At 67.7% G+C, this 57,192-nt stretch carries 49 protein-coding genes and 2 pseudogenes (2 of these 51 only partly in view); 29 read left to right on the top strand and 22 right to left on the bottom strand.

From position 1 onward, the window contains the following. The 3 genes in view from BSF38_RS19970 to BSF38_RS19960 are tightly spaced (at most 52 nt apart) and all read left to right on the top strand, a layout consistent with a single transcriptional unit that may run on beyond the window. On the top strand, positions 1–914 hold the 3' portion of the coding sequence (locus BSF38_RS19970) for a DUF1549 domain-containing protein (protein WP_076348573.1). 694 nt of this gene lie to the left of the window's left edge; only the last 914 of its 1,608 coding nucleotides appear in the window; its start codon lies beyond the left edge, outside the window; the stop codon is at positions 912–914. Between the two features lie 7 nt (positions 915–921). Continuing rightward, positions 922–2,166, top strand: a complete 1,245-nt coding sequence (locus BSF38_RS19965) for a DUF1501 domain-containing protein (protein WP_076348571.1) — start codon at positions 922–924, stop codon at positions 2,164–2,166. Between the two features lie 52 nt (positions 2,167–2,218). Next, positions 2,219–4,321: a molybdopterin-containing oxidoreductase family protein gene (locus BSF38_RS19960; RefSeq protein WP_076351179.1), complete on the top strand. Its 2,103-nt coding sequence runs from the start codon at positions 2,219–2,221 to the stop codon at positions 4,319–4,321. Here the strand turns inward: BSF38_RS19960 and BSF38_RS19955 are convergent. Next, positions 4,299–6,773 carry an RNA polymerase sigma factor gene (locus BSF38_RS19955; RefSeq protein WP_076348569.1) on the bottom strand — a complete coding sequence of 825 codons (2,475 nt, stop codon included), beginning with the start codon at positions 6,771–6,773 and terminating at the stop codon, positions 4,299–4,301. The genes BSF38_RS19960 and BSF38_RS19955 overlap by 23 nt on opposite strands. A gap of 934 nt (positions 6,774–7,707) precedes the next feature. On the opposite strand from BSF38_RS19955, the gene BSF38_RS19950 reads away from it, so the two are divergent. Further along, positions 7,708–8,016 carry a glutaredoxin family protein gene (locus tag BSF38_RS19950; RefSeq protein WP_076348567.1) on the top strand — a complete coding sequence of 103 codons (309 nt, stop codon included), beginning with the start codon at positions 7,708–7,710 and terminating at the stop codon, positions 8,014–8,016. 140 nt (positions 8,017–8,156) lie between these two features. After that, entirely contained in the window at positions 8,157–9,017 is an 861-nt protein-coding gene (locus BSF38_RS19945; protein WP_076348565.1) for a potassium channel family protein, read from the top strand. A 10-nt stretch (positions 9,018–9,027) separates the two neighbouring features. On the opposite strand, the gene BSF38_RS19940 is transcribed toward BSF38_RS19945, so the two are convergent. Both BSF38_RS19940 and BSF38_RS19935 read right to left on the bottom strand, forming a co-directional pair. Continuing rightward, positions 9,028–9,519, bottom strand: a complete 492-nt coding sequence (locus BSF38_RS19940; protein WP_076348563.1) for a DinB family protein — start codon at positions 9,517–9,519, stop codon at positions 9,028–9,030. Positions 9,520–9,578: 59 nt separating this feature from the next. Further along, positions 9,579–10,658: a TolB family protein gene (locus BSF38_RS19935; RefSeq protein ID WP_083713972.1), complete on the bottom strand. Its 1,080-nt coding sequence runs from the start codon at positions 10,656–10,658 to the stop codon at positions 9,579–9,581. Between the two features lie 158 nt (positions 10,659–10,816). Between BSF38_RS19935 and BSF38_RS19930 the strand changes: the two genes are divergently transcribed. The 4 genes from BSF38_RS19930 to BSF38_RS19915 all read left to right on the top strand — a co-directional run bounded on the left by BSF38_RS19930 (position 10,817) and on the right by BSF38_RS19915 (position 15,607). Next, complete coding sequence (locus BSF38_RS19930) at positions 10,817–11,368, top strand: cob(I)yrinic acid a,c-diamide adenosyltransferase (protein ID WP_076348561.1); 552 nt, start codon at positions 10,817–10,819, stop codon at positions 11,366–11,368. Next, positions 11,365–12,132, top strand: a complete 768-nt coding sequence (locus BSF38_RS19925; protein WP_076348559.1) for an SDR family NAD(P)-dependent oxidoreductase — start codon at positions 11,365–11,367, stop codon at positions 12,130–12,132. Before BSF38_RS19930 ends, BSF38_RS19925 begins: the two co-directional genes overlap by 4 nt. 110 nt (positions 12,133–12,242) lie before the next feature. Beyond that, positions 12,243–13,973: a hypothetical protein gene (locus BSF38_RS19920; protein ID WP_076348557.1), complete on the top strand. Its 1,731-nt coding sequence runs from the start codon at positions 12,243–12,245 to the stop codon at positions 13,971–13,973. A 98-nt stretch (positions 13,974–14,071) separates the two neighbouring features. Next, entirely contained in the window at positions 14,072–15,607 is a 1,536-nt protein-coding gene (locus BSF38_RS19915) for a CoA-acylating methylmalonate-semialdehyde dehydrogenase (protein WP_076351175.1), read from the top strand. A 15-nt stretch (positions 15,608–15,622) separates the two neighbouring features. Here the strand turns inward: BSF38_RS19915 and BSF38_RS19910 are convergent. Beyond that, positions 15,623–16,949 (bottom strand): annotated as a pseudogene (locus BSF38_RS19910) (IS701 family transposase). Here BSF38_RS19910 and BSF38_RS32380 point away from each other — a divergent pair. Further along, positions 16,890–17,021: a hypothetical protein gene (locus tag BSF38_RS32380; RefSeq protein WP_257787829.1), complete on the top strand. Its 132-nt coding sequence runs from the start codon at positions 16,890–16,892 to the stop codon at positions 17,019–17,021. The pseudogene BSF38_RS19910 and the gene BSF38_RS32380 overlap by 60 nt on opposite strands. Before the next feature lie 126 nt (positions 17,022–17,147). Then, positions 17,148–17,489, top strand: a complete 342-nt coding sequence (locus BSF38_RS32705) for a YciI family protein (protein WP_076348555.1) — start codon at positions 17,148–17,150, stop codon at positions 17,487–17,489. A 249-nt stretch (positions 17,490–17,738) separates the two neighbouring features. On the opposite strand, the gene BSF38_RS19900 is transcribed toward BSF38_RS32705, so the two are convergent. Continuing rightward, positions 17,739–19,640, bottom strand: a complete 1,902-nt coding sequence (locus BSF38_RS19900; protein ID WP_099092008.1) for a CocE/NonD family hydrolase — start codon at positions 19,638–19,640, stop codon at positions 17,739–17,741. Positions 19,641–20,028: 388 nt separating this feature from the next. Here BSF38_RS19900 and BSF38_RS19895 point away from each other — a divergent pair, with 388 nt between their 5' ends. Both BSF38_RS19895 and BSF38_RS19890 read left to right on the top strand, forming a co-directional pair. Next, positions 20,029–20,853, top strand: coding sequence for a LuxR C-terminal-related transcriptional regulator (locus BSF38_RS19895; RefSeq protein ID WP_076348551.1), 825 nt, complete (start codon positions 20,029–20,031; stop codon positions 20,851–20,853). Positions 20,854–20,942: 89 nt separating this feature from the next. Then, positions 20,943–21,827: a vWA domain-containing protein gene (locus tag BSF38_RS19890; RefSeq protein WP_076348549.1), complete on the top strand. Its 885-nt coding sequence runs from the start codon at positions 20,943–20,945 to the stop codon at positions 21,825–21,827. A gap of 11 nt (positions 21,828–21,838) precedes the next feature. Here the strand turns inward: BSF38_RS19890 and BSF38_RS19885 are convergent, their stop codons facing one another. The 5 genes from BSF38_RS19885 to BSF38_RS19865 all read right to left on the bottom strand — a co-directional run bounded on the left by BSF38_RS19885 (position 21,839) and on the right by BSF38_RS19865 (position 27,735). Next, a complete protein-coding gene (locus BSF38_RS19885; RefSeq protein ID WP_076348547.1) occupies positions 21,839–22,930 on the bottom strand; it encodes a hypothetical protein in 1,092 nt (363 codons plus the stop codon). Then, the gene (locus tag BSF38_RS19880; RefSeq protein WP_076348545.1) at positions 22,930–25,620 is read right to left on the bottom strand and encodes a hypothetical protein; all 2,691 of its coding nucleotides are present in this window, start codon (positions 25,618–25,620) and stop codon (positions 22,930–22,932) included. The genes BSF38_RS19885 and BSF38_RS19880 overlap by 1 nt, the downstream gene beginning before the upstream one ends. A 181-nt stretch (positions 25,621–25,801) precedes the next feature. Further along, positions 25,802–26,956, bottom strand: a complete 1,155-nt coding sequence (locus tag BSF38_RS19875; protein ID WP_076348543.1) for an iron-containing alcohol dehydrogenase — start codon at positions 26,954–26,956, stop codon at positions 25,802–25,804. After that, positions 26,953–27,258 carry a putative quinol monooxygenase gene (locus BSF38_RS19870; RefSeq protein ID WP_076348541.1) on the bottom strand — a complete coding sequence of 102 codons (306 nt, stop codon included), beginning with the start codon at positions 27,256–27,258 and terminating at the stop codon, positions 26,953–26,955. Before BSF38_RS19870 ends, BSF38_RS19875 begins: the two co-directional genes overlap by 4 nt. Positions 27,259–27,345: 87 nt before the next feature. After that, positions 27,346–27,735, bottom strand: a complete 390-nt coding sequence (locus BSF38_RS19865; RefSeq protein WP_076348539.1) for a response regulator — start codon at positions 27,733–27,735, stop codon at positions 27,346–27,348. A 665-nt stretch (positions 27,736–28,400) separates the two neighbouring features. Between BSF38_RS19865 and BSF38_RS19860 the strand changes: the two genes are divergently transcribed. The 3 genes from BSF38_RS19860 (at position 28,401) to BSF38_RS19850 (ending at position 30,879) form a co-directional block, all read left to right on the top strand. Further along, positions 28,401–28,652, top strand: a complete 252-nt coding sequence (locus tag BSF38_RS19860; RefSeq protein ID WP_145952242.1) for a hypothetical protein — start codon at positions 28,401–28,403, stop codon at positions 28,650–28,652. Positions 28,653–28,760: 108 nt separating this feature from the next. Then, positions 28,761–30,239, top strand: a complete 1,479-nt coding sequence (locus BSF38_RS19855) for a sulfatase (RefSeq protein WP_076348535.1) — start codon at positions 28,761–28,763, stop codon at positions 30,237–30,239. A gap of 145 nt (positions 30,240–30,384) precedes the next feature. Next, positions 30,385–30,879, top strand: a complete 495-nt coding sequence (locus BSF38_RS19850) for a hypothetical protein (protein WP_076348533.1) — start codon at positions 30,385–30,387, stop codon at positions 30,877–30,879. A 24-nt stretch (positions 30,880–30,903) separates the two neighbouring features. Here the strand turns inward: BSF38_RS19850 and BSF38_RS19845 are convergent, their stop codons facing one another. After that, positions 30,904–31,572 carry a hypothetical protein gene (locus BSF38_RS19845; RefSeq protein ID WP_076348531.1) on the bottom strand — a complete coding sequence of 223 codons (669 nt, stop codon included), beginning with the start codon at positions 31,570–31,572 and terminating at the stop codon, positions 30,904–30,906. An 82-nt stretch (positions 31,573–31,654) separates the two neighbouring features. On the opposite strand from BSF38_RS19845, the gene BSF38_RS19840 reads away from it, so the two are divergent. The 8 genes from BSF38_RS19840 (at position 31,655) to BSF38_RS19805 (ending at position 39,311) form a co-directional block, all read left to right on the top strand. Further along, positions 31,655–31,843, top strand: coding sequence for a hypothetical protein (locus tag BSF38_RS19840; RefSeq protein WP_076348529.1), 189 nt, complete (start codon positions 31,655–31,657; stop codon positions 31,841–31,843). Continuing rightward, entirely contained in the window at positions 31,840–32,229 is a 390-nt protein-coding gene (locus tag BSF38_RS19835; RefSeq protein WP_237170532.1) for a response regulator transcription factor, read from the top strand. The genes BSF38_RS19840 and BSF38_RS19835 overlap by 4 nt, the downstream gene beginning before the upstream one ends. Positions 32,230–32,280: 51 nt before the next feature. Continuing rightward, positions 32,281–33,717 (top strand): bifunctional folylpolyglutamate synthase/dihydrofolate synthase, encoded by a 1,437-nt coding sequence (locus tag BSF38_RS19830; RefSeq protein WP_237170531.1) that lies wholly within the window; start codon positions 32,281–32,283, stop codon positions 33,715–33,717. A 45-nt stretch (positions 33,718–33,762) separates the two neighbouring features. After that, positions 33,763–34,188: a DUF423 domain-containing protein gene (locus BSF38_RS19825; protein WP_076348527.1), complete on the top strand. Its 426-nt coding sequence runs from the start codon at positions 33,763–33,765 to the stop codon at positions 34,186–34,188. A gap of 23 nt (positions 34,189–34,211) precedes the next feature. Next, on the top strand, positions 34,212–34,811 hold the full coding sequence (locus BSF38_RS19820) for a glycine cleavage system transcriptional repressor (RefSeq protein ID WP_076348525.1): 600 nt from the start codon (positions 34,212–34,214) through the stop codon (positions 34,809–34,811). Then, the gene (locus BSF38_RS19815; RefSeq protein WP_076348523.1) at positions 34,798–36,174 is read left to right on the top strand and encodes a PFL family protein; all 1,377 of its coding nucleotides are present in this window, start codon (positions 34,798–34,800) and stop codon (positions 36,172–36,174) included. Before BSF38_RS19820 ends, BSF38_RS19815 begins: the two co-directional genes overlap by 14 nt. A 100-nt stretch (positions 36,175–36,274) precedes the next feature. Continuing rightward, positions 36,275–38,347 (top strand): sigma-70 family RNA polymerase sigma factor, encoded by a 2,073-nt coding sequence (locus BSF38_RS19810; protein WP_076348521.1) that lies wholly within the window; start codon positions 36,275–36,277, stop codon positions 38,345–38,347. A gap of 121 nt (positions 38,348–38,468) precedes the next feature. Beyond that, on the top strand, positions 38,469–39,311 hold the full coding sequence (locus tag BSF38_RS19805) for a hypothetical protein (protein ID WP_076348519.1): 843 nt from the start codon (positions 38,469–38,471) through the stop codon (positions 39,309–39,311). Positions 39,312–39,333: 22 nt separating this feature from the next. Here the strand turns inward: BSF38_RS19805 and BSF38_RS19800 are convergent, their stop codons facing one another. The 5 genes from BSF38_RS19800 to BSF38_RS19780 form a co-directional block, all read right to left on the bottom strand. Next, the gene (locus tag BSF38_RS19800) at positions 39,334–40,080 is read right to left on the bottom strand and encodes an amino acid ABC transporter ATP-binding protein (protein WP_076351169.1); all 747 of its coding nucleotides are present in this window, start codon (positions 40,078–40,080) and stop codon (positions 39,334–39,336) included. Beyond that, the gene (locus tag BSF38_RS19795) at positions 40,077–41,681 is read right to left on the bottom strand and encodes an ABC transporter substrate-binding protein/permease (RefSeq protein ID WP_083713104.1); all 1,605 of its coding nucleotides are present in this window, start codon (positions 41,679–41,681) and stop codon (positions 40,077–40,079) included. Before BSF38_RS19795 ends, BSF38_RS19800 begins: the two co-directional genes overlap by 4 nt. An 88-nt stretch (positions 41,682–41,769) precedes the next feature. Then, the gene (locus BSF38_RS19790) at positions 41,770–42,441 is read right to left on the bottom strand and encodes a hypothetical protein (RefSeq protein ID WP_076348517.1); all 672 of its coding nucleotides are present in this window, start codon (positions 42,439–42,441) and stop codon (positions 41,770–41,772) included. Then, positions 42,438–43,703 carry a ceramide glucosyltransferase gene (locus BSF38_RS19785; protein WP_076348515.1) on the bottom strand — a complete coding sequence of 422 codons (1,266 nt, stop codon included), beginning with the start codon at positions 43,701–43,703 and terminating at the stop codon, positions 42,438–42,440. The genes BSF38_RS19790 and BSF38_RS19785 overlap by 4 nt, the downstream gene beginning before the upstream one ends. A gap of 211 nt (positions 43,704–43,914) precedes the next feature. Further along, positions 43,915–44,406, bottom strand: a complete 492-nt coding sequence (locus tag BSF38_RS19780) for a hypothetical protein (RefSeq protein WP_237170530.1) — start codon at positions 44,404–44,406, stop codon at positions 43,915–43,917. 369 nt (positions 44,407–44,775) lie between these two features. Between BSF38_RS19780 and BSF38_RS19770 the strand changes: the two genes are divergently transcribed. From BSF38_RS19770 to BSF38_RS19760, 4 genes are all read left to right on the top strand, one after another. Next, on the top strand, positions 44,776–45,645 hold the full coding sequence (locus BSF38_RS19770; protein WP_083713103.1) for a protein-L-isoaspartate(D-aspartate) O-methyltransferase: 870 nt from the start codon (positions 44,776–44,778) through the stop codon (positions 45,643–45,645). Further along, on the top strand, positions 45,642–46,910 hold the full coding sequence (locus BSF38_RS32170; RefSeq protein ID WP_237170529.1) for a hypothetical protein: 1,269 nt from the start codon (positions 45,642–45,644) through the stop codon (positions 46,908–46,910). The genes BSF38_RS19770 and BSF38_RS32170 overlap by 4 nt, the downstream gene beginning before the upstream one ends. 963 nt (positions 46,911–47,873) lie before the next feature. After that, the gene (locus BSF38_RS32165; protein ID WP_237170528.1) at positions 47,874–48,518 is read left to right on the top strand and encodes a hypothetical protein; all 645 of its coding nucleotides are present in this window, start codon (positions 47,874–47,876) and stop codon (positions 48,516–48,518) included. Then, positions 48,515–49,468: a GDP-mannose 4,6-dehydratase gene (locus BSF38_RS19760; protein WP_076348511.1), complete on the top strand. Its 954-nt coding sequence runs from the start codon at positions 48,515–48,517 to the stop codon at positions 49,466–49,468. The genes BSF38_RS32165 and BSF38_RS19760 overlap by 4 nt, the downstream gene beginning before the upstream one ends. A gap of 110 nt (positions 49,469–49,578) precedes the next feature. On the opposite strand, the gene BSF38_RS19755 is transcribed toward BSF38_RS19760, so the two are convergent. The 6 genes and pseudogenes from BSF38_RS19755 to BSF38_RS19730 form a co-directional block, all read right to left on the bottom strand. Continuing rightward, a complete protein-coding gene (locus BSF38_RS19755; protein ID WP_076348509.1) occupies positions 49,579–49,956 on the bottom strand; it encodes an HU family DNA-binding protein in 378 nt (125 codons plus the stop codon). Positions 49,957–50,197: 241 nt separating this feature from the next. Further along, positions 50,198–50,407: a hypothetical protein gene (locus BSF38_RS19750; protein ID WP_076351163.1), complete on the bottom strand. Its 210-nt coding sequence runs from the start codon at positions 50,405–50,407 to the stop codon at positions 50,198–50,200. A 400-nt stretch (positions 50,408–50,807) separates the two neighbouring features. Next, positions 50,808–52,561, bottom strand: a pseudogene (gene ggt, locus BSF38_RS19745) (gamma-glutamyltransferase). 267 nt (positions 52,562–52,828) lie between these two features. Continuing rightward, on the bottom strand, positions 52,829–53,830 hold the full coding sequence (locus BSF38_RS19740) for a DUF3500 domain-containing protein (RefSeq protein WP_076348507.1): 1,002 nt from the start codon (positions 53,828–53,830) through the stop codon (positions 52,829–52,831). Between the two features lie 245 nt (positions 53,831–54,075). Then, the gene (locus BSF38_RS19735) at positions 54,076–55,386 is read right to left on the bottom strand and encodes a hypothetical protein (protein WP_076348505.1); all 1,311 of its coding nucleotides are present in this window, start codon (positions 55,384–55,386) and stop codon (positions 54,076–54,078) included. A gap of 310 nt (positions 55,387–55,696) precedes the next feature. Beyond that, positions 55,697–56,668, bottom strand: a complete 972-nt coding sequence (locus BSF38_RS19730; RefSeq protein ID WP_076348503.1) for a cupin domain-containing protein — start codon at positions 56,666–56,668, stop codon at positions 55,697–55,699. A gap of 259 nt (positions 56,669–56,927) precedes the next feature. Here BSF38_RS19730 and BSF38_RS19725 point away from each other — a divergent pair, with 259 nt between their 5' ends. Beyond that, on the top strand, positions 56,928–57,192 hold the 5' end (the start) of the coding sequence (locus BSF38_RS19725) for a peptidylprolyl isomerase (RefSeq protein ID WP_076348501.1). 1,088 nt of this gene lie beyond the right edge of the window; 265 of the gene's 1,353 nt are visible here — the first part of the coding sequence; its start codon is at positions 56,928–56,930; its stop codon lies beyond the right edge, outside the window.

Genomic DNA, 57,192 nt, shown 5'->3' with positions numbered 1-57,192 from the left:
CCCTGGCGGCGTTCTTCGGCGGCGTCCATTCCAACCTTCGAGGGATCTCCGACGGCGAGGTCTTCTACAAACCGCTCGACCGCAAGACCAAGGCCCCGACGACCGTCGAGGCCCGCGTGCCGTCGCATCCCGAGCTTCAGCCCAAGGAGGGGACGCCGCGCCAGCAGCTCGCGGGCTGGATCGTCGACCCGCGCAACCCGTACTTCTCCCGGGCCACGGTCAACCGCGCGTGGGCGTTCGCGTTCGGCCGTCCGCTCGTCGACCCGATCGACGATCTCGCCACGGCCGACGAGATCCCGGAAGTCCTCGACATCCTCGCGGCCGACTTCGCGGAACACGGTTGCGACCTCCACCGGTTGATCCGGACGATCGTCGCGACCGAGGCGTTCCGGCTCGAAAGCGACGCGCCGCCGTCGCCGACGGCCGAGCCCAAGGACGAGACCTGGGCGGCTTTCCCGATGACCCGGCTGCGGCCCGAGCAGGTGGCCGGCGGCATCCATCAGGCCGCCGCCGTCACGACGATCGGCCCCGAGTCGTCGTGGGTCGTCCGGTTCATCTCCTACACCGAGCGCAACGACTTCGTCCGTCGCTACGGCGACACCGGCGAGGACGAGTTCGCCCCGCGCGGCGGCACGATCCCCCAACGGCTCTTGCTCATGAACGGCGAGATGGTCGAGAAGAAGATCAAGGGCGACATGTTCAACGCCTCGAAACGGATCGCTCAGCTCGCCCCCGACGACGACAAGGCCGTCGAGCTGACCTACCTGGCGGTCCTGACCCGCCGGCCGACGCCCGAGGAAGCGGCCCATTTCAAGCACCGCTTCGAGGGGATCAAGGGCGACCGCCGCGTCGACCTGCTGACCGACCTCTACTGGACGCTCCTCAACGCGACCGAATTCTCCTGGAACCACTGAGGCCCGCATGACATCCCTCGACCGCCGCGCCTTCCTGTCGCTCGCCGGCCTGAGCTGGCTGACGCCCGTGGGCCGACTGCTCGCCCAGCAGTCGGAGAGTTCGCGCGAACCGGCCCGGTCGGTGATCCTCTTGTGGCTCGCCGGCGGACCCAGCCAGCTTGAGACCTTCGACCCGCACGCCGGCACCAGCTTCGCCGGCGGCACGAAGGCGATCGAGACGGCCGTCAAGGGGATTCAGCTCTCGTCGGGCTTCGAGCAACTGGCCGACCAGATGGGCTCGGTCTCGCTGATCCGGTCGATGATCAGCAAGGAGGGCGACCACGAGCGCGGGACGTACATGCTCAAGACCGGCTACCGCCCCGACCCGACCGTCGTGCACCCGTCGATCGGCGCGGTCTGCTGCCACGAGCTGCCGGTGGGGACGACCGACATCCCGCGGCACATCTCGATCCTGACCGGCCAGTGGCCGAGCCGGGGGGGGTTCCTCGGCGGCGAGTTCGACGCCTTCCAGATCGACGATCCCAAGGGGAAGCTGCCGGACGTCGCCAGCCAGGTCGCGGCCGTTCGCGACCAGCGCCGGGTTCTGGACCTCGACGTCGTCGACCGAGCCTTCAGCCTGCGTCGCAAGGCCCGGGTCGACGCCACCCTGCATCGCGAGACCATCGCCTCGGCCCGCACGATGATGACGTCGGAGCAGCTCAAGGCGTTCGACGTCTCGCAGGAGCCGGCGAACCTCCGGGCCGAGTACGGCGATTCGCCGTTCGGCCGGGGCTGCCTGGCCGCGAGGCGGCTGATCGAGGTCGGCGTACGGTGCGTCGAGGTCACGCTCAACGGCTGGGATTCGCACGTCAACAACCACGAGATCCATCGCAAGCTGGTCAAGCAGCTCGACCCGGCGTTCGCCGCGTTGCTCCGCGACCTCCGCGCCCGCAAGCTGCTCGACCGGACGGTCGTCCTCTGCTGCGGCGAGTTCGGCCGGACGCCGAAGATCAACCCGTTCGGCGGTCGCGACCACTGGCCCACCGGCTTCAGCCTGGCCCTGGCCGGCGGCGGAATTCGATCCGGCGTGGCGATCGGCGAGACCGACCCCGAGGCGGTCAAGGACCCGGTTGATCCCACCACCGTCCAGGACGTCCACGCCACGATCCTCACCGCCCTGGGCCTCAACCCGCTCAAGGAGAACGTCGCCCCGCTCACCGGCCGGCCGATGAAGCTCAGCGAAGGCCGTGCGATCCGGTCGTTGATCGGGTAGAATGGCGGGTCGTCTCGTGACCGCCCTCCGGCGACTTCCAGGAGCGTCCTTCGTGCCGCGCCCCGCATCGGCCGTCTTCAAGAACGTCTGCCCGCTCGATTGTCCCGACACGTGCAGCATGAAAGTCACGGTCCGCGATGGCGCGGCGGTCGAGCTGAAGGGGGACGCCGAGCACCCGTTCACGCGCGGGTTCCTCTGCCAGAAGATGGCCCGCTACCTCGACCGCGTGTACAGCCCCGACCGGCTGATGCACCCGATGAAACGCGTCGGGCCGAAGGGCGAGGGACGGTTCGAGCGGATCTCGTGGGACGAGGCGCTGGCGACGATTACCGAGCGTTTCGACGCGGTCGCGCAATCGGCCGACGGCCCGCAGGCGATCCTGCCTTACAGCTATTACGGCACGATGGGCAAGCTCCAGGCGAGCAGCCTCGATCGCCGGTTCTTCCACCGGCTCGGCGCGTCGAAGCTCGACCGCACCATCTGCGCCTCGGCCGGGACGATCGGCTACGAGTACACCGTCGGTCCGGGACGCCTGAGCGCCGACCCGCTGGCCGTGCCGAACTGCCGGTTCGTCGTCAATTGGGGCTCGAACACGGTCAACACCAACTCGCACCTCTGGAGCCTGATGATCGAGGCCCGCAAGCGGGGCGGCGCGACGATCGTCACCGTCGACCCGTACCTGAGCCCCACCGCCCGACGGTCCGACTGGCACATCCAGCCCCGCCCCGGAACCGACGCCGCCCTGGCTCTCGGCCTGATGCACGTGATCTGGCGCGACGGCCTGGCCGACGACGACTACCTCGCCAGGGCGACCGTCGGAGCCGAGCTGTTGCGCGACCGCGTGCTGTCCGACTACCCTCCCGACCGCACGGCGGCGATCACGAGCGTTAATATCGACACAATCGAGACGTTCGCGCGGCGGCTGGCGACCGATCAGCCGTCGTTGATCCGTCTCAACTACGGGATGCAGCGCCATCACGGCGGCGGCATGGCCGTGCGGACGATCGCCTGTCTGCCGGCGGTCGTCGGCTCGTGGCGACATCCCGGCGGTGGCGCGATGCTCTCGACCAGCGGCGCGTACGACTTCGACCCGAGGCTCACCCGCCCCGACCTCTCGCCCCCCGGCACCCGCACGGTCAACATGAACCAGCTCGGCGAGGCGCTCGCGGGCGAGTTGCCCGGGCCGCCGGTCCGCGCGCTCTACGTCTACAACTCGAACCCCGCCGCCGTCGCGCCCAACCAGGCGAAGGTGCTCCGAGGCCTGTTGCGTGAAGACCTGTTCACGGTCGTCCACGAGCTGTTCGCGACCGACACGGTCGACTACGCCGACGTCGTCCTGCCGGCCACCTCGCAGCTCGAACACGTCGACCTGCACGGCTCGTACGGGCATCACGAGGTGATGTACAATCCCGCCGCGATCAACCCGCTCGGCGAATGCCGGTCGAACAACGACGTCTTCCGAGCCCTGGCCGGCCGGATGGGCTTCGAGCCTGACATCTTCCCCGACGACCGCACGCTGATGCGCGAGGCCCTCGACGGCGGGCCGAACTTGCGCGGCGTGACGCTCGAACGGCTGGAGGCGGAAGGCTCGGTGCGACTGAACCTTCCCGAAAATTACGCGCCGTTCGCCGACGGCGTTTTCCCGACGCCGTCGGGCAAGTGCGAGTTGTACTCCGAGCGGATGCTCCGCGACGGCTTCGACCCGCTGCCGACGTATATTCCGCCCCATGAAGACCCCCAGACGAAGCCCGACCTCGCGGCGAAGTTCCCGATCCAGTTGCTCAGCCCGCCGCGCCCGCAGTTCCTCAACTCGACCTTCGCCAACTCCCCCCGCCACCGCGCCGGGGCCGGCGAGCCGACGATCGAGATGGCCGACTCCGACGCCCGATCGCGGGGCCTCGTCGATGGCCAGTGGGCCGAGGTCTTCAACGCCCGGGGCTCGTTCCGCGCCCGCGTGTCGCTCTCCAAGACCGTCCGCCCCGGCGTCGCCGTCGCGACCGGCATCTACTGGAACAAGCTCTCCCCCGGCCGGTCGAACGTCAACAGCACCACCTCCTCCGCCCTCAGCGACATGGGCGGAGGCGCCACGTTCTTCGACAACCTCGTCGAAGTGCGGGCGGCGGTGGATTCGCCTACCGAACCTCCTTCGGTTTGACGCCGTCCGGCGTCTTGAGCTGCTCCTCGGCGCCGATCCGCCCGGCGAGCCCCATCGCCAGGTGTTCGAGGGCCCGCCGGCGGTCGTCGGGCGAGTCGAAGCCCCTGGCCAGCTTCAGGGCCTCGCGGAGGTCACCGGCCTGGGCGCGCGACTGGACCACCCCGGCCAGCGCCCTTCCTCTCAAGTCGTCGCTTGGTATCTGTCGGGCTGCCTGCAGCGCGGGCTCGACCTCGCCCGCCAGCGCAAGGACCGCGGCCGTCTGCGTCAGGGCGTCGATGGCTTTCGTCGGGTCGAACGCCACCGCCCTGGATCTGTCGTCGGGGAGTTCTTTCCAGTTGGCTTGAAGGTCCTCTCTGGCCTTGCGAAGCAACTCCGAGGCTCGATCCGTCTTACCTTCCAGGGCGAGCTTCCAGGCCGCCAGCGGGTAAACCATGCCCTTTTCTTGACCGGGTTCGAGTGACTCCACGATCCGCAATGCACCGTCCAGATCACCCGCGTAGGCCAATTGCGCGGCGATCTGCCGGCAGTTGTTGGCCCCCTCCAAGGTCCTGGACTGACCTTTGATCACCTCGAACGCCAGCCGAAACGATTCTCGCGAGGCCGCCGGATCGTCCCTTCCTTGCTGCGCGTAAGCGATTCTCTCCAGCAGTCCAAATTCCGTTCGGGCCACCGCGTCCGGGCCGCCGCCCCAGGCCGCCGCGGCTTCCCGGGCGAACCGTCGAGCCTCCGCGACGTCCCCCAGCGTGGCCAGCAGCCCGACCAGCGCGTACTGAATCGCCTGCTTCACTTCCAAGGTTTTCGATTTCTCGATCTCCTTCGTCAGACGATCGAACACGCGACGCGCGTCGCGGGGATCGAGACTCATGGCCTCATAGGCGATCACGGGAAGCAACAGCCCTCGACTTTCCGTAAGGCGAGTGTCGCTTTTCGCCGCCCGATCCACCGTGGCGAAGGCGCCGTCGACATCCCCGACGGCCGTCTGCGCGACGGCCAGTTGGCGGAGGAGTACGGGCGCCAGGTCACGGGTCTTCCGATCGTCGCCGTCTGCCGCGATCTTCTCGATCCGCTTCACATTCTCCCTGGCGTGCTCGGCGTCGCCGAAGCGAAGCTGACTCTGAACGATCTCGACCAGCCTGGAAGCGGCATCGTAGTTTTCGTTGGGGTTGTCGGAGACTCCCGGAACCTCGCGGGCGGCCTCCTGGAGCGTGCGCAACGCCTCTTCCTTGCGGCCCATGTGGAACAGGCGTCCCGCGATCTTGCAGGGCCAACTGGGATACGGGTTCTTGATCTTCCGCCCCTTCGATTCGGCTTCGGCCGCCCGGAGCGTCTGCAACGCGCCGTCGTCGTCGCCTGCCGCGCTTTGAGCCGAAGAGATCATCAGCAGCGCGGACGATCCCGGGCTCGGCTCTTCCCGCGAGAGCCGGATCGCGGCTTCCGCCGCTTCGCGGAGTACCTGCTTGATCTCGTCGGGCTTGGGCAGCGGTACGATGAGCAGGTTCGGGGCGTCGTTCTTCTTGTCGGGCTGGGCGGGCGCCTGCGCGACCGGCGGCGGATCGGCGTCGGGGACGGCCGGATTGCGGCTCGCCAGGGCCGCGCCGCCGACCAAGAGGCCGGGCGACGCGAGCAGGGCGACGGCCGAGACCGCGAGGGAGCCGATCTTCCCGCTCGCCAGGCTCTGCGATAAGGAGTAGACCCGCTCGGCGACGAGGCCCGACGCGACCGGGCTCGCGCCTTCGAGGATGCTCACCGCCGCGCGGGCCGTGACTTCCTTCCAGCTCGCCGACAGAGCGGCCTCGGCCGGCTTGCTCAAGGCGAGCGCGGCCTCGACCGAGGCCAGGCCGACGCCCCGGCGCATCAGCTTCGCCCGCAGTCGGTCGCGGCCGCGATAGAGCCGTGTCTCCAGGGTGCGAACCGGGACGCACAGCCGCTCGGCCGCCTGGGCGTGGGTCAGGCCTTCAAGGTCGCAGGCGACGACCGCGGCCTTATAGCGAGCCGGCAGGCGGTCGATCTCCTCGTGCAATTCCTCGTCGTGGGCGAAGCGATTTTCGGTCTGTTCCCGCATCGCGACCTCCTCGCCGGCCTTGCGTTCGAGGTCCCGACGACGGGCGGTGCCGGCCCGCGCCCGAGAGGCCGTGCGGAGGGCCACGCCGTGCAGCCAGGAGCCGAGCAAGCCGGGACTCCGGATCGATCGCGCACGGCGGGCGAGGATCAGAAAGCTCGCCTGCGCGGCGTCCTCGGCGTCGTGGCGGTCCTTCAACACGCCCAGGCAGACGCGGAGCACCATCGAGCCGTGGCGATCGATGAGCGCCGAGAAGGCCAGCTCGCGGTCGTCGCCGGCCCCCGCGACGAACCGGGCGAGCAACTCGCCATCGCCCACGCCGCCGACGGCGCCCAGCCGGCAGAGCGTCTGCAAGTCCCTCGCGAACGGAGTCGTTTGAAAGCGGGTCATCATTTCCTCACCTCCTGGCTTTGGATCGGCCCAGTTCCCAGGAGTAGTGCCGCGAGCCACGCATCGTTCCCTCATCTTTTTTCCCAGATCACGCGACCGAACGCGACGGTCCGCCCCCCTTCCAGGCGACGCCGCGTTTGGGTTCGTTCGCGCCGAAACCTCGGACGAGGACACTGCGCCGCCGCCCGCCGCGTTTGGGTTTGTTCGCGCCGAAAACCCCCGGCCGCTCGCCACGGCGTCCTTCCGTGGTCCCCGCCCGAACGGGATCAGGCCCTCCCCCGAGCCGTTGGGTTCGTTCGCGCCGAAACACCACGCCCGCTCCGACGACGTTCGCCGCAACCACACTACCCACAATGCTTTAACCCGATCACAGACCCGCCGCGTTTGGGTTCGTTCGCGCCGATTCCGATGCCCGCGACGCTGTGGTGAGCCCGCGTCGGCTGTCGGTATGACCCGGCTTGTACCTGGAACGCCCCGCGCCGCGACTTGGGTTCGTTCGCGCGTTTTCCGTCCGGCCGCGTCCGCCACCGGCGGTGTCGCCGGCCGATCGGTTTGGGTTCGTTCGTCGCCTTTCGCGACGATCTCCCCCCGTGGTCCCGGGCGGTTTCGCACGCGGGGACGCATCAACCGCCGGATTGTCAAAGACCGTCTCACTCGCTAACTCGCCATTATGAATATACGTCGAGCAAGTCATGTCGCGATGAGATATAGAAGCCGCCGTGTCGAGGCGGCGCCCTCAAGCCCAAAGATTCGCCTCGACCCGACTATCCCGCGCAATCGCATCCAGAATCGAGAAGTGCACCCGCTCTCGCGGAATCCGTGGGCCGGGGAATTCATCCCGGGTCGCGGGACTGGTCGTCGTCCATTCCGAAGCATAACATGGGGGCGCGTCGCGGCCAGCCTGGACGGGCGGGACGGGGCGACGGGGAGCCGAAACATGACCTCGCTGTTGCGCCGGATTTTCGGGCGGAAGCCGACCGCCGAGCATCTGACTTTCACGGTCTACACCCGGAAGCAGTGCGGTTGCTGTCACAAGGCGATCGACGTGCTCGAAGGCTTCCGGAAGCGGTACGGCTTCCGGATCGAGACGGTCGACGTCGACGACGATCCCGAGCTGGTCGCGAAGTACGACACCGAGGTTCCGGTCGTCGCGGTCGACGGCAAGGTCCGGTTCCGGGGCCAGGTCAACCCCGCGCTTCTGGAACGGTTGCTGGTCGCCGAGGCCGCAAGAGACGCGGCGGAATAGCGCGGTTTCGATTGGGTTGCACACGTAGGGGCGTCCCTTGTGGGCGCCCGATCGGCGTGGCCGACCGCGGCGGCCCTGGCGATTCGGGCGCCCACAAGGGACGCCCCTACAACGCAAACTTCCCGATGGATGCGAGAATCATGGCCGACGGACCGGAAACGAAATCGAAGGCCGAGGCGCGGGAGCCGACGCATCACGCGATGGAACATCCAAGGCCGAGCCTGTTCCGCCTGAAGAAGATGGGGGGGCGGTACGCCTGGCTCTGCGCCATCCTCGTGCTGGCGATCCTGACGGGCCTGCCGCTGCGCGAAGCGGGTTACGGGGATCTATTCGGCTTGCTCGTCGTGGCGATCCTCTACTCGGGCGCCAATGCGGCGACGTCGGCCCAGGTTCGGCGACGTCACTATCTCATGATGCTCACGCCGGTCGTCGCGATCGACCTGTGGATCATGGTGTTCGGCGGGAGCGACTGGTTGGCGGCCGTGGGGTCGTTGTTCCACGTCGGATTCTTGAGTTTCACCGGGGCCAAGATCCTCGGCCATATCGCCAGGCAAGAGCGCGTCACGCTCGACACGATCCTCGGCGGCGTGAGCGTGTTCCTGTTGATCGGCGTCATCTTCGGCTACGTCTTCTCGATGGTGGAGACGGTCTTCCCCGGCTCGCTGGTCCAGAACAACATGCAGCTCAGGCCCACCGCGAATGCGTCCGGCCAGATCGAGCGGAGGCCGGAGGCGATCTACTTCAGCTTCATCACCCTCACCACGGTGGGCTACGGCGACATCGTTCCGGCGCGTTCGCTGTCGCGGGTCTTGTCGATTCTCGAAGCCCTCATGGGGCAAATCTTCCTGACGACCTTCCTCGCGTTCCTGGTCGGCAACTACCTCGCGCAACGGGAGGTCGAACGCGTCGACGAGACGACGCTCGAGGACGCCGTCGCGCTCGTCGCGTCCGAGGAAGCCGCCGCGACGTTCGAGGCGCGAGACGACTTCATCGGACATTGACCGCGTGCGATCACATGATGATCGGCTTGCCTTGCACGCGACGGACGGCCACGAACTGGCCGACGTGCATCACCGGGTGCGTGCCGATCAAGAGCAGGATCCGGGAGATGGTCGGCGCGTAGTCCGGGTACTTCTCGGGATCAGCCTTATCGAGGTCCGCCTCGGGAGCGGCGTCGAGCGCGGCCAGCGTCGCGGCGCGCTGCTGTTCCCAGATCGACCGGTACTCGGCCAGCGTCTTGAATTTCGAGGGATCGTCGACCCCGGCCGCCTCCTTGGCGTGCGCTTCGGCGAACCCCTCGGGCAACGGCGGCGACCCACCCGGATGGACCAGCTCGGCGAAGTGCCGCTCGCTGCCGATGAGGTGGCCGAGCTGCCAGGCGACGTGGTTCATCCCCGGGAGCGGACGGACCAAGAGGTCCCCATCGCTGAAGTCCGCCAGGTAGCCGTCGACGATGAATCGGGAAACCTCGAGATTGCTGCGAAGCACGTCCTTGGGAGACATAAACGCCTTTCCGTGGAGAGAATCGATCGTGACGAAACACAATGAGGAATCCGGCGAGGTCAGCGGTTCGAGGCCGTCTGGGGCGCCGGATCGAGGGTGAAGTCGGCGATGAAAAGCTGGCTGTTGCGGTCGGTCCCTCGGCCGTTCGAGGTCCACATCAATTGCTTGCCGTCGGGGCTGAAGACCGGCAGGCCGTCGAAGCCGTCGTGGAATGTGATCCGCTCTTCGGCCTTGGTGTCGACGTTCATCAGGTACAGTTCGTAATTCGAATGCCCGTGCCGACTGGTCGCATAAATGATGTGCCGGCCATCGCGGTGCCAGTACGGCCCCCAGTTGACGGACTTGTCGTCGGTCAACTGGCGCTCGTCGGTCCCCTCGACGTTGTTGACGAAGAGCTGGAGCAGGTCGTCCCCCTTGCGGTCGCTGCGGTAGATGATCCGCTTGCCGTCGGGCGAGAAGAACGGGCCGCCGTCGTAGCCCTTCGCATGGGTGATCCGGCGCGGGTTCTTGCCGTCGGCGTCCATGATGTAGATCTCGCCGTCGCCGTCGCGGTGCGACGTGAAGATGATCTGCTTGCCGTCGGGCGAGTAGCTCCCCTCGGCGTCGTAGCCGTCGGCGTCGGTCAATCGCTTGATGATTTCGCCGTTGAGGTCGGCCTGGAAGATGTCCATCCCCTCGGGGAAGCTCCAGCGGTAGCGGCTGCCGGACCGCCCGTACGCCGCGCTCTTGGGAGCGGCCGGCGACGGACTCAGATGCGTCGATCCGAAGATCAGGCTGTTGCCGTCGGGGGCGAAGAAGGCGCACGTGCAGGCGCCCTCGCCGGTGCTCACCCGCTTCGGCTTCGCGCCGGGGGCCAGCTCGGCGGTGAAGATCTGGTACTCGTACTGGTTCGGTCTGGGCTTGAGAAAGATCGATTCCGGCAGGTTGGGCACCGCCTGGAAGACGATGCTCTTGCCGTCGGGGCTGAAGTAACCCTCGCCCGCGCGGAAGAAGCCGAAGGTCGCCTGACGGACGTTCGTGATGTGTTTGGATTCGAGTTTCGCGACTTCCTCGGCCGAGAGCGGGCGTTCGCCGCCTCCACCGTGAGCCTGGGCGGTCAAGGCTGTGCACACGAGCAAGACGGACGCGGTGAACGACATCGAACGGACTCCCTCGTCGAGATCAAGGACGGGCGGGCGGATCGGCTCTCGGGACGAGTCGACGTCGCGCCTCCGGCGATCTTCCCCGGCACGGTTCAAAAGCCTAGTATAGAGCCGCTGGTCAAGACCGCCAAGGAAATGAAGATCGCGAGGCGACGTTGAAGATCTACACGAAAACCGGCGACGAGGGTCTGACCGGAGTCCTCGGCAGTCAGCGGCTCCGCAAGGACGACGCGCGGATCGAAGCCTACGGGACGGTCGACGAGCTGAACGCCGTGCTCGGCCTGGCCCGGGCCGGCGGGCTCGACCCCTCGGCCGACGCCCTGGCGGCCCAGCTTCAGGACGATCTGTTCAACGTCGGCGCGGCGCTGGCCGATCCCAACCCCGAGGGTCGGTTCCACAACCAGATCAACGACGCCCACGTCGCGCGGCTGGAAGCGGCGATCGACGCCCTGGTCGACGAGGTCGAGCCGATGCGGAGCTTCATCCTGCCCGGCGGCAGTCTGCCGGCCGCGCAGTTCCACCTGGCGCGCACCGTCTGCCGACGGGCCGAGCGACTCGTGGTCCACCTGGCGCATCAGCCCGGCGAACACGTCCCGTCGGCCTTGATCATCTACCTCAACCGCCTCAGCGACCTCCTGTTCGTCCTGGCCCGCGCGGTCAACCACCGGGCGGGGGTCGCCGACGTCCCCTGGAAACCCAGCCCATGATGCCCGCTGACGCAGCCGAAGGCCCCAAGGTCGTCCTGATCACCGGCGGTCGCCGGGTGGGGAGCGACCTCGCCCGGATGCTCGCCGGCCGGGGCGCCCGGGTCGCGATGACCTACCTTCACAGCCGCGAGACGATCGAAGCGACGATCGCCGACGTTGAGGCCGCCGGCTCCGAGGGCCTGGCCGTCCAGGCCGACCTGACCGATCCGGGCCAGGCCGAGCGCGCCGTCGCCGAGACCGTCGAGCGGTTCGGTCGGATCGACGCCCTCGTCAACATGGCCAGCGTCTATCGCCGCACGCCGTTCGACGCTCTGAAACCGGCCGACTTCCACCAGATGATCGCCGCCAACCTGGCCGCCCCGTATCACGCCGCGATCGCCGCCGCCAAACGGATGCTCGCCCAGGACGCGCGCGACGGGATCAAGGGGAAGATCATCCAGATCGGCGACTGGGCCACGGAACGTCCCTACAAGGATTATCTCCCGTACCTCACGGCCAAGGGGGGGCTGACGACCATGACGCTGGCCCTGGCCAAGGAGCTTGCGCCGCACATCCCCGTGGCGATGATCCAGCCCGCGATGATCGACGCGCCGCCCGACTTCTCCGAAGAGGAAAAGCGCGCGGTGCTCGACGAGACGCCCCTCCGCCGGTTCGGCTCGTCGGCCGACGTCAACCGGTTGATCGTCTACCTGCTCGACGAGACCAACTTCGTCACCGGCGTCTGCTACCGCGTCGACGGCGGCCGGTTCCTGGGCGTCGAGTAAGCCGGTCCGTTCAACGGTTGTCGCCGATCCATGCCCAAGGATAAACTCGGCTGCTGATGCGGTCGAACCGACTCACACGCCTCACTCACCCACCGCGCAAGGATTTCTTCATGGAACTCTCCTTTTCGCGTCGAACGCCGACAGCCTGGCTTCTCGCGACCCTGTGTCTCCTGGCGACGACGTCCGCCCAGGCGGCGGACGAAACGACGGGGAAATGGAAGCTCGTCATCCTGGCGTTCGGCGCGGACGACCTCGCCGTCGTCGACGTCCAGAACGACGACGGCAAGCCGAAGGGCGTCTTGCTCGACTGGCAGAGGAAGATGATCGGCGACGTCGCGCTCGAGAACCTCAAGGTCCAGGGAGACGCCGTGTCGTTCGGCCTGAAGGGCCCGGCGGTCGCGATCCAGTTCGCGGGCCAGCCGGTCGCCGACGGCCCTGAGGCGGGTCGGTTCCTGGGCACCGTCAAGCTCCTCGGCGAGGTCTATCCGGCCCGCCTGGAAAGAACCAAGAACGACAAGATCGGAGAGTCCGAGCCGAACCCGATCATGCAGGAGCTTCTCAAGGCCGTCCGCGAGCACGGTCCGAAGTCCAGGGTCAAAAAGCTCCAGGAGCTGATCACCCGGAACGCCGGCGCGCCGTCCAGCCAAGCGCTGTACACCCAATTGCTCGCGGCGGCTCCCGAAGCGGGTCTGCCCGCCGCCGAGGTCGACAACCACGTCGAGACATGGCAGAACGACGCGAAACCCTACGGGAAAACCTGGACCGACGAGGTCCGCCTCAAAGCGGTCAAGGCTCTGACGCTGAGCAAGAACTACGCCGAGACGGCCCTGAGGCTGGCCCAGGAAGCCGACAAGGCCGTCGCCCCCGACGCCACGCTCGGAAGCCGGGTCGTCATCGTCGGGCTGCTCGCGACGGCCGCCAAGAACGCCGGCAAGGCCGACCTGGTGAAAGACGCCGAGGCCCGCCTCGCGAAGCTCGAAGGCGAACTTGACGCCGAGTACCACGAGAAAGTGCCGCCGTTCAAGACGACCGCATTCGCAGGCCGCAAGAAGGCCGACGCCAACCGCGTCGTCGTGCTCGAACTGTTCACCGGCGCCCAGTGCCCGCCGTGCATCGCCGTCGACGTGGCCTTCGACGCCCTCTTGAAGACCTACAAGTCGACCGAGTTCATCGGCCTTCAGTACCACCTGCACATCCCCGGCCCCGACCCGCTGACCAACACCGACTCGATCGCCCGCCAGAATTATTACGGCGAAGAGATACAAGGCACGCCGTCGACCTTCTTCAACGGCCGGGCCGACGGTTCCGGCGGCGGTCCGATGGGAGCGTCCGAAGAGAAGTACAAGGAACTCCGCGGCCTCGTCGACGAGCTTCTCGAAAAGAAGGCCAGGGTCGACGTCAAGGTTTCGGCCAAGCTCGAAGGCGATAAAATCGCGATCACGGCCGAGGCCGCCAAGACGGCCGACGCCGACGCCCCCAAGACTGGCGAACGAACCTCCAACCGGCTCTCGCTCCGCCTGGCGCTCACCGAGGAATCGATCCGCTACGTGGGCGGCAACCGCCTGCGGTTCCACAACCACGTCGTCCGCGCGTTCCCCGGCGGCCCCGAGGGCAAGAAGCTCGTCGACGGCAAGGGGCGCGTCGAGATCAAGGTGAACCTCCCCGAGCTGAAGCGCGACCTCGAAGGATACCTGAGCCAAGCCGCCAAGGAGCGGCCGTTCCCGTTCCCCCTCCCCGAGATCGCCTTCAAGAACCTCAGCGTCGTCGCGTTCGTCCAGGACGACGCCGACAAGAGCATCCTCGGCGCGGCCACGATCCCCGTCGCCGAAGCCACCCCCTGAACCAACCTCGGGCCAGGTCCGCGGGAGCAAGCTCCCGCGCTCCAGACGAGATGCGAGGCTCTGTCGGTGAACTGAATCTCCAGCTTCCGGAGGACTTCATGAGCACCACTGCCGCCCCTGATCGGTCGCCTGCAACCCCCTCGCGTCCGGCTTCCGCGCTGAATCTGATCGGCGGAAGCTGGGTCGAGGGCCATGGGAACACGAGCCGCGACATCTACAATCCGGCGGACAAGGCCGAGATGCTGGCACCGGTGCGCGAGGCCGCGCCGGAGCAGGTGGACGAGGCATGCGCCGCCGCCGCCCGAGCCTTCCCCGGCTGGCGCGCCACTCCGGCGCCGGATCGGGCCCACGTCCTGTTCAAGTTCCGAGGGCTGCTGGAGAAGAACTTCTCGGACGTGGCGCACAGCATCGTCCGCGAAAACGGCAAGCTGTTGAGCGAGGCGCGCGGCTCGCTGCGGCGCGGGCTCGACGTCGTCGACTTCGCCTGCGGCATTCCCTCCCAGATGATGGGGCAGACTCTGACCGACGTTTCGCGGGATGTCGACTGCCTCACCTTCCGCGAACCCATGGGCGTGGTGGTCGGCATTCCGCCGTTCAATTTCCCGGCCTTGATTCCGCTATGGATGATGTCGGTCGCCGTCGCCTGCGGGAACACATTCCTCCTCAAGCCCGCCGAGAAGGCGCCGCTCACCGGCACCCGACTCGTGGAGCTGTTCACTGATGCCGGCTTGCCGTCGGGCGTCGTCGGCGTGGTGCAGGGGAGCAAGGAAGTAAGCGAACGGCTCATCGCCAACCCGCATGTCCAGGCGGTTTCCTTCGTCGGCACGTCGGCAGTGGCGGAATCGGTCTACCGGACCGCGGCGGCTCACGGCAAGCGTGTCCAGGCGCACGGCGGAGCGAAGAACCATCTGCTCGTCCTGCCCGACGCCGACCTGGAGCGCATCCTGCCCGACCTGATCGGATCGTGCTTCGGCTCTGCGGGACAGCGCTGTCTTGCCGGGAGCGTGCTGGTGGCGATCGGCGATCGAGCGCGACAGGACGCCGTCGTAGACGCCTTCATCCGCGCGGCGGGTGAACTCAAGCTGGGAGACGGCCTGGACGACACCGCGACGCTCTGTCCCGTTGTGAACCCGGAGCAGGAAAAGCGGATCCGGGCCGCGATCGAGCGCGGGATGGCGGAAGGAGCCCGGCTTCGCCTCGACGGCCGTTCCCAAACCGTACCCCACAGGCCGCGGGGTTGCTTCATCGGGCCGACGGTCTTCGACGACGTGACACCGGAGATGTTCGTCGGCCGGGAGGAGATTTTCGGCCCGGTGGTGAGCCTGATGCGCGCCCCGGACCTGGACGCGGCGATCACGTTGACGAACCGCAGCCGATACGGCAACACGGCTTGCCTTTTCACGCAATCCGGGGCGGCGGCCCGCACCTTCCGCGAACGTATCCAGGCCGGGATGATCGGCATCAATGTCGGCGTGCCGGCGCCGATGGGGTTCTTTCCGTTCGGCGGCTGGAAGAACTCAATCTACGGTTATCTCAATACGCAGGGCGCTGACGCCGTCGCTTTCTACACGCGGAAGAAAGTGATCACGGAACGCTGGTTCGGTTCCGAGGGGCCTATGGATGGATGGGTTTGACTAGACTTTCGGACCTCAGGCCACGGCTGATAGCTTGTGGAGTAGTTTCCTGATGCATTCTGGTGAGGGTAGCTCCTCGCCGGACTCTCCGTAAACTTTGAATTCCCACATCTGCAAGCGTAACGCACCCAGCATGTCCGTGAACGTCGGCATCACTCGGTCCTCGTACCACGGACGTTCCCGTTCGACGTGGGATCCCTCATGACCCTTCACGCAGTACCACAGGATCGTCAGCGATCCCACGAACCACGCCATCGGGTGCGCCCGCTCCACGCTCCGCTCGCTCCGCACCCGCGGATCGTGCAGCCCGAGGAACTGCTTGCTGTCGAAGGACGCCAGTTCCACACTCCATCTTCGGCAGTATCCCAGGATCACGAAACCTGCCGAGACCGTCGTGTCCGTCGACACCAACGCCTCGACGCGCCATTGGCCCAGCGGGTCGCGGACCAGCACCACCATCACCGGATCGGTCTTGCTCCCCTTGTACCAGAGCATGTCACGGATCACCTGCACCCGAAACTCGCGTGCCCCCTTCGGGAAGTCGATCGTCAGGAGTTCCGCCGGGTAGGTCGTGGTGTCCTCGATCATCGCCTTGGGGTTCGGGAGGCGATCCCCCTTCTTGCGCAAGGTGCCCCTCTGCTTGAGCTGTCGCGGGGCGGACCGCTCGTACAGCGCGGCCTTCCAGTGCAGCGGCCCGATGACCTGGAGGTTCGCAGGCCGATCCCGCAGCACGGCCGCGTTGACGTAGGCACTGTCGCCGACCAGCCAGAAGGTCCGCTCGGGATTGGCCTGGGCCAACTTCCGCGCCAGCGCCGCGGCCGACTGGGGGCGGGTCTGGTATTCCGGCTGGCCCTTCTTGCAGAAGAGCCGCCAGTGCACCGGCAGGCAGTAGTAGCGATCGGCGCGCATCGGGATCGGCAAGGCGATGCCGAGCACAACCCAGTTGAGGCCGAACCGGAAGGTCTTGTGCCCCTTCGACGACATCACGGCGTCGAGGAAGATCCCGCCGAAGGCGACCTTGGCGCCGCGCTTGTGACAGAGCGTGTCGTCGACGGCCACCCAGACGACACCGCCGGGGACCAGATGGGTGAGGATCAGCGTGGCCAGGACGATCCCCAGGTCGTCCCACTCCCAGCATGCGGAGTGGAAACACGGCATAGGCGGTGTCGTGGTGGCACCGGGCAGCCAGGCCGGTGGCCGGCCAGACCTCGCTGATGGTATGCGGGCCAAGGCAGACGATCCAACCGGCGGTCAGCCCCTGGAAGGTGGAGAAGACCTGGGGATGGAAGACATCGCGGAACGCCTCTACCAGCGCGGCGAGGCCGGGGATAAGCTGATCCATCGAGCGGACCTCCGTGCGTTGCCCGATCCTGGCGTGCTTGAACACCCTCCAGGATACCGGCCTCGCGCGTGATGGTACCGTCTCCGAGGGTCAGTTTCGCGCGATGATGAGGGGGATTCCCAACCCGGTGGAACGACTCAAACCACTGTTAGGCACGGCCTGTATCACTAACCGCAAACTTCTTAGAGAAAGAAGATCATGGCAAAGTATCTAATTTCATTCCCCAGTGCTGCAATGAATGTACCCGACAGTGAGTGGGAGGCGGTGGGTCGAGACTCTCATGCCGTGATACGCGAGGCGAAGGAAGCGGGCGTCTACGTTTTCGGCGGTGGTATTGATGAAACAGTACCGCCTGTTCTAGTTTCGGCCAATGGCTCAGTCGCTGAGGGAGGCTACCCGTGGGCGCCTCCGCTCAATGGTGGATTCACTGTACTTGAGCTGCCTTCAAGTAAGGAGGCCATCGCATGGGCCGCACGTATCGCGAAAGCGTGTCGCTGTGATCAGGAGCTTCGAGTATTCGGGTTTGATCCAGAGTCGTGAGGTCGGAGTGTTTGTCCGCTCGTCCTGCATAGTCAAGAACTGCTGAAAAAGTCCGAAAGTCTAGTCTGATTGAAATAAGATTATCTTCTTTGGAGTGCGGCGGCTTGCCGCCGCGCCTACGGCCTAGCGCGGTTTACATTTGAGCTGCATACAATAATCAAAACATGCTTTCGCGAGCACTATTTCTCCCCGCATGCGGGGAGAAGGGCATTCGGCCTCGGCTCGTATGCATCCCAAATGCAAACCGCTCTACGGTCTCGGCACGATCGGGAGGATCACTTGCGACGGCCGGCCGGCGTCGTGGTGGACCGTGTTGTCGGCGGCGACGGTCCGGCGGTAGTCGCCTAGCGGGTCGGCGGTGTTCGGGTTGACGTCGAACCGCGGGTAGTTGCTGCTCGACACGTCGAGCCGGATGCGGTGCCCGCGCTTGAAGACGTTGGCCGTGGGATAGAGCGTGATTACGATCGGCGCGACCTCGCCGGGCTTGAGGCAGGCCGCCTGGTGGTCGTTCCCCTCGCGGTACCGCGTCCGCAAGATCGAGTCGCCGATGTTCAGGTCGAAGCCCAGCGGATAATCGTCGTTGGGCGGAATCTCGTCGATCAGCTTGGCGGTGAAGTCGGTGTCCGGGGCGGTCGAGCCGACCCAGAGCTTGACCTCGACCGTCCCCACGACCTCGACGTCCGCCTCCAGGGGGGGCGTCCGATAGACCAGCACGTCGCGACGCTCCGAGAGCGGCAGCTTCGGGCCGAGCGGGAACGTGTCGTCACGCCTCCGCTGATCGTAACCGCCGGCCGCCATCAGGCCCTGGCTCGACGAGATGTTGCCGCCGATCGTCGGCGTCGGATGCAGCGGGTCGAACGTGTACGTCGTGCTGCTCGCGACCTCGGCGGAGGGGGTCGTCATCAGCGAACCGTCCTTATTCAGGTAGAACGACGTGGGACGAACTCGGGCCAGGGGCCACTCGCGTTCAGCCCGCCAGTAGCCCCCGTGCTGGAGCCGGCCGGCGGGTGAGCGGCGGTCGTCGCCGGTCCCCATGATGTAGAGCATCACCGGCGGATCGTTCTCGACTCCGTTGCCCGCGTCTTTCATCCAGCGGTCGTACCACCGCAGGCGATAGGCCGAGAGGTCGATGGCCGCGTCCTTCGTGAACTCGACCTCGCCCGCGACGTTCGATCCTTGCGCCCCGTGGGTCCACGGGCCGATGGTCAGCCGCTGAGGCGACTTCTTGGCCTTCGCGAGCGCCTCGTAGTTCATCGTCACCTGCCGGGTCCACGAGTCGTACCAGCCGGTCAGGTGCAAGACGGGCACGTCGCGGTAATCGGCGACGTGGTCGACGACCGACATCCCCTTGGCGTGCCAGAACGCCGCCTCGGGACCACTCCGAAGCGCCTCGACCAGCCAGGCTTCGTATTCGGGGACCACCTTGAGGGGCGTCAGGCCGGGGCGGACCGGCAGGCTGTCGACGTGCTGCTGAATCCGCATGCCGTTCTCGACGAGCGCCTGCCGCAGCGCGGGCCGGGCGAGGGCCGCCTTGCTGTTAGGCGCGCCGATCTGGAAGATCCAGTTCACGAACCGAAGCTCGAACGCTCCTCCGTGCCGCATGCCGCTGACGCCGCAGTTGGACAGGGCGTCGACCGGGACCATCGTCGTCAGGTGGGGCGGGTTCATCTCGGCGAGCGCGTGCTGCGTCCCTCCCGGATAGCTCGTCCCGAACGTCCCGACCTTGCCGTCGGACCACGGCTGCGAGGCGATCCACTCGACGACGTCGTAACCGTCCTGGGGATCGTCGGCCAGCCCGCGCCAGGTCCCTTCGCTGGCGTACCGCCCGCGCGTGTCGTTGGCCACGACGACGTAGCCGCGCGCGGCGTAATACGCCCCCTCGCCCGCGACGCCTTTTTTGTCGTAGGGAGTTCGGGTCAACAGCGTCGGAAACCGCCCTTCCGCCGGCTTGCCGTCGCGCTCGGGCCGGTAAACGTCCACCGCGAGGCGGACGCCGTCGTGAACGACGACCATCGTGTTCCGCTCGACCGCGACGCCGTACTCGGCCGGCCGATTCGCCACGCCCGGCCCCACCGCCTGCGCCCGGCCCTCGCCGGCGGCGGCGAAGACGACGACTCCGACGACGACCGACTTCATCAGGAATGTATGCATCAAGCAACGACTCCGCTTTATGTGGCCCAAAAGCAACGACTTCCCCGCCGTCGCCAGGCCCCTATCTTCCGGCACAAGTCGTTCTCACGCCACTTCTTGAAGTTTTCTTGCGACATTCCCAAGAGATTTCTCTGGAATATCGAATGCATGCAACATACCATAGTATCGCCATAATCGATTTGACCTCGAAGCAGGATGGCGATTCGATTAAGTTAGCGGTGGCGGTTCGCGATCCGATCGTCGTGTCGTATTTGTTGTAATGAGCGGTGGTTCGCGGCGTATCGCATCCTGAGAAAAGCGAACGAAAAGCTCGGCCTGGCCGATTTAGAGTTTCATGCGGCGCGGTGTTTGGTTTGATCGAGGTCCGATGTGAAGGGGGCGATACGACTTGGCGGGAGGCGTTGACCACAAGCGACGAGCGCACCGATCGTACAAGCCGGCCGTCGAGGCGATGGAGGTCTTGCGCCTGCTCTCGGGCGCGGCGGCCACGGCGACGTTCCCGGCGGTGGCGGCCGAGCACCACATGCTGGTCGATTCCGGCCTGGCCGCGCCGACGCTCGATTCGCCCGCCGTCACCGATCACGCCTGGGACGCGGCGCTTCACGACGCCGGGCTCGACGGCCTGCTCTCGGTTCGCGCATCCTCCTACACCGCCGAGCCGTCGATCGTCCCGAGGGCCGACGCCGAGTCGACGGCCTCGGGTCTGTTGCAGCTCAACAAGTACCTCAACCGCTCGTGGTATCGCGCGGCCATCCCGCTCCAGGCTCACGAAGACTGCTCTCAGGCCGTCTACGCCACGTTGCTCCAGCAGCTCGGCCGTCCCCGGTTCGACGCCCTGCTCAGCGACGTCGGCCGTGGGGGGGTCAAGGAGGTCTTCTCACGCGAGACGACTGAAGGGCTCGATTTCTTCCGCGCCGTCGACATGGTGAAGAAACGGGCCCAGCGCGAGCGGGTCTTCCAGTCGATCGATTCGGTCGACGTCGCCGGCTCGTCCAGCGACCTCGAAACGCGATCCTGGCGCGACTCGCTCCAGGAGGCCATCGACCGCTCGCTCACCGCTCGCGAAGCCTCTCTGATCTACGAGACCCTCAAAGGCAAAACCCCCGCCGAGATCGCCCTTCACTGGGGAGTCGCCCCCAAGACCGTCAGCAATGAGAAGACGCGCGTCATCCAGAAGCTGCGCGACGTCCTCCAGACCCAGGCCGCCGACTGACCTCTGGCTGGTCGGGTGATCGCCGATTCCGTAACCTGGACGAAGCGGCGATTCCGGGTTGAGATCCCTGGCCCTCGGGGGCGCGTCGAATGCGGCTGTCACATCGAAGCACCGTCGCGCTCGGGCTTGTCTTGCTGGTCGCGGCCGGCGGCCTCGCGGCTCAAGACGCGCCCGCCTCGAAACCCGCGCCGCCGCCGGCCAAGTCGAAAGCCCAGCCCGCGCCCGGCGGCAAGACGGCCAAAGCCAAGGAAAAAGACAAGACCAGGCCCCAGGACAAGGACAAGGCCAAGCCCAAAAGCGACCCGAGCGGAGAAACCCGGGTTCTCACCAAGGCCGAGGCCGAAGCGCGGCGGCGGAGCCCGTTCTTGCTGCCCCCCGGCGCGTCTCCCGGCGACCCGCAACCCGGCTACGAGGTCGACGACGCGCGCGACGAGCCCCCCTGGCGGCAGGCGGCGTTCTTCGGCATCCGGGCGCGCGGGCGGTTCTTCATCTACGTCGTCGACCAGTCGGGGAGCATGATCGACGACGACCGGCTGACGCGCGCCACGATCGAGCTGAGGCGAAGCGTCTTCGCGCTCCAGAGCCCGCAACAGTTCGAGGTCATCTTCTACAACGACGAGACGACGACCATGCCCGGCGGCCCGATCCCCCGCCCCGCCGACCAGCACAACAAGGACCTGCTGACCGCCTGGCTGCGGCTGATCGACCCTGACGGCGAAACCAGCCCGCGACGCGCGATCAAGCAGGCGCTCGCACTGCGGCCGGACGCCGTGTTCCTGCTCTCCGACGGCGAGTTCCCCGACGGGACCGTCGAGGCTGTCGCGGGCGCCAACACCCGCAACATACCGATCCACTGCATCGACCTGGCCGGCGGCCTGGCCGGCGACCACCTCCAGCGCATCGCCCACGACAGCGGCGGCCGGTACGCCTCGCGCCCCGGAAACCTCCAGGGCGGCGGCGTCCCGGCCCGCTGACGGCTTATGTCTTATTGCGTGGCCGACACCGAGCCCATCGGGCTGCCTCGAATCGTCATGCCTTCGGGAAGCGGGCGGCCGGCGACGCTGAAGCCGCGGTCGTTCAGCTCGTCGCGGAGCTTGCGAAACAGCTTGAAGCTGTCGGGATAAACCCACATCGTCACGACCGACCGCCCTGGAGTGAGACGCTTGATCGCCATCGCGTATTGGGAGATCGGGTTGCGTGTCGCCTCGTAGGTATCGCCGCGATGGTCCGAGGTGGGGACGACCTCCCAGCCCCGGAGATCGAACCGGATGCTGTGCCGCTCCATCAGCTCCTCGATACCCGGCTGGGCCCGGCCCAGGACGTACGTGAGCGAGAACCAGCCGACCGGGCCGACCTCGGAGGTGACCATCCCCATCCGATCGGCCATCCGAATGCGAACCTGGGCGTCGGACTTGGCCAGTTCGAGGAGCCGGTCGAGGTTCACGTAGCTGACGCGTTCGCGGCGCAGCTCGAAATGGAACTCGTCGCCCCCCGCCGGCTGCGAGACCGGGTTCTTGCTGAGGATCGTGGTCGCCTTGGGCAACGGCAGGCTCCGCAGCGAGGCGACCTCGGTCTTGAGCTTGTCGCGATCGGCCTTGAGGAAACCACCGCGAGCCGAGGCCCGAGCGATCTGGGCGGACGGGTCGCGGACTCGAAACGCCAGCTTCCGCGCCTTGCTCGCCTCCAGCGCCGACTGGTTGGCGGCGGCTTCCAGGCTCCGCTTGGCGGCGTCGGTCCGAGCCTCGGCGCGGGCGTGGTCGCGGCTGGCCTCGTCAAGGGCCGCCTCCGCTTTCGCGACCGCCGCGCGATCGAGCTTGGGAGGCTCGGGCGCGACCTGCGCCGGCTCCTCGTCGGGCGCCTCCTCGACGACTTCGACGGGAACCTCGGCCACGGCCGGAGCAGGCGCGGCGACGGCCGAAGCGGGCGCGGCGACCGTCGCCGCCGGGTCGCGCGGGCCGCGATCCCGAGACGTCCAGAAGCTCAGCGCCACGATCGCGGCGAGCACGCTCGGCAGTGGCAGCAGCACTCGGATGCGCGACAGCGTCGAATCGTTCGCGCCTTGAAGATTCGCACCCATTACCATGCCTCCTTGTCGCGGAGACGAGGATTCTGCGTTCCGGTCACGTGGAGCGTCATCGGCCAGTCGAGGCCGGCGAACAGCACCTGCCTGCGCGCCTCCCAGAACGTCGAGCCGCCGTTGTCCTCGACCAGGAACTTCACCCGGGGCTTCGGCCGGATGCTCGGGTCGGTCTCGGCGCGTTGCACCGCCACGGCCACGAGCTGCCGGATCAGCAGGCTGTCCTTCCGCTCTTCCTTGAGCGACCGCGCGGTGATCCGATACCCTCCCGGATGAACCACCAGGCCGTCGGCCCCGCACGCGACCACGATCTCGAACGGCACGTCGATCGCCGGCGTGGGACGATCGGCGATCCGGCTCTTGACGAGCGGCTCCATGTCGGGGTCTTTCGACGCCGAACTGGAACTCGAACCGCCGCCGCCCTGACTGGCCGCCGAGCCGAGCGTCAATCCCGAGCCGCCGCTGGAGCCGCTGCTACTGCTGCTCGACGACGACGAGGTCGAGCCGCCGAGCGAGCCCAGGCTGTTCGACGCCGAGGCCGCACTGGCGAGCGAGCCGAGCCCGACTCCGATTCCGCCGGGCGGTACGGAATTCGGGCTGCCGCTGTTCGGCGTTCCCTGGCTGGCGCCCGAGCCGAGCCCGAGCAACGCGCGAGAGCCGCCGGTCGAGCCCGAGCCTTTCGCCGCGTTCTCGTCCTTCGATCCGGCACCGGTGCCCGCGCCCGCCGCAGTTCCCGATCCTCCGGCCCCCGGCGTTCCGCCTCCCCACATCAAGCCCGGCTCTCCCGTCATCGCGCTGGACTCCGAAGCCGCGGCCAGGCCCGAGCCCGCCCCCGTCCCAGGCGCGGCTTCAAGCGACGGGAGAGGCTCGCCGGCCGCCGCCGTGCGTCCCGCGCTCGCCCCTCCGCCCGGCCGACGCGTTCCGGTCGGATCAAGCCCGCTCGGGGCCGTTTCCGTCCCCGCCCCCATCCCCACGCCTTGCGACCGCCCGGCGTCGGTTCCAGCCGCGAGCGCTTTCAGTCCTTCGCCAGCCGCCAGACCGACGCCCGCGCCACCGCCCGCCGGTTGCCTCGCCGAGCCCGCCGCCCCGAGCGTCCCAGGATGGATCGCGACGCGATCCCCGGTTCCTCGCCCCGTACCCGGCTTCGTCCCCGAGGCGGAGTCCCCCGAGGGCTTCGCCGACCCACCGCCGCCACCCAGCTTCGCCAACGGATCGGCCGGTTCGAGCGGGGGGAGCTGATCAAACGCTGATCCCGATCCCATTCCCAATCCGCGCCCGGGTTCTCGGGCGGTTCCCGTTCCCTTGTCGCCCGCTCCTGGCGAGTCCGAGTCCCCCCCGCCGGCGCCGCCGCCAGAGCCCCCCGCCGAGCCCCCGGACCAGGAGCCGCCGCCTGAGCCCGCACCTGAACCGCCGCCGCGCGCCGACGGCCACACGAAATCGTCGGGCGAGCCGCCGCCGCCCCGGGTGCCGTTACCATTGCCGCCGCCGTTCGATCCGGCGGCCCGTGATCCTCCGGCCGTTCCGAACGCGCCGGCCAGCGGCCCCGAGCCGGTTCGCGACCGCGAGCCGCCCGCCCCCCCGGGCCAGGCCAGACCGCCGCCGCCGAGACCGCTCGAACCGTCGCCCCCGAAGCCGCTGCCGTTGCCGCCATGGGCTCCGGATCCACCTGAGCCCATTCCCGAGCCGGGGCCGGAGCCGGAACCAGGCCCCGAGCCGGAGCCCGAACCCGATCCGAGGGCGGCGAGATTGGAAGGCGGGACGTCGAGGGGCGTGGAGCCGTCCCAGGTCGCGAGGTTGTCGAAGTCGGGGACGTCGACCTTGAGATCCTGATCGATCAGCTCGTAGCCGAAGGCGATGCCCAGCGGTTCGAGCCGGGCGCGCGCCTCGTAATAGGGGCGGATGCCGTCTGGCCGGACCAGGAACACGAAATAAGGCGCGACGGGCGAGCCGTCGGGCGAGTCGGACCCCTGGATTTTGAGGAGTTCGCGGGCGATGGAGATGATGACCGGGCTCGATCGGGGATTGATCAGTCCCGAGAGGTCGAGCATCGAGAAACTGGGCCCGTTGGGACGAAGCGTGACCGAACCGTTGGTGCATTCGAGCACGATCGGCCGCCGCCAGGTCCCGTTCTCCCCCTTGTAGGGCAAGACGGCGAAGCTCCCTTTGCCGGGGACTTTCGCCAGGGCCGCCTTGAGTGCGTCACGCTCGCGGGCGAGCACGTCGCGCTGGGCCGCCAGCTCGTCGACGTCGCGGTCGATCTTCTCGGCCTGGCGGACGAGGGTCGAGACCTGCTGCTTGACCAGCATCTCACGCCGCCGCCATCCCTCCGCCCCAGCCGCCGACGCGCGGCGCGCTTTCTCCATCGCCGTGGCTCGCTCGTCGAGCTGCTTCGTCTCCTCGATCTCACGGGCCGTCGCCCCCGAAAGCTCGGCAAGCGCCTTCTTGGTCGGATCCTCCGGGGGAGGTGGCGGATCGACCGACTTGGGCTGCTTAGGGATTTTAGGCCGAGATGGCGCCGCCACGACCTGAGCCGGAGGGGGCTCGGCCGGCTTGGCGATCTCGGGGACCGTCGCGACCGCGACCGGCCCTGGAGCCGTCAGGGCCTGGCGGTGGATCGAGATCACCAGATGGACGGTTCCGGCGAGGCTCACCAAGATGAGCGCGACCACCGCTCGCTCGGCCCAGATCATGCCTCTCCGTTGACTCGCCAACGCCCACCTCCGCATCCTTGCGACACCCCACGCACGGCAGGGAATCCAGCGCTTATGCGCAGCCTGCGGTCTACATCGGATGAATCGGGCGTACGCCTTGAATCGACCGTGCGGGAACCGAGGCCTGGAAACGTGACGCGAACTACTGCGGCCGATCCGGTCAATCGGCCCGTTCGAGGATTTCGAGAAGCCGCCCGTCGGTCAGTTTGACCGGATTGCCCTGCATGCTGCTGGCGCGCTGGGCGCCCGCGATGATCGCGGCGGAGCCGGCCGAGCCGAGCGAGCCGATGGCAAGCGGGGGGATTTTCAGCTCCTCGCAGAGCGTTTGAACCCAGGCGACGCCTTCCCGGGCGTCGGCCTTCGGGTCGCCGGTCAGAATTCGCGCCACCTCGGTATAACGGATCAGGGCCCGATCGTCCGCGCGCTCTTTTTCGAGCGTCTGGATATTGGCGTCCATGACGAAGGGGAGGAGGCGGGCGCAGATCGCGCCGTGGGGACGGCCGAAGGCACCTCCAAGCACGCCGGCCAGGCCGTGCACGGCACCGAGCTTGGCGTTGGCCAGGGCGAGCCCGCCGAACAGGGCCGCGACCGCCATGTTCTCGCGCGCCGGACGGTTGCGGCCGTCGCGGTAGGCCGCCGCCAGCGACCGGGCGGCGAGGCCGATCCCCTCGCGGCAGAGGCCGTCGGTGAGCGGGTTGGCTGCGTGGCTGACGAACGGCTCGATCAGTTGCGTCAGGGCGTCCATTCCGGTGTAAGCCGTGATCTCGGGGGGCGTCGAGAGCGTCAGCTCGGGGTCGACTACGGCGACGCGGGGCAGCAGATGCACGCTCCGCAGGCTGACCTTCACCTTGTGCTCGGGTACGTCGAGGACCGCGTTGCGCGTCACCTCGGCCCCGGTGCCGGCCGTCGTGGCGACCGCCAGGAACGGCAGGACGGGCGCGTCGAGCGGCTTGCCTCCCCCCACGACTTCCAGATGGTCGAGGACGGTTCCGGACTGGTTCACCATGCCCGCCACGGCCTTGCCCGCGTCGATCACGCTGCCGCCGCCGACGGCGATCACCAGGTTGCAGCCTTCCGAGCGCGCCCGCGCGACGGCCTCGTCGACCATCGCGACCGCGGGCTCGCCGCCGACCTGGAAGCGGACGGTGCGAATCCCGACAGCCTCCAGACCCGTCGCCAGCGCGTCGCCGTGCCGGCCGCTGCGCCCCAGCACCAGCATCGCCGCGCGGCCGAACTCCTTCGCGAGCGCGGGGACTTGCTCGAACGTCCCCCATCCGAAGACGACGCGGCCGGCGGCGGCGAACTCGAATTTCATAGCGATTCGTCTTCGGGAAAGACGTTGGCGTACTTCACGCTGTACCGCGGCGCGGCCATCATGTCGGCGACCGCCTCGGCCCACTTCTTGTAGTGGGCCGTCTGCTTGTGCGCGGCGGGTGCCTCGGGCGATCGGTAAATCTCGACCAGCGTGAAGTTCGTGGAATCGTCCTGCTGTTGCAGAACGTCGAACCGAGCCACACCCGGCTCTAAAAGGCTGTTCCGCGCGTTCTCGACGCAAGCCGCCTGGAACGCGTCGACCAGTTCGGTCTTCACGTGAACATGAACGAGCACAACGAGCATGACATATCACCGGCCGTCGATTCCGTCGGCCGTCCTCTCACTTCCTTCGCTCACCGACTCGATTCGATTCCATCGAATCGAGTCGGGTCACACCTGCTTCTGAGCCTGGACGCGCAGGAGCAGGGAGACCAGGGTTTCATGTTCCACGGGCTTCACCAGGTAATCGACGAAGTGCCGTTGCTCCCACGAGCGGTCGTCGGGCCCGTGTCCGGAGAGGGCGATGAACGAAGCCCGGTTCATGCCGTCTTTCTGGAGGCTCTCGGCGACGGCGTAACCGTCGATGTCGGGCAGCGAAAGGTCGAGGAGCACGACGTCGGGGTCGTACCGCTTGGCCGTGCTGATGGCCGACCGGCCGTCGTAGGCGACCGCGACGTCGTATCCCTGAATCCTGAGGAGCATCGCCGTCGTATCGGCGGTGTCGCGGTTGTCGTCGACGATCAAGACGCGCGCAGCCTGAACCGTAGTGAGACTTGCCATGGAAGGAACTCCCATTGCTTGCATCCGCGAGCCCTCGGCCGCGAGACGATGCGACAGGGCGCCAGAATCAGGTACTCCGGGCATCCGCAGAACGACCGCTCCATCCCGATTCATCGCGAGAGCAGTCGTCGGAATGCAACAAATCGACTCGCAAGGATTGATGGGATCAATCCTCACACCTAACTACTCGAAACGTCGCCTCCATCGACGACGACCAACCGACTGGGTCATGATCGAGCAAGCGATCAAGGTTCCTCGGCCAGCGCCGGCTTCTGAACCCGAAATGCACCGACGCAAGGTTAAGCAGCCTGCCGACGCGTCGTCGCGAAACCATCGACCCCACAGGCTCCTCTGAGCAACTCCTTTCATACCAGGACCATGAATCAGGCACAACCACGGAATTCCAAGCCCCACGAACTCGTTTACTATAACGCATAAATGAGCATAGGTTAGCCTACTACTCCCCAACTCGGAAACTCCGGACATGTTTACGAAGTATGGTTACGCAAGAGCGATGCCAAAGGTGACAAGCCATTTTGACGCCTTCGAAGTCCGGCGCGGCGATTTCCACCAATCCCGAGACGGCGACGGCGAATCCCTTGAAACCCTTGGTGCAATCACGGATTAATGGTGAACGCGAGAAACGAGGAGACTTGGAGCCCGTCATGAAACCCGTATTCGTCAGCAGTCGGAATGGTCAGCGGCATATCCATTGGGCCAAGTTGTTTGTGTACGCCGTCGGCTTGATGCTCGCCGCGGCGGCGGTCGCGGAGGGGCTGGCGTATCTTTTCAAGGGAGCCTTCAGCGTCGGCGCCCTGGTCCTGGCGGAGACGCTTGTGATCTTGTTGCTGGCCCGCATCGTGATCCGGACCGTGGCGTATCAGCCGGTGGACTTCGAGCAAGCCGAGTCGCCCTGACGCGCCTCGCGACGGTTCGGCCGCCGGAGGCCCGGCGGGACCGTCTTGAACCGATCGCACTCCGAGGCGATGCTACAACGCAACGCATCCCTCGGAGGACTTCTCGCCATGCTCGGACTTTTCCCCGCCCTAGCGGCCGCCCTGGCCTGCGTGACGCCCGCCGCCTCTGGACCGACGACGGCGTCGGATCGACCGCCGAACGTCCTCTTCATCGCGATCGACGACCTCAACGACTGGGTCGGCTGTCTCGGCGGCCACCCGCAAGTCAAGACGCCGAACATCGACGCGCTGGCCCGCCGCGGGACCGTCTTCACCAACGCCCATTGCCAGGCGCCGCTCTGCAACCCGTCGCGAACCAGTCTGCTCACCGGCCTGCGGCCGTCGACCACCGGCGTCTACGGGCTCTTGCCGGGTCTTCGCAGCGTCGCCGCCCTCAAGGACCGCCGCACGCTGCCCCAGGCGTTCGCGGAGCGCGGCTACTCGACGTTCTGCTCGGGAAAGATCTTCCACGACGGCGCGATCGACTGGGACCACCGCCACGACGAGTTCCAGACCTGGGAAGAACGCGGGCCGATGCCCTTTCCGGCCAAGAAGCTCGTCGAAACCCCCGAACCGAACCGCGCCCTCGACTGGGGCGTCTTCCCCGAGACCGACGATTCCCAGGCCGACCGCAAGATCGCCGACGCCGCGATCGCGCGGCTCGGGGCGCTTCCCGCCGACAAGCCGTTCTTCGTCGCCGCCGGCTTCCGGCTTCCCCACGTCCCCTGCTTCGCTTCCCAAAAATGGTTCGACCTCTACCCGGAGGAAACCCTCGAACTGCCGCCGGTGAAGGACGACGACCGCGACGACGTGCCGCCGTTCGCCTGGTATCTCCACTGGAAGCTTCCCGAGCCTCGGCTGTCGTGGCTCCGCAAGGCCCACCAATGGCGGAACCTCGTCCGATCGTACCTCGCCACGGTCAGCTACATGGACTCGGAGGTCGGCCGCCTGCTCGACGCCCTGAAGGCGTCCGGGAAGCAGGACGAAACCCTGGTCGTGCTCTGGTCGGATCACGGCTGGCATCTCGGCGAGAAGGGCGTCACCGGCAAGAACACCCTCTGGGAGCGTTCGACCCGGGTGCCGCTGGTTTTCGCCGGGCCGGGCGTCGCCGCCGGCGCGCGGTGCGCCGAGGCCGTCGAGCTGCTGGATCTCTACCCGACCTTCATCGACCTCGTCGGTCTGCCGCCGATCGAGGGGCTGGAAGGGCACAGCCTCGTTCCCCAATTGAAGGACGCGAACGCCCCGCGCGCCTGGCCGGCGATCACCACGTCCAACCAGGGGAACCACGCCGTCCGCGCCAAGGACTGGCGCTACATCCGTTACGCCGACGGCTCCGAGGAGCTTTACGACCACCGCGACGACCCCAACGAGTGGACCAACCTGGCCAAGTCGCCGGCCCATGCCGCGACTCTCCGGGAACTCGCCCGATGGCTTCCCACTCAGAACGCCCCGGCCGTCCCCGGGAGCGCCCTCCGGCTCCTGACCCGGGAGAACGGCGTCTGGACGTGGGAAGGCAAACCCATCGTCGCCGATCAGCTCGAACGATGATGAGGAAGCGAACCGACCGACCGGTCCCCCCTTCCCTTCTCCGTCCATGGATCAGAGAATCCGTCAAGGCCCGCGCCGGACGAAGTCGGTCGGCGCGGATTCGTGCCGCTCCCCTGCCCCTGATCCACCGAGGCTGAGACCGATCATGAGCGAGTCCTTGAAGAACCTCGCGGCGTCGACGGGCGTCGACGCCGGCACGATCGAAAAGGTCCTGGGGGGCGTGCTGTCGTTCCTCAAAACGCGCGTCAACCCCGAGACTTACGAAACGATCGAGGCGAAGATCCCCGAAGCCCAACGCATCGTCTCCGGGTTCACCGAGGCCGAGGCCGAGGGCTCCGATGGAGGGCTGTTGGGCAAGGTCTCGGACCTGGCCGGAAAGCTGCTCGGCGGCGAATCCGGCGGTGCCACCGATCTCCTGGGCAAGCTCATCAAGCTGGGCGTCCCCATCGGCTCGATCACCGCGATCCTGCCGAAGCTTTTCCAGTTCCTCTCGGCGCACCTGCCGGCCGACGTCCTCAAGCAGATCGCCGCCGCGCTTCCGGCCATCCCGGGCGTCGACCCGGCCGCTCTCCTGGCCGCGCCCGACGACACCGTCGATTTCCCCGCGCCCGCCGTCGAGCTTCCTAACGCCGGCGACTGACGCGATCGGCCGCGCCTTCGAGTTTCACTTCGAAGGCGACGCCGGCTTGACCGACTCTGTGGGAACTTTCACGTCCTCGACGGGTTGCAGGACGGTCAGAGTCTGGGCGTGCTTGGAGTCGCCGGGGCGCATCTCGATCTCGACCCAGAGGCCGGGCTTGAGATCCTTGGTCGTGATCGCGCGAGGCTTCGCGGCGGTGCGCGACGCGGTCGCCGGCTTGGTCGTGTCGCCGCTGTCGACGGCGGCTTCGGCCTTGGCCGCCCCTTCGGGAGTCGTGGCCCCCTGGGTGGCCTCGTCGGTCGACAAGCGATAGCGCATCGCGAGCTTGGTTTGCGAGTCGAGGTCAGCGGTCGCGATCAGAGCGGAGTCGAGGGGCTGTCCCTCGCTCGCGACCGATTTCCGCCCCTTGGACGCGGCCCTGGTGGTCGAGTTTTTCGCTGCCTGCTCGGGCGAGACGGCCTGATCGCGGACGAAATCGCGCCAGAGAACGTCGGTGCTGACGGTCACGACCCAACGCTCGGCGGCGGCGCCGGCGGCTGTCTGTCCGCTGGCCAGGTACTTGTCGACATTGACGATCAGCCCCGAGATCGTCTCCGGGGCCGCCGGCTTGTCGTCGGCCGGCGACGAGCCGCAGACCAACAGCAGGGTCGCGATGACGACGCTCGTCTTTCCACTCCGCCTCGTGAATGACATGGTGATTTCTCCTCGGCGATGATGGGTGACAACTCGTCTTTGGCCAAGCAACTCCAGTGCCGCGAAGACCCCATGAGCGAAAATGTCTGAAGGCGGAATCGGCTGGATCATCGGGAACGAGGCGGCCGCGGGGCTCAGTGGCATGGCGAACCACCCCGGCTGGAGGTTATGCTGGAAGGGCTGGCTGCGTGATCGAGCGCGCCCGTTCCCGTTTCGCCCGATCCACGCCGGCGGCTCGATCCTCCATCACCACCAACGCGCGAATCGATGAGAAACGACGTGGGTGCGACCATCGTACTGGCCGAAGACGAGTCCGACCTCCGCGCGGTGTACGCCGAGTGCCTCAGGCGATCGGGCCACACGGTCTGGGAAGCCGCCGACGGCGCGGAGGCGGCGGCGATGGTCCACGCGCACAATCCCGACTTGCTGCTCCTGGACCTCTGGATGCCGATCCTCAACGGCCTGGAAGTTCTCGAGCAGATTCGCGGAGATCGCGGCGCCGTCGGCCTGAAGGTCGTCATGCTCACCCACCAGCGCGACGCCGACACCCGGCTCGAAGGATTCGCCCTGGGCGCATCGGCGTACTGGACGAAGGATATCTCCCTGCTGGAGCTTTCCTCGAAAATCGAGTCGTTGCTGGATTCGCCCCCAACCTAAGCGGAGGGGCGGATCAAGGTGACTGAGACGAGGTCTGGAACGAAAACCCGGTTGCGGCCCTGGAGGAGTCGGTCTCGACTTCAACTGATCCCCATGCTCGACGTCTACCAGGACCGCCTCGACTACCTGTACGCCCGCCTGAACTACGAGCGGGACGGCATGCCCAAGGCCATCACCGAGCTGCGGCTGGGCCGGATGCGCCGGCTGCTCCGCAAGCTGGGCGACCCTCAACTCGGCCTCCGGGTGATCCACATCGCGGGGACGAAGGGCAAGGGGTCGACGGCCGTGATGATCGCCGCGGCCCTGACGGCCTCGGGCGTCCGCACCGGCCTGTACAGCTCGCCCCACCTGCACCGGCTGGAAGAACGCTACGTCATCGACGGCCGCGCGATCACGGCCGACGAGCTGGTCGGCCTGGTCGATCAGGTCCGGACCGCCGTCGACGAGCTGGAGGTCGAGGAGCCGCTGCTTCAGCACGAGGGCTCGACCTTCTTCGAGATCACCACGGCGATGGCGCTCTTGCACTTCGCCCGCGAGAAAGTCGGGGCGGTCGTGCTGGAGGTCGGCATGGGAGGGCGGCTCGACTCGACCAACGTCGTCCGCCCGCTCGTCTCGGTCGTCACCAGCATCGCGCTCGACCACACCCGGCAGCTTGGCGACACCCTGGGCGCGATCGCCGCCGAGAAGGCCGGGATCTTCAAGCGGTCGCGGCCGGCGGTGAGCGGAGTTCAGGAAGACGAGCCCCGGCGGGCGATTCGCCGGATCGCCGCCGCGCGGCATTGCCGGCTCCGTGAAGTCGACGTCGATTTCCAGTATCAGTTGTTCGACCCCCGACAGCCGCTCGACCGGCCGACCGCCGGCCAGGTGGCGGTCCAGACCTGGCGGACCGACTGGGGAACGCTCGACGTCCCGCTGCTCGGCCGCCACCAGGCGCACAACACGGCCGTCGCGCTCGCCAGTCTCGACGCCCTGGCCGAGGCCGACCCCGGACTCGCCGTTGATCGCGACGCGGTCGTACGCGGCTTCGCCGACCTGCGGTGGCCGGCGCGGGTCGAGGTCATGGAACAGTCGCCCTGGCTGGTGGTCGACGGCGCGCACAACGTCGCCTCGGCCGCCGCCCTCGCCGAGACGCTCCAGAGTTCGTTCCCCCGGACGACCCGAACCCTCGTCTTCGGCACGACCCGCGACAAGGACCTGACGGGCCAGTTGCGCGAGCTGTTGCCGCTGTTCGACACGGTGATCGCGACGCGGTACGCTCACAACCCTCGGGCCGTCGCTCCCGACGAGGTCGCCGCGGCGGCGGTCGCGATCGACGGCCGCATCGTTCGGATCGAGGCCGACCCCGCCGAGGCGCTCGCGACGGCTCGCCGGCTGACGCCCCCGGAAGGGCTGATCTGCGTCACCGGCTCGCTGTTTCTTGCCGCCGAGATCCGCGCGATCGTGCTCGACCGCGAGCCGTCGCCCGTCGTCGGCCAAGCCCCGGCCTGAACCTTTCTCATTCAGACGAATCGAAGTCGCTGGAGCAACGCAACGATGAACGACGGATTCTGGCTTCGGATCGGGGCCGTCTGGGGCTTTCTGGCGGTGGCGATGGGCGCCTTCGGCGCGCATGGCCTCAAGGACCGGCTCACGGCCCTCGATCAGACCGCGAACTTCCACACCGCGGCGCAGTATCACATGTATATCGCATTGGCTCTGGTCGCCGTCGGATTGCTCCAGGCCATGGGGCGATCAGGGACCGCGCTGTCGGTCGCCGGCTGGTCGTTCCTGATCGGCTCGGTGATCTTCTCGGGTAGTCTGTACGTCCTGAGCCTCACCGGCCTGAAATGGCTGGGGGCGATCACGCCGATCGGCGGGGTGGCGATCCTCGTCGGCTGGGCGGCCCTCGCGGTCGCGGCGGGGCGATCGACGACGGAGGTTCCGGTCGCCGCATCGGCCGGGTATTCCAAGGAATTCTGACGAAAGGCGCTCGAAAGCCGTTCATGAGCAGCTACATCATCTCCGTCACCGCCGCCGACCGGGTGGGCATCGTCTACTCGGTGACCGGGGCCTTGCTCGACCAGGGGGGCAACGTCCTGGAGCTGAGCCAGACCGTCATGCGGGGCTATTTCACGATCATCCTCGAAGCCGACTTCCCCACCCCGCGATCGCCCCAGCAGCTCGCCGAGGCGATCCAGGAGCGCGGCAAGCGGTTCGACCTGAAGGTGCTCGTCACCGAGGTCAAGAACGGCCGCGACGAGCCGTTGGTCGTCGGCGGCGAGCGGTTCATCCTGACCGTCCTGGGCGACGACAGCCCGGGCATCGTCCACAACATCGCCGGCTCTCTCGCGGCGCACGGCGTGAACATCGTCGACCTGCACGCGCGGGTCGACGGCGACCGGTTCGCGCTGGTCATGGAGGCCCTGATCCCGCACGACCTGACCCCCGCCGCGATCCGGTCGGAGCTGGAGCGGTACGGGAAGGCGCACAAGCTGGAGGCGTTCGTCCAGCACGAGAGCATCTTCGCCGCAACCACCGAGCCCAGCCCCGTCCGCCTGGGCTCCGCGCTTCGCAGCCAAGGAGAGTCCCTTGCATCGCACTGAAGACGTGCTCGCCACCCTCAGCATGATCCGGCAGCACAAGCTCGACGTCCGCACGGTGACGATGGGGATCGACCTGGCCCCGTGCGCTTCGCCCGACATCACGGTGCTCTGCGACCGGATTCGCGACCGGTTGATCCACTACGCCGGCCGGCTCGCCGCCGTCTGTCGCGAGGTCGAGAGCCGCTACGGCATCCCGATCGTCAACCGCCGGATCGCCGTCAGCCCGATCGGCCGGATCGCCGCCGGCCAGAAGGCCGAGGGGCTCCTGGCCGTCGCCCGGACGCTCGACGCCGTGGCCGCCGAGGTCGAGGTCGACCTGGTCGGCGGCTTCACCGCCCTGGTCCAGAAAGGCTGGTCCGACAGCGACCGCCGGCTGATCGCCTCGTTGCCCGAGGTGCTCTCGACCACCAGCCGCGTCTGCTCGTCGGTGAACGTCGGCACGACGGCCGCCGGCATCAACATGGACGCCATCGCGGCGCTGGGGCACGTCCTCAAGGACACGGCCGAACGGACCCGGGATCATGACGGCTTCGGCTGCGCCAAGCTGGTGATCTTCGCCAACGCGCCGAACGACAACCCGTTCATGGCGGGGGCGTTCCACGGCTCGGGCGAGACCGACTGCGTCATCAACATCGGCGTCAGCGGTCCGGGGGTCGTCAAGGCGGCCGTTGAAGACCTGGTCGCGCACTCGGCGACCAAGCCGACGCTGGGCGACATCGCCGAGGAGATCAAGAGCACCGCGTTCCGCGTGACCCGCGTCGGCGAGCTGATCGGCCGCGAGGTCGCCGCCCGGCTGGGGGTCGCCTTCGGCATCGTCGACCTCTCGCTCGCCCCCACCCCCCAGGTGGGCGACAGCGTCGGCGAGATCCTCCAGGCGATGGGCGTCGCCCGGCTCGGTGGGCCGGGATCGACGGCCGCGCTGGCCTTGCTGAACGACGCGGTGAAGAAGGGGGGCAGCTTCGCCTCGTCGAGCGTCGGCGGCCTCTCGGGCGCGTTCGTCGCCGTCAGCGAAGACCAGGCGCTCGCCCGCGCCGTCGAGGCCGGCGACCTGACACTCGCCAAGCTCGAAGCCATGACGGCCGTCTGCTCCGTCGGCCTCGACATGATCGCCGTCCCCGGCGACACCGACGCCGAGACCCTTTCGGCCCTGATCGCCGACGAGGTGGCCATCGGCGTGATCAACCACAAGACGACCGCCGTCCGCGTCATCCCCGTCCCCGGCAAGGCCGCCGGCGAACGCGCCGTGTTCGGCGGCCTGTTCGGCGAGATGAACATCCTGGCGATCCACGCCGCCGGCGGCTCCACCGAATTCGTCCGCCACGGCGGCCGCATCCCCGCCCCGCTGTCGAGCCTCCGAAACTGAAAATGGGACGCCCGGCCGATTTTCGCGGATCGGCCGGGCTCGCTCGCGACATTACCTCGCGTACGGAGACGACATCGAGGCTCGGGGCGAGGACGCGACGATGGCACACGCGACGGCCGGCTACGTGCGAGATTGGCAAACCCTGTTCGACGCCGGGACCGCCGTCGGCCTGACCGACGGCGAACTCCTGCGCCGGTACGCGGAAGGGCGCGACGGCCCGGCCCGGGGCGCCGAAGCGGCTTTCGGCGTCCTGATCGAGCGCCACGGCGGGATGGTCCTGCGCGTCTGCCGGGCGGTCCTCGCCGACCGCCACGCCGCCGAGGACGCCTTCCAGGCGACCTTCCTGGTCCTCGCCCGCCGATCCCGGTCGCTCCGCGCGGCCGACTCGATCGGTCCCTGGCTCCATCAGGTCGCCCTCCGCACGGCCCGTTCCGCTCGTTCGGCGGCCCTGAGGAGGCTGCGGCACGAGCAGGCGTCGGCGCCGGATCGGCCACGGTTGATCCAATCCGGCAGGGACGAACTGGCTCGCGACGACGCCCGAGTTCTCCACGAAGAAATCGGCCGGCTGCCGGCTCGCTACCGCCGGGTCGTGGTCCTGTGCTACCTGGAGGGCCTGACGCACCCCGAGGCGGCGGCTCGGCTGCGACGGCCCGTCGGCACCGTCCGCAGCCGCCTCTCGCGAGGCCGCGACCTGCTGCGCCGGCGACTCGAACGCCGAGGCCTGGCCCCCTCGATCCTGGCGGCGGTCGCGGCCCCGCCCCGCATGCCGCTCGGCCTCCGCGACGCGACGCTCGCCCTGGCCGGGAACGTAGTCCTCCAAGGCTTCGCCGGACGGCTCTCGTTCGGCCTCTGGGCCTGCGCGCTCGGCGCGTTGATCGCCACGGCGGCCGTTCTGCCGGGCCGCCCGTCCGGAGTCGCCGCGCAAGTCGCACCGTCACCGAAGGAAGCTCGGCCGATCCAGCCCGCGCCGAAGCCCGAACCTCCCGGGAAGCCCGTCAAGGTCCACGGCGTCGTCTCCGACCTTAAGGGCAAGCCCGTCGCGGGCGCCACGGTGGTGGTGGCTCTTGGGTACTGGCGAAGTCAAGGCTTCGAGCGAGAAATGGTTGGAGCCCCCCAGACCGTCACGTCCGGCGACGACGGACGATACGCGACAGAAGTCCGGATCGCCCCGGACGAGAGCCATTTCTTGGCCCACGCGAACATCGTCGCCTACAAGCCGGGCCTCGCGCCGACTGCCTCGGTCGACGATTGCCGCACCGAAGACATTGTCGCCGACCTCACGCTCGGCGAGCCGGAACCCTACGTTGGCCTGGTGCGCGACCACAAAAATCAACCGTTCCCGGGCGCGACGCTCACCGTCGCGAGGATGATCGGCCCCGTGGGCCGGGCCGAATCCCGGCGCTTCCTTTACCCCTCGGAATCGACGGTCCGGGGCACCGCGCTGGAGAGCCTCTTCATCGTCAAGAGCGACGAATCCGGGCGGTTTCGATTCCCCGCCGTGCCGAGCCCGGGGATGCTGACCGTCTACGCCGACGCGCCGGGAAAGGCGTCGGTTCGTCTCGACTCTGATCCCGTCCCGGGGACCGAAAAAGCCCCCGTAGTCATCGGCCCGCTGCAACCCGAGGCCCGCATCGAGGGCCGGCTCACGACGGCCCTGCCGGGCGTGAACGTGGCGAATCGAAAGGTCCGGATCGAGTCCTTCTCTCTTGACGTCCATGAAATCGTCACGACGGACGACCAGGGCCGCTTCGAGTTCGATAGGCTGTCACGAGGCCGCGTGAGCGCCTACCTCGACCAGCCCTGTCCCCGTCCCGAAGACCCATGGACTTACCGACCGGCCTACGACGTCGAACTCAATCCGGGCGAAACGGCCCGACCGGTCATCGAGATCGTCCGGGGGGGATGCCTCGAAGGCCGGATGGTCGATGCGGACTCCGAGCCCTCGGTTTCCGGCGTCTTCATCAAGCTGCACCTGACCGAGAAGCGTGACGCCGGATTTGGCTTCGCCGTGCGTACCGGCCCCGATGGGCGCTTCTCGGCGCGGCTCGCTCCCGGCTCCTGGAGCATGGATTGGTGGGACGGTCGGACGTCCTGGTACAAACCGATCGAAGTCGTCGAAGGGAAAACCATCGTCCTCGACGCGATTCAGATGCCTTCCAAAGAGGGCCCGTGAGACGCCTGAATTTCCTCTTGGCAAGGGCGATGCGAACCGATAAACTCCCGATCGATCCGTCTCGGACGAGGCGGCAGGGATGTGCTCGGACGCTGATTTCGCATCAAGGGAGGATGAAGTCATGATGACGCCTACGCGGATCGTCCGCTTCCTCGGTTTCGTCGGGCTGGTGGCGTTTCTCGGACTGGCGATGACGTCGATGTCGACGATCCAGGCCCAGAACGACGACAAGCTCCCTCCCGCGCCGCCGATCGCCGCCGAGCTTTCGAAGCCCGTCATCGTCTCTCAGGCGACCGATGAGCCCGCGCCTGCTGCCGTTCCTGCTCCCAAGCCGGCCGTCCCGGCGGTCGAGCCGATCCCCCTGCCCGCGCCCGCCGAGACCCCCGAGGCCAAGCCGGCGGCGCCCGCGCCCGCTCCTTCCGCCGCCCCGACGCCCGTCGAGCTGAAAGGGAACGCCGCCACGGAACTGCCCGCCATCGCGGAGAGCCCGGAAGGCGCGCCGATCCCCCGCGCTCCCGAGCCCAAGGGACTCGAAGCGCCGGCGATCGCCGCCGAGCCGCAGCCGATCGCCGAGGCCGCGCCGGCCAAGGCGATGACCATGGATCTAGCATTCCCAATCGCCTCGAACGACCCCGATTCCCAGGCCCGCTCGTTCGTCGAGCGGAACCGTAAGGAAGCCGAAGCCCAGCTCAAGGCCCTCAACACCGAGGCCGCCCAGCTCCGCGCCCGGCTGAGCAAGATCGAGTCCGGCATCCGCCGCTGGCAGGCGCTCGCCGACGCGATGGAGAAGTCCGAAGACGCCGCCGCGTCCGTGGGCTCCGGCGAAACGCTTGAAACGCTCGAACCGCTTCCCCGGGCCAAGGAGGCGTTCCGCAGCAGCAAGCGGAAAACCACGGTCATCCAGTCGACGCCCGACGAACCCGTCACCCGCGCCCAGTTCGTCCCCGCGCCGCAACCCCGCTGAGCCGGCCCGGGCCCCCTGTCGCTCACGCCGCCGCGACTTCCGAGAGCAACGTCCGCGTGGCCTCCTGGACCGGATCGTCGAAGATCCGCTCCGGGGGGCCGGATTCGATGACGCGGCCCTCGCCGAAGACGTGGACGACGTGCGCGACCTTGCGGGCGAACGGCATGGCGTGAGTCACGACGACCATCGTCTGGCCCTCGCGCGCCAGGTCGGTCATGACCGAGAGGACCTCGGCGGTCATCCGAGGGTCGAGCGCGCTGGTGGGCTCGTCGAAGAGCATCACCTGGGGCTCCATCGCCAGGGCCCGGGCGATCGCCACCCGCTGCTGCTGGCCCCCCGAAAGCTGGCGCGGGTAGGCGTCGAGCCGCCCCAGCATGCCGACCCGGTCGAGCAGCGCCCGCGCCCGCTCGACCGCCTGGTCGCGACACAATCCGAGCACGTGCACCGGCGCCTCGATGACGTTCGCCAGCACGGTCTGGTGCGCGAACAGGTTGAAGCTCTGGAACACCATCCCCATCCGCAACCGGACCAGCCGCGCGGCCTTCGCGTGGTCGGCGGGCCTCGGATTCGCTTCGAGCCGCAGGTCGCCGACCGTCACACAGCCCCCTTGAAAGACCTCCAGGCCGTTGAGGCACCGCAGGAACGTGCTCTTGCCGCCGCCGGAAGGACCGATCAGGGCGGCGACCTCCCCCTTCTGGACGGAAAGATCCACGCCGCGCAGCACTTCGATCGGTCCGTGCCACTTGACCAGGCCCTCGACCTCGATCATGACGCCCCCCCTTTCGGCCCGCCCGACGCCAGCCGCGCCTCGGACCACCTCGAAAACCACGAGAGCGGCACGCTCATCATCATGTAAAGAAAGGCCGTCGCGAGGGCGAACTCGATCGCGCCCCCGGTGCTGTTCGCCAGGATCGAGTACTGCTTGGTCAGCTCGACGAGCGTGATCACCGAGCAGACCGACGTGTCCTTGAACAGCGCGATGAAGTCGTTGGTCACAGGCGGGATCACGATCCGCACCGCCTGCGGGACGATCACCCGCCGCAAGGCCATCCGCCGCGACATCCCAAGCGCCAACGCGGCCTCCATCTGGCCGGGCGGCACGGCCTGCAACCCCGCGCGGTAGATCTCGGCCTCATATGCCGAATAGTTGATCGCCAGCCCGCCGATCCCCGCCACCCACGGCGGCAGCCGGAGCAGGTAGAAGAGGACGAAAAGCTGGAGCATCAGCGGCGTACCCCGGATCAGCTCGACGTACCCCCCCAGCAGCGCGCGAAGCGACTTCGGCCCGTACAACCGCCCCAGCGCGATCGCCAGACCGAGCGCCATCGCCAGCGGCATCGAGCCGAACGACAGGCCGAGCGTCACGACCGCCGCGTCGAGCAGCCGCGCCCGGTAGCGGCTGAGCAGCTCCCAGCCCCCCGCGATCCGCAAGCCGCTGACCGCCGCGATCGGGCCGTCGAAGCTCGCCAGCTCGGTCTGGGCCTCGGTCCAGATCCCGTATTTCTCGTCGATCCGCCGCAGCTCGCCCGAGGCGATCAAGCGGCCGAGGCTCTCGTCGAGGGCGTCGCGGAGGCGGGCGTCTTCCTTGCGGGTGTAGATCACGTAGTAGCCGTGCGACTCCGGCGGGCCGACGAGTTCGAGGCCCGGGAACCGGTCGCGGTAGAAGAGCGCCGCGGGCTGGTCCTGGAGCGTGAAATCGTACTGGCCGTTCTGGACCGCGAGCATCGCATCGGTCGCGCCGTCGAACCGGACGACCTGAATCGAATCGCCCGCCTGCTCGTCGGCGAAGACGTCGGCCGCCGAGCCCACGAGCACGCCCACCGTCCACCGCCGGCCTTTATGCCGAATCCGCTTCAGGTCGGCCCACGAGCGGATCTCGCCCCCCTTGCGACCCATCAGTTGAAGCTGATAGATGTAGTACGGCCGGGTCGCCAGGTGGTCGCGGAGGCGGACGTCGGTCCACTCGTAGCCGTTGACGACGACGTCGATCCGGTTCGAGTCGAGGACCGGCAGCAGCTTGTCCCACTGCCCCTGAGAAAACTCGGCCGTCGCCCCCAGGTCGCGGGCCAAAAGATGCATCATCTCGACCTCGAAGCCGGTCACGTCGCGCGGGGTTCGAGGATCGGGGAAAGCGTACGGGCCGCCCCCTTCCATGTCGCTGCCGTACCGCAGCCGGCCCCGGGCGCGGACGTCGTCGAGCGCGTCGCCTCGGACACAAGGGCCGAGGAGGGTGATGAGGGCCAAGCCGGTGAGAAACAGACGCGAGAACGTCGGGGCGCAGAGGGGCGATCGGGCGAAAGCCCGGGGAGGGGAGTCGGAAGGGGCGGAGGAGTCAGCATCGGATTCCGATGCGTCGGAGTCTTCTTCCATCAAGTGACCTCGTTCGGCTTGTCGGCCTTCTCAGGGAGCCTGTTCGAGTTCTTACGCGGTTAAACAGGTCTCACATCGTCCCACGCCATCAACCGCCAGTTTGTCCAGTCGTCCGGGCTTTCGTCAGCAAATTGTCAATCACAGCAGTGTCGAATCTAAACCACCCATGATTCTTGGTGGTTTTATTACTTACGCCGTCGTGAATAACAACTCGCATGTACCGATGGCTGCTTTCCTTGCCCCAAAAGAGTAACACGACATCCCCATTGCGCATGAATTCCAGCACGGCGATTGGGACAGGAGCGAAATAGGAGAACAGGTCGTCAACTTTGTCAGATGTGAATTCACCGCGTAGTTGCGCAGCGAATTCCAAGGGCACTTGCTCACCAATTCGGGGCGAGAACCGAGTCAGAACATCTTTTGGGTCGACATAATCCAGCTCGATCCCTTCAGTCGACAGCCTATGAAGCCTGATCTCCTGCGGGTCCTTCAAAACAAGCATGCCCAATTCGCCAAATGTCTCATCCATGAAGCTATCGAATATCTTGTTGGACCTTTTTTCGAGAACGTTCTGCTTTAACTCTATGAGGGTTCTCTGATGCGCGGTCCGCTCGGCGAACAATGCCAGGGCCAATGCGATGGGCACGATGAGAGCGATGGCATCCCGGAGTTTCACGTTGAAGTAAGAAGCGCGGAATCGTCTCCTCCGCGATCCATGATTCAATACGTCGGGCGTCGTATCAACCGAGATCTCGATCATGCCCCCGGCTTCCCCAAGTCTTCCGACCAGAACCGCAGCCTCGTGGTGAAGACGCGCGGGGCGCCGTTCTGGATGCGGTACCGGCGGACCCGGCGCATCCGGCGGCGGACGTCGCGGGTGGCCCGGGCCGATCGCAGCCGGGTCAATCGACCGACGTGGAATCGATGCCCGCGCCACTGGACGCGCGAGTTGACCACGGCGTCGAACCAGAGGGGCAGGAGCATCACGTCCTTGATCGGGCTGTAAAGCAGGTGCCGAAGCTTGGGCGTCGGCCCTCCCAGCCAGCGGGTCTGGAACACGTCGCGCGCCATCCCCAGGCCGACGAGGCCGAGCAAGCCCCCCCACGCGAGCCCGGAATCGCCCGAGAACGCCCACACCAGGCCGATCGTCGCCAGGTTGGCCAGCGGCTCGAACACGAACGCCGGCAGGGCCATCCGGCGGCGGATCTTGAACCACCGCGAATGGCGGTTGAGGAACCAACTGAAGTCGCGGTTGCGGTTCACGTTCTCGATCACGTGATGGCTGAGCCGGATCGAGTAACCCGCCTTGCGGACGAGAACGCCGATCACCTGGTCCTCGGCTAGCAGGTTGCGGACCCCCGCGAACCCGCCGATCGCGTCGAGCACGCGGACCGGGATCATCATCGACTTGCCGACGACGCAGGTCACCCCCATCGCCGACGCCATGGCCATGCCGCCGGCGATGTAGCCGTTGAGCTGGAGGTTCTCCATCACCGCGCCCGCCTGCCGCTGGCCGACCCCCACGAACAGGTTGGTCACCAGCCCCACCCCCGGCTCGGCCAGGTAGCAGGCCGTCTCGCGCAGGTACGACGGCCGCGCGCGGACGTTCGAGTCGCTGATCAAGATCACGTCGTGCTTGCGGTACGGGGCCATCGCCGCCAGGCTCTCGACCTTCGGGTTGAGGCCGAACGACGGACAGCCGACGATCATCCGGGCGTCGACGGCGGGGAATTCGTGCATCAGCTTCTGCACCACGGCGATCGCCGGGTCGGCCGGGTCGGCCACGCAGAACAGCAACTGGTAGACCGGGTAGTCGAGCTGGAAGAAGCTCCGGAGATTCTCGTCGAGTTCCTCGTCGAGGCCCTTCAGCGGCTTGAAGATCGTGACCGGCGGGGTGTGGTCCGGCAGGTTCCGCCGCCGCCTCGTGGCCCACATGAGGCAGACCATCGACGCCAGGGTCGAGCTCACGGCCACGACCGCCGCCAGCCCCAGGATCAGATTCGACGCTTGCGAAGACGCCATGTTCGATCCCACCCCTCGCACGGTTTCAATTCGCGTCCCCACGGGGGACGAAAAAACGATCCAACACCCCTCAACACCTTACCCGCGATCGCCCACCCGAGATTCGCCCGCTCGCCCGCGCCCGATGCTTTTTCAAGCCTCGCCAGGGAGAACGCCGCCGGGCCGCCGAACCGCGCGCGAAAAGAAAATCAACGAGCGGACCGAATCCGCCTCACGGCCGCTCCGGCTTCATCCGAAGCTCCATGTCCCCCTGACAGCAGGGGCAGGTCTGCGGATACCGGACGCTGATCGTGCAGATGTTGCAGTAATACTCCGGCGTCTGGAACCGGCCGTCCTGCTCGACCCGGAACGTGACCGCCTGGATGTAGGGAACCCCGGAGAACCGCCTCGCCTTGACCTCGACCCGACGCCCTCGCAGACGATCGTCCTGGAACAAGGCCCGGGTGGCGACGTCCGACAGCAACGGCGTCACCACGCCGTCGTCGCCGATCACGACCACCTGCTTCGAGGCCGGCTCGGGATCGATCGCGACGTCCAGCTTCAGCTCCTTGACGGCCTCTGTCAGCAGCACGGCCTTGCCCCGCACCACGACCTCCTCGACCTTGCGAGGAGCCTCCGCGGCCACAGCCAGGGCCGACGCGCAGGCGAGCCCCATCAGCAAGCCAGGGACCAGAAATCGTCGGATTCGCCGCCAGGTCGCCAAGAATCTCTCCAGGCTGTTCGCCAGGAACAACTTATAGGCTCGACAACATCCGCTTGACAGATCGAATTATAGCGATTCCGTCCGTTTTCACCAACGCCATTCCCGAGCCGTCGCCCAGCCGCCACACCCGGGCCGTAAGATGCGAAGTCGCGGGGCTTTGGATCGCCTGCGCAGCCGCGCCGCCAGGCGTCTCCTGGTACGCTCGTAGACGGGGTCTCGTTCGGAATATCCGGAAGCCGACGCATGGGAGGGGGACGGTTTTTTCGGGGGAAGCCTCGCGCATCGTGACAATGGTAGTATGATACAGGTCGAGAGCAGGCCGCGACATGCGGCGAGAGCGGCGAAGCCGGTCGAGGAAGGGAGCCTCTGATGGAACGACGCGCGAGAGCGGGTACCGCCCTGATCCTGTTCTGGAGCCTCGGCCTGGCGGCGGCCGGCGCCCAGGAGCCGGCGGCGAAGCCGAAGGAGCCAGCGCCGACGGCGAAGCCGGCGACCGACGACGACCCGACCGCCCCGGCCCGCCGGCGGATGGTCCAGCGCCATCTGGTCGAGCGGGGGATCAAGAACCCCCGCGTCCTCGACGCCTTCCGGACGGTCCCCCGGCACAAGTTCCTCCCCCCCAAGACCAGCCGGCAGGCCTACGATGACGAGTCGATCCCGATCGGCGAGGGCCAGACGATCACCCCGCCGTACGACGTCGCGTTCATGACCGAGGTCCTCGACCCCAAGCCGACCGACAAGGTCTATGAGGTCGGCACCGGCTCCGGCTACCAGTCGTCGATCCTCTCGCGACTGGTCAAGGACGTGTACTCCGTCGAGATCCACCGGCCGCTCGGCGAGCGCGCCGCGAAGGTCCACAAGGAACTGGGGTACACCAACATCCACACAAGGATCGGCGACGGCTACGAAGGCTGGCCCGACGCGGCCCCGTTCGACGCGATCATCGTCACCTGCGCCCCTCATCGCATCCCCAAGCCCCTGATCGACCAGCTCAAGGAGGGAGGCCGGATGGTGATCCCCCTGGGCGACCGGTTCAACCAGATCGTCCACCTGATCATCAAGAAGGACGGCAAGTTGATCGACAAGGAGCTGAAGCCGACGCTGTTCGTGCCGATGACCGGCAAGGCGCTCAGCGAGCCGGCCGAGCCCAAGCGGTCGCCGGCCCCGACGTCGACGCCGAAGGCCGGGCGCGATTCTCAGAAGCCGAAAGCTCCCGCGAACGACGGAGGGGCCTCGTGACCAGGTATACGTCGCTCGTCCTGACCGTTTTGGGCCTTGCCAGCGTCCTCGTCCCGGCGACCGCCCCGTCGTGCCGGGCCCAGTCCGCGCCGGAGATCGTCCGGACGCCTCCTCCCGCGCGCGACGATCTGGAGACGGACGCGAACGCGGACGGCGTCCCCGACGGCTGGTACAACGCCCGCGACGCCGTCATCCAGACGACCGGGGGGGCGTCGGGCCCCCGCTTCATCCGGTTCGAATGCCTCCATCGCGGCCGCCCCGCGCGGCTCAGCCGGGCGTTCGGCATCGACGGTCGCGAGACCGAGGCGATCGTGATCGGCCTCTGGATCCGCTCGAAGAATGTTCAGCACGGCGAGCGGATGGGCGAGGAGCCCAGCCTCATGATCGACTTCCTGGGCGACGAGCTGCGCACGCTGTCGCGCGGGCTGATGGGCCCCTGGACCCACGCCGTCGGCGACCGCTGGACCCGGGTGGCGAAGCGGATCGCCGTCCCCCCCGGAACGCACGACGCCATCATGTCGGTCGGCCTGCTCGGCGCCTCCGGCACGCTCGACGTCGACGGCCTGACCTTCGACCTGATTCCGCGACGGCCGACCGAGGCGACCAACCTGGTGGTCAACGGCGACTTCGAGCTGGGCGACCCCGCGCCGACCTACTGGGTCGTCAACGGCGAGGCCCACCGGACGTTTCCCGGCCACGATTCCGCGTCGGCGGTCGAGCTGTCGAAGTCGGGCGCCCGGGTCTTGACCGGCCTGGCCTTGCCGGTCGACGGCGTGACTTCGTTGCAGATCTCGCTTTCCGCCAAGGCCCAGGGCCTGCGCGGCGGCGGCGGTGCCGTCGCCTCGTTCTACTTCCTCGATCCCGCCGGCGAGCCGCTCGCGGGAGGTGGGGGCGTCCCGGCGTTCCAGTGGGCCGGCTCGTTCGATTGGCGAGACCAACAAGCGGTCGTCCGCGTGCCCCAAGGGGCGCATCGGGCGGTCGTCCAGTTCGAGAAGACCGACGGCCTCGGCTCGATCCGCATCGACGACGTCGAAGTCGTCAGCTCGCCCAACCCCGAACTGACGAGCTGGACCCCGTTCCACGTCGAGGACGACGTCGACGACTGGCTCAAACTCCCCCCCTCGACGACGATCGCCCCCCGGTCGGCCCTCGACTTCTCGTTCCTCCACGACGGCCACGCCGGATCCAAGGGCTTCGTCACGGCGAAGGACGGCCGACTCCAGTTCAGCCGGGGGGGCGGGCCCAGTTCTTCGGCGTCAGCCTGATCGCGCCCGCCGCGTTCCTTGAAGCCGAACGGGCCGACGCGCTGGCCGACCGCCTGGCCCGATCGGGCGTCAACCTCGTGCGGATCGGCGACCTCGACACCCCGCTCGGACCCAACCGCAGCCTGATCGACGACACCCGCGACGACACCAAGGAGTTCGACCCCAACGCCCTGGAGCGGCTCGACCACCTGATCGCCGCCCTCAAGGCCCGAGGCGTCTACGTGGCCTTGGAGCTTCAGAGCAACCGCCGGTTCCGGGACGACGACGGCGTGAAGTCGGCCGGCCTGCTTCCCGCCGGCGGCGGCCCGGCCTCGATCGTCGACCCCGTCCTCGACAAGCTGACGCTCGATACGTCGCTGGCCTTGCTGGGCCACGTCAACGGCGAGACCAAGCTGGCGCTCCGCGACGACCCCGCCCTCGCCTGGGTGACAATGGCCGGCGAGATCTCCCTGTTCGACCTGATCGACCATCCCGACGCCCTGCCCGCCCCCTACGCGGCCGAGCTGCGGACGCGCGCCGAGAAGACCGTGGGAGGCGCCGGACGGCGGTTCTGGCAGGGCGTCGAATCCGCCCACTGGAAGGAACGGGCCGACAAGCTCCGCAAGAGCGGGGTGCGCGCGCCGATCGCCAGCGTCTCGCACTGGCGGCGCGAGCCCGAATTCGTCAGCGCCCTCGGAGCCCCCGGCCTCGACCTGATCGACGACCGCCTCTACTGGTCGCCGTCCACCTGGATCGCCCCCGAGATGCGGTCGCAACTCTGGAGCCTGGACGGCGGCCTGACGTCGGGCGCCAGTCGCAAGACGACCTCCGGAAAACCCTACGTGGTCGGCCAGTGGTGCCCGCAGACCAACGGAGCGTGGGCCTTCCCCCACGAGGCGGCCGACCAGCTCCTCGCCGCCGCGACCGCCTCTCACGAAGACTGGGACGCCCTGGTGCGCCGGGGGTCTTCGTCTACCCGCAGGTGTGGGGCGATGGACCGGTCGGGACCGTGGGGGGGAGGACATCTTCCAGATCCCCGAGGTCGCCAACGGCTCGCCGCAGGTCTACGCCGTCTGGCCGCACGCCGCGTCGATCCTGCTCAGGGGCCAGGCCGACAAGACCGAGAAGGGGAACGCCCGCGACGCCGATCGGCGGAAACACCAGACGCCGGGCTGGGACCCCACCCGCGCCGCGCTGACGATCAACACCCCCTACACCCAGGGGCTCGCGGGCTGGATCGGCGGCCAGACCGCCTCGTTCCCCGCCTTGAAGGTCTCGTCCGCCACGACGTTCTCGGTAGTCGTCGCGTCGTCGGTCGGCCCCGAGCCGATCGCCTCGGCCAAGCGGCTGCTGGTCACGGTCGTCGCCCGGGTCGAGCCCACGGGCTTCCGCTGGGTCGACCCCTGGAAACGCGACACGGCCGACCCGGGCCGACCGCCGTTCCTCCAGCAACCGGTCGAGGCCCGCGTCGAATGGCTGCGCAAGGGGCCGGTCAAGGCCTACGTCCTGGACAACACGGGCAAGCGGGTCGGCCCCGCCAAGCTCGAATCGCTCGCCGGCGACGAGGGCGTCGCCCTGGTCGTCGACGGCCGCGCCGCCGCGTTCCACTGGGAGCTGATCGTCGAATGAGGGTCGTCGTGACGGGAGGCGCCGGCTTCATCGGATCGCACCTGGTCGACCGCCTGCTGCGCGACGGCCGCGAGGTGGTCGTGGTCGACGACTTCGATCCGTTCTACGCCCGGGCGCTCAAGGAGGCGAATCTGGCCGCCGCCCTCGCCAACCCGCGATGCCGGCTGGTCGAGCTGGACGTCCGCGACGCGCACGGGGTCGAGGCCCTGCTCCAGGCCTTTCGGCCCGACGCGATCGTCCACCTGGCGGCCAAGGCCGGGGTCCGGCCGAGCATCGCCGAGCCCGCGCTGTACGCCGACGTCAACGTGGTGGGGACGGTCCGCTGGCTCGAGGCGGCGTCGCGGATCGAGCCCCGGCCGCGGTTCGTGTACGCGTCCAGTTCGAGCGTCTACGGCGACCGCTCCACCGCCCCGTTCCGCGAGACCGATCCGGTCGACGCGCCGGTGAGCCCCTACGCGGCGTCCAAGAAGGCCTGCGAGCTGATGGCCCACGCGTTCCACCACCTCCACGGCCTGCCGGTGACCGGGCTGCGGTTCTTCACGGCCTACGGGCCGAGGAACCGGCCCGACCTGGCCGTCGCCTCGTTCGCCCGGCGGATCGACCGCGGCGACCCGGTGCCGATGTTCGGCGACGGCCGCACCCGCCGCGACTACACGTTCGTCGAGGACGTCGTCGACGGCGTCGTCCGGGCGATCGACCGTTGCACGGATCATCATCTGTACAACCTAGGGAACTCCCACCCGATCGAGCTGCGGACCATGATCGAGATGCTCGGCGAGGCGCTCGGCAAGACGCCGAGGATCGAGCGGCTTCCGGAACAGCCGGGCGACGTCCGCCAGACCTTCGCCGACGTCTCCAGGGCCGCCCAGGAACTGGGCTATCAGCCCAAAACGCCGTTCCGCGAGGGCCTGGACCGTTTCGTATCGTGGTTCCGAGGGGCCGATCACTGAAACGAGAGGCGAGGAGGGCGGGCGAGGCGAGGCGAGGCGGGATTCGTGACGAACCGCCCCGCCGGGAAAGAAGAGTCGGCCGCGTCGCGGGATCGGACGCGGCGGCTCGTTCAGATCATGTCCTTGAGGGCCTTCAGCGGCAGGATCTTGATGGCCTTGCGGGCCGGCTTGGCCTTGATCGTGATCTGCTCCTTGGTGGCCGGGTTGAAGCCCGGGCGCGCCTTGGTGGCCGGCTTGTGCACGACCTTGATCTTGAGCACGCCGGGGATCACGAACAGGCCCGGGCCCTTCTTGCCCAGCTCCTTGCCGAGCAGCTCGACCAGGCCGTCGAAGACCGAGGCGACGTCCTTCTTGCTCAACTGCGTCTTGTCGGCCAGGGCGCTGAAGATCTCGGTCTTGGTCGCGGGCTTGGCGGCCGGCTTTTCGACTGCGGCCGGTTTGGTCTCGGCGGCCTTGGGGGCGGCTTTGGCGGCGGCTTTCTTGGCCATCGGGGAAATATCCTCCTGTGAGAGGTCGAAGCCTTAACTCATGGCGAACCAGTCGGTTCCCCTCTCTCCAATGAGAGCGGCCGGCGAGGTTCCTGCCGATCGTTTTCGACGATTATGCCGGAAACCTCCACAGAAAATCAGGCGCAACTCGCGAAATTCCTGAATTTTCCGGGATTTCGGGGCTTCGGAACGCTCCAGACCTCGTTTTTCACGGGATTTCGACCCCGACGGCCGTTCCGGATCAAACCGCGACCCCTTGCCAGCGCGGCTCGAAACCCATCAGAAACAGGCCCGTCGCCGAGATCACGTCGACCATGAACCCGGCTCCGGCGTACGCCTCGGCGCTCTGCACCGCCTGGCCGAAGTCCGTGAACGCCCGACGCATCTCGCGAGAGCCGTCGCTGATCCTTAACATCACCGTCGGACTGGTGGAGCGAGCTTCGTTCACCATGTTCGCAATCCTTATGACCATCCCTCACCCAAATGAGACGCGGATCCATCCAGCAGGTTGTCCCATTTCAAGATCAACACGGCTACGCATGCAAGCAAGCGATCAAGCGATCTTCCCCTGGGGCCATGGCCTTCAGAGGAGCACGGACGTCAGACCTACGGAGGATGTCGCGGCTTGTGCCGCGCGGATTTTCGGGTTTCCGAAGAACGCCCCCGGGCGGGCCGCGACGCGGGAAATCACGGGGTTTCGCCGGCGGATCAAGAGCCGCGGGCCTGGGCGCAGGTCCTCGTTCTTCTCAGGCTGGAATCGCCGCGATACCATCATCGCACGCTCATGTGTAAACGCCGTGAGGACGGCATCAAGTTCCCGAGAACTCCGCCGCCGCGGTCGGGAACCGGGATCAATCGCCCGAGGCCTTCGCGGTCGCGCGGCGGGGGTCGGGGACGCCGTGGCGGAGGCCGGCGGCGTCAACGACGATGGTGTTGGCGACGCCCTGGCGGCCGACCGTCCGCCAGGCGTGGCCCCGGGCGGTCAGGCCCTTCAGGGTCGGCTCGGGCCAGTCGCGCCCTTCCAGGTACAGGACGTCCGGGAACCACGGGTGGTGCGTTCGAGGGGCGGCGACGGCCGCCTGGGGGTCGAGGCTGAATTCGAGCACGTTCAGGACGATCCAGAGCGTGGTGTTGGGGATCGTCCGCCCCCCGGCGAGCCGGCGACCAGGCGGACCGCGCCGTCCTTGAGCGCCAGGGTCGGACACTGCGAGCTGAGCATCCGCTTGCGGGGGGCGATCAGGTTGGGGGCCGTGCCGATCGCGCCGGCGTCGTCGGTGCGGCCGGGCCTCAGGTTGAAGTCGCCCATCTCGTTGTTCAGCAAGAACCCCGCCCCCGTGACTACGGCCTTCGACCCGTACGAATCCTCCAGGGTATACGTAAGGGCGACCGCGCCGCCGGCGGCGTCCATGGTCGAGAGGTGGGTCGTGTGGTTCGACTCGGCGGCCGACACGATCGGGAACGGGGCGAGCGCCGCGCTCGGGGTCGCCTGCTCGCCGATGCCGCCGGCCAGGGCGTCGGCGGCGGCCTTCGAGGTCAGCTCGGCCGTCGGCACGTCGACGAAGTCGGGGTCGGCCAGCCGGTCGGCGCGCGTGAAGTACGCCCGACGCATCGCCTCGGTCACCCGGTGGAGCGTCCGGGGGGATCGAGGACCATCGGCCTTGAGGTCGTACCGCTCCAGGATGTTGAGCATCTGGCAGAGGACGACGCCCCCCGACGACGGCGGCCCCATGCCGTAGATGTCATGCCCGCGGAAGGTCGTCTTCACCGGCGGACGCTGCTTGGCCTCGTAGCCGGCGAGGTCGTCGCGGGTGACGAAGCCGTCCTGCTCAGCCATGTAGGCCGCGATCAGCTCGGCGGTCTTCCCCTTGTAGAACTCGTCGGGGCCGCCGACGGCGATCCGTTCGAGGGTCGCGGCGAGATCGGGCTGAACCAGCCGATCGCCGGCCTTCCAGGGCTGTCGGTCGGGCCGCTGATACGCGGCGACCGACTCGGGGAAGTCGACCAGCCGGCCGTGGTAGTCGCGCCTCGCCGGGCCGGTCGGCTCGACGGTCCGGGGCCGCAACTGGTCGTTGAGGGCGTCGGCCAGTTCGGCCGAGATCGCGAACCCCTCGCGGGCCAGCCGCGCGGCGGGGGTCACCAGGTCGCGCCAAGGGAGCTTGCCCCACTTCGCATGGGCCAGGCCCAGGCCGCGAACCGTCCCCGGGACGCCCGCCGACCACGCCCCGGCGCGGTGGCGAGGCCGCAGCTCGCCCTTGCCGTCGAGATACATCCGGGGCGTCGCCGAGGCCGGCGCGGTCTCCCGGAAATCGACGGTCACCACCTCGCGCGATCCGGGCAGGTAGGCGACGAGGAATCCGCCGCCCCCCAGATTCCCTGCTTCCGGCAGGGTCGCCGCCAGAGCGAAGGCCGTCGCCACCGCCGCGTCGATCGCGTTGCCCCCCTGGCGGAGGGCCTCCCGACCCGCGCCGGCCGCGTTCCCTTCCTGCGCCACGGCGACGTGCTTCGAGAACGCCCCCCCCTGGCCCGCGCCGACCGCGACGGGCTCGAACACGCCCAGCCAGGCGATCGCGACCGTCGTCAGAACCACGGGAATGCGAAGCTCCATCATCAGTCGTCCACCCAGGTAGTGCCCTCGGCGTGGCGAAACGGGCCGACGGTGGCCGCATCATACCATGTTCTGAGGGCCGATCCCACTTTGTCCGCAATTAACGCTTAATAAAGCCTTTTTCGGCGTTCCAACGTTGCGAAAAAACCTCATGGTGCATTAAAAATTCTTTACTTGTTCTGACGTCGCCGGTGGTCGGCGTTCGCTTCGGGGTCCGGGAGGGGCCAAGGGTTTCGTTGGGTCTGACAACCCTTGGCCCGCGCGTGGTCAGTTCGCCGAGGGGAGACCGAAGTCGCCGGCGGTGTTGCGGTAGAAGGTGTGAATGTGGTTGGCCTCGTCCTGCTTGATGTTGAAGTCGATGTAGAGCGCCGGGCCCTGGAGGCGGAAGGCGTGAGGCTTGGCGGGGTCGGCCGGTCCGTACCAGGCGAAGTGGTACGTCTGGGGGGCCCTGGCGAGCTTGTCGGCGAGGTCGTTGCGGATCGGCTCGGGGAAGTTGACCTGGTAGGCCGAGACGAACTTGGTCAAGAGAGCGCGCTGGCTGGCGTTGAGCTTGTCGGTCGAGATCCCCACCGGCGCCGGCAGTTCGGGCCGGGCCGAGTTGGGCGTGGTGGTCACGTCGGGGACGTCCTCGGAGACGATCGCCTCCTTGCGCTGGGCGTCGTCGAGCGACGTGATCAGGGCGTTGGCCGGTTCCTCGATCTCGACGAGGTTGCGCAGCCCCTTGCGTCCGCCGTCCTTCACCTTCGCGGGATTCGAACCGAACATGAACGGGGTGGCTGAGACGACCTTGCCGTCCTTGAGCGTGAAGTTGAGCGACAGGTGGTGCCCCTCGATCCGCCATCCCCATTCGCCCTGGTCGCCCGGGGTTCCGAAGACGCTGACGTAATAGAGTTCCGGGTCGCGGACCGGGCCGGTGCCGTGCTCCTGAACGCGGAGGATCTCCTCGTAGCTCATGATCGTGGTGGCCTTGAGCACTCCCTTGGTCGACAGCCCGGTGTTGAGCAGGCCGAAGGCGAGGGCGCGCTGGTCGGCGGTCAACTCCTTGATCGGCAGCCCGTTCCGCGGCCGGGGAATCCAGTGCCAGTTGAACCGCTCGGGACAGTCGAAGGCGAAGCTCGCCTGGGCCCGATGCGTATCGTCGAGCGCCCCGAGGAACCGCTGGGCGGCCTCGGCCATGGCCGTTCCCGTCTCATCAGCCCGGGCCGACGTGTTGAACGGCGAGAAGGAAAGGCAGGCCAGGGCCAGAACGGGGAGGAATCGCTGCATCATCCAAACTCCGAAGGTGCGACCACCAAAAGAGAAACGTTCGGAACGGGGACCGACCGCCGACGCGGCCGATCTCGAACGACTGAACCCGCCGACGCGTTGCTCCACGATTCTTCAACACATACAGGTAGCCGACCCGTTACCGCAATCCAAGGGCCGTCCCCGAGAAAACGGCCGCTTCACGAATTTTTTCGGTCTCCGATGGATTCGAAATACGAACCATCATCACGCCTTCGGGACACTGGGCCTCACGAAAATGGGGCATCGCCTCGGCAGGGTGCGGCCCCGGGCGCGACGCGGCCTGCGAGGGGATTCACGCGCTGGCGGTTCGGGGCCGTATCCGGAACGTCGCGGGGCGATGCGGGGCGGCCATCGGCCGTCGGGCTCGGCGGATTGGCTTCCTTCGCGCCGTTTTTGGGCGTTCGGCAAGGTTGTTCCCCCGCCTCAAGCAGCTTGGCGAGGTAATCGGTCATCCCCTCGGCGACGAGGTTCTCGATCGGGTCGGACCGGTACGACGACGGCCGAGCGGCCGGCTTCCGGGTGACGGGAGGATTGGCTTCCTTCGTCGCTTTTTTCGACGCGGCGCGGAGCTTCGCCAGAAGGTCGATGGTCCGGAGCAGCTCGCGGGTCCGGGCGGTCTGGAACCGTCGGAGCCGCTCGGCGGCGTCGCTGGCGCTGAAGGACGCTTGCTCGGCGAGTTCGAGCGCCTCGTCCCCCTCGATCTCTTCGAGGGCGACGAGCAGATCCTGAAGCCGTTCGATTTCGCGCTCGGCGATGCCCCGGAGGAACGCCACGCCCGCCTCGGGACTCTCGGGCCGGGGGACGATCTCGCGCCAGACCCGCCAGGCGCTGAACGCCGGATCTTCATAGGGGGTCATTTCTTGCATCTGGAGCCAGAACCGGGTGCCCCATTTCTCCTCGATCGTCTCCCAGGCCAGAAAGACTTCGTTCAGCTCGGGGTCGTCGATCGCGGCGAGCGGCTGCTTGCCCAGCAATCGGACGAATTTGAACTGATCGAGGAAGGTCCAGTCCTCGTTCGAGATGATGAGACAACGCATTTCGACCCAGCGGTCGAGCAGCCATCGAGCCCCTTCGGGCGATTCTTCGAGCCGGGCGACGAAGGCCGAGGGGTCGTCGGACCACGCCGGCCCCGAGGTCGGCAACAGCCGTTTTCCCGCCATGTAAAACAGCTTACGGCCGAGGTCGCAGACCTTCTCGGTGCGTCTGGCCTTGGATTTGAGCATCGCCTTTCTGACTCGACGGGCGAGCAAGGCGGTTTCATAACGCTCGGCCCGGTCGAGGCTCCAGGAGATCCGGGCGGCCCGGCTGACCAGCTCGCGTTCGATGGCGTTGGTCGGCTGGTAATCGTCGACCCACTCCTGGATCTTGGCCTCCAGTTCGGCCGGATCTTCATGGGGCAGGATCGGGTTGACGGTCTTGGCGCGCATTCCGTGTTTCAGGGCGTTGAGCCTCGCTCGGGCCTTGCCCTCGTCGGATTTCGGCCCACAGCTTTTTTTGGCGTTGGAACGGTTGGCCTGAATCTGGGCGTCGGTAGCCATGGAGCGGGCGTCTCCTCAGAGGGGGCGTCGTCGATGAGGCCTCTAAGGATTAAGATGCGCCGGATCCCCGTTCTCAGAAAAAACTGCGGATCATTCCGATTATTCCAACGAGTAACCGCGTCAGGAAGACGGCCCCGAATCCAAACCATGATGACGCCGCAGCGATACCCGGCCTCATGAAAATGGAACATCGCGGCGACCAGGTCCTGATACGAGCGCGAAGCGCCGAAGAGTGAATTTCCGGACGGCCGTTCGAAATCGATCCACTCGCTGACGCTTCGGGCTCGTATCAGGAGGCCGCCCGTGGGCGTCACCGGCTGGGGCTGGTGAACTGGATGTCCAGGGTGCGGAGGTAGGTTTGCAGGCCGGCGTCCTGGATCGGCAGGAGGTACGCGGGCTGGCCGGATTCGTTGTAGTGGGCGTGCCAGTAGCCGGGGGGGGTGACGAAGGCCGAGGCCGGCTTCCAGTCCATGCGGTCGGGCTCGACGATCTGGCCCTGGTCGTCGAGTTCCTGGCCGACGAGGGTGTAGCAGCCGGGCTTGCAGTCGAGGATCAGGTCGAGGGCGACGGACTGGTGCCGATGCGGCAACTGGACGGCGGCGACGGGGAGGATGCCGAACATCGCCCAGAGGGTGGGGGTGACGGTCAGGGTCTTGTCGCAGGCGCGGTTGGCCAGCAAGACGCTGATGCGGCTGCGGTTGGCCGCGTGGGGGTCGGCGGCGGCCTTGGCCAGCTCGGCCTTGGCGACTTCGGCGCGGTAGAGGGTCGGGCGGAACGTCGGCGACTCGGCCCGGGCGCCCAAATAACGAAGCATGGGCTCGTCGTGGACCCAGTAGAACGCGGCGTCCTCGTCGGCCTCGTGGACCGCCTCGCCGCCGGCCGGCAGGGTCAAGAAGTCGCCGGCGCCCCAAGGGAAGCTGAGGCCGTCGAACCGCGACCGCCCCTTGCCCCGGATCACGTAGTAAAGCTGCGACGAGGCGTTGGGCCGGAGCCCGATCGACTCGCCCGGCCGGATATGGACGAAATTGGCGCACAGGCTCGGAGTGCTCGCGGGCCCGGCGCAGCCCAGCTCGCGGCTGAGGTCCAGGGGCAACGCCCGCGTCGGCCCCTGCTCGTGCAGCGAGGCCGGGAACTCGGCGTAGGGAATCCGCGGAATCGCCCCCGAACTGAGCGGATCGGCGGCCCGGCTGTACTCGAAGTACAATCCGTCGCGCGTCAGCTCGTCGATCTCGGCGCCGGCGTCGATCTTCTTCGCTTCCTGAGTCGTCGTCGTGGCGGCCATGAGCGGCCCTCCTTCCCTCGCGGTTGAAACGGCGTCAAGCCTATCCCACAACTCCATTGTGGGCGAAAAACGGCGGCCGGTGAAGATCGGAGGGGAAGGGTTGGTCGGTTCAGGCGTGGAGCCGGCCCGTCCTGCACCGTCCAAACGGAGGGCGATCTTGAGGTTGACCGATGAGGGAATAAAACCTAGAGTCCCGGCCGTTTCGTCTGGATACTTGAGACAATCTCGACACGAACCACGGATTGGGAGACGCAACGAGATGATCGCAAAGGATCGCGGTCGGAGGGCCAAGGCCCTGGTGTTGGGGCTGACGCTTCTGGGAGGTGCGGCGACCGCCCAGGCGCAGCAAACGACGGGTAAGACGCGGGCCGGCGCGGCCAAGGCGGCCCCTGCCGGCGGCCAGGCGGCCGAGACGAAAGTCCGGCTCGATCAGATAACGGACGTCCCCGGTCTCAAGGAGACCGCGGTCCCGGTCAACCCCACCGACGCGATCGCCATCGTGAACGGCCAGATCATCTCGCGAC

It is taken from the genome of Paludisphaera borealis (assembly GCF_001956985.1).
GTDB classification, from domain to species: domain Bacteria; phylum Planctomycetota; class Planctomycetia; order Isosphaerales; family Isosphaeraceae; genus Paludisphaera; species Paludisphaera borealis.
This window is presented reverse-complemented; position numbering and strand designations above follow the sequence as displayed.

Bases quoted from the DNA above. Each gene is read 5' to 3' on its own strand.
- BSF38_RS19965 (WP_076348571.1), top strand. From the start codon at position 922: ATGACATCCCTCGACCGCCGCGCCTTCCTGTCGCTCGCCGGCCTGAGC.
- BSF38_RS19955 (WP_076348569.1), bottom strand. From the start codon at position 6,773: ATGATGACCCGCTTTCAAACGACTCCGTTCGCGAGGGACTTGCAGACG.
- BSF38_RS19950 (WP_076348567.1), top strand. From the start codon at position 7,708: ATGACCTCGCTGTTGCGCCGGATTTTCGGGCGGAAGCCGACCGCCGAG.
- BSF38_RS19945 (WP_076348565.1), top strand. From the start codon at position 8,157: ATGGCCGACGGACCGGAAACGAAATCGAAGGCCGAGGCGCGGGAGCCG.
- BSF38_RS19940 (WP_076348563.1), bottom strand. From the start codon at position 9,519: ATGTCTCCCAAGGACGTGCTTCGCAGCAATCTCGAGGTTTCCCGATTC.
- BSF38_RS19935 (WP_083713972.1), bottom strand. From the start codon at position 10,658: ATGTCGTTCACCGCGTCCGTCTTGCTCGTGTGCACAGCCTTGACCGCC.
- BSF38_RS19925 (WP_076348559.1), top strand. From the start codon at position 11,365: ATGATGCCCGCTGACGCAGCCGAAGGCCCCAAGGTCGTCCTGATCACC.
- BSF38_RS19920 (WP_076348557.1), top strand. From the start codon at position 12,243: ATGGAACTCTCCTTTTCGCGTCGAACGCCGACAGCCTGGCTTCTCGCG.
- BSF38_RS19915 (WP_076351175.1), top strand. From the start codon at position 14,072: ATGAGCACCACTGCCGCCCCTGATCGGTCGCCTGCAACCCCCTCGCGT.
- BSF38_RS32380 (WP_257787829.1), top strand. From the start codon at position 16,890: ATGGAAGACATCGCGGAACGCCTCTACCAGCGCGGCGAGGCCGGGGAT.
- BSF38_RS32705 (WP_076348555.1), top strand. From the start codon at position 17,148: ATGGCAAAGTATCTAATTTCATTCCCCAGTGCTGCAATGAATGTACCC.
- BSF38_RS19900 (WP_099092008.1), bottom strand. From the start codon at position 19,640: ATGCATACATTCCTGATGAAGTCGGTCGTCGTCGGAGTCGTCGTCTTC.
- BSF38_RS19890 (WP_076348549.1), top strand. From the start codon at position 20,943: ATGCGGCTGTCACATCGAAGCACCGTCGCGCTCGGGCTTGTCTTGCTG.
- BSF38_RS19885 (WP_076348547.1), bottom strand. From the start codon at position 22,930: ATGGGTGCGAATCTTCAAGGCGCGAACGATTCGACGCTGTCGCGCATC.
- BSF38_RS19880 (WP_076348545.1), bottom strand. From the start codon at position 25,620: ATGATCTGGGCCGAGCGAGCGGTGGTCGCGCTCATCTTGGTGAGCCTC.
- BSF38_RS19875 (WP_076348543.1), bottom strand. From the start codon at position 26,956: ATGAAATTCGAGTTCGCCGCCGCCGGCCGCGTCGTCTTCGGATGGGGG.
- BSF38_RS19870 (WP_076348541.1), bottom strand. From the start codon at position 27,258: ATGCTCGTTGTGCTCGTTCATGTTCACGTGAAGACCGAACTGGTCGAC.
- BSF38_RS19865 (WP_076348539.1), bottom strand. From the start codon at position 27,735: ATGGCAAGTCTCACTACGGTTCAGGCTGCGCGCGTCTTGATCGTCGAC.
- BSF38_RS19860 (WP_145952242.1), top strand. From the start codon at position 28,401: ATGAAACCCGTATTCGTCAGCAGTCGGAATGGTCAGCGGCATATCCAT.
- BSF38_RS19855 (WP_076348535.1), top strand. From the start codon at position 28,761: ATGCTCGGACTTTTCCCCGCCCTAGCGGCCGCCCTGGCCTGCGTGACG.
- BSF38_RS19850 (WP_076348533.1), top strand. From the start codon at position 30,385: ATGAGCGAGTCCTTGAAGAACCTCGCGGCGTCGACGGGCGTCGACGCC.
- BSF38_RS19845 (WP_076348531.1), bottom strand. From the start codon at position 31,572: ATGTCATTCACGAGGCGGAGTGGAAAGACGAGCGTCGTCATCGCGACC.
- BSF38_RS19840 (WP_076348529.1), top strand. From the start codon at position 31,655: ATGTCTGAAGGCGGAATCGGCTGGATCATCGGGAACGAGGCGGCCGCG.
- BSF38_RS19835 (WP_237170532.1), top strand. From the start codon at position 31,840: ATGAGAAACGACGTGGGTGCGACCATCGTACTGGCCGAAGACGAGTCC.
- BSF38_RS19825 (WP_076348527.1), top strand. From the start codon at position 33,763: ATGAACGACGGATTCTGGCTTCGGATCGGGGCCGTCTGGGGCTTTCTG.
- BSF38_RS19820 (WP_076348525.1), top strand. From the start codon at position 34,212: ATGAGCAGCTACATCATCTCCGTCACCGCCGCCGACCGGGTGGGCATC.
- BSF38_RS19810 (WP_076348521.1), top strand. From the start codon at position 36,275: ATGGCACACGCGACGGCCGGCTACGTGCGAGATTGGCAAACCCTGTTC.
- BSF38_RS19805 (WP_076348519.1), top strand. From the start codon at position 38,469: ATGATGACGCCTACGCGGATCGTCCGCTTCCTCGGTTTCGTCGGGCTG.
- BSF38_RS19800 (WP_076351169.1), bottom strand. From the start codon at position 40,080: ATGATCGAGGTCGAGGGCCTGGTCAAGTGGCACGGACCGATCGAAGTG.
- BSF38_RS19795 (WP_083713104.1), bottom strand. From the start codon at position 41,681: ATGGAAGAAGACTCCGACGCATCGGAATCCGATGCTGACTCCTCCGCC.
- BSF38_RS19790 (WP_076348517.1), bottom strand. From the start codon at position 42,441: ATGATCGAGATCTCGGTTGATACGACGCCCGACGTATTGAATCATGGA.
- BSF38_RS19785 (WP_076348515.1), bottom strand. From the start codon at position 43,703: ATGGCGTCTTCGCAAGCGTCGAATCTGATCCTGGGGCTGGCGGCGGTC.
- BSF38_RS19770 (WP_083713103.1), top strand. From the start codon at position 44,776: ATGGAACGACGCGCGAGAGCGGGTACCGCCCTGATCCTGTTCTGGAGC.
- BSF38_RS19760 (WP_076348511.1), top strand. From the start codon at position 48,515: ATGAGGGTCGTCGTGACGGGAGGCGCCGGCTTCATCGGATCGCACCTG.
- BSF38_RS19755 (WP_076348509.1), bottom strand. From the start codon at position 49,956: ATGGCCAAGAAAGCCGCCGCCAAAGCCGCCCCCAAGGCCGCCGAGACC.
- BSF38_RS19750 (WP_076351163.1), bottom strand. From the start codon at position 50,407: ATGGTGAACGAAGCTCGCTCCACCAGTCCGACGGTGATGTTAAGGATC.
- BSF38_RS19740 (WP_076348507.1), bottom strand. From the start codon at position 53,830: ATGATGCAGCGATTCCTCCCCGTTCTGGCCCTGGCCTGCCTTTCCTTC.
- BSF38_RS19735 (WP_076348505.1), bottom strand. From the start codon at position 55,386: ATGGCTACCGACGCCCAGATTCAGGCCAACCGTTCCAACGCCAAAAAA.
- BSF38_RS19730 (WP_076348503.1), bottom strand. From the start codon at position 56,668: ATGGCCGCCACGACGACGACTCAGGAAGCGAAGAAGATCGACGCCGGC.